This window comes from Kiloniella sp. EL199, from assembly GCF_900313065.1.
GTDB lineage: Bacteria > Pseudomonadota > Alphaproteobacteria > Kiloniellales > Kiloniellaceae > Kiloniella.
Map to the genome: position 1 here is coordinate 1 of NZ_OMPU01000015.1, position 57,671 is coordinate 57,671.

Annotated in this window: 52 protein-coding genes and 1 riboswitch (1 of these 53 running past the window's edge); of the genes, 23 read left to right on the forward strand and 29 right to left on the reverse strand. The window is 44.7% G+C overall.

Annotated features, from left to right (window positions below):
* From D9A03_RS19285 to D9A03_RS19295, 3 genes are all read left to right on the forward strand, one after another.
* On the forward strand, positions 1 to 369 hold a 369-nt coding region (locus D9A03_RS19285), incomplete at its 5' end, for an IS5 family transposase (protein ID WP_120498864.1).
* Between the two features lie 132 nt (positions 370 to 501).
* Positions 502 to 846, forward strand: a complete 345-nt coding sequence (locus tag D9A03_RS19290; RefSeq protein WP_120498865.1) for a hypothetical protein — start codon at positions 502 to 504, stop codon at positions 844 to 846.
* A gap of 166 nt (positions 847 to 1,012) precedes the next feature.
* Entirely contained in the window at positions 1,013 to 2,518 is a 1,506-nt protein-coding gene (locus D9A03_RS19295; RefSeq protein ID WP_120498866.1) for an FMN-binding glutamate synthase family protein, read from the forward strand.
* A 5-nt stretch (positions 2,519 to 2,523) separates the two neighbouring features.
* On the opposite strand, the gene D9A03_RS19300 is transcribed toward D9A03_RS19295, so the two are convergent.
* Both D9A03_RS19300 and D9A03_RS19305 read right to left on the reverse strand, forming a co-directional pair.
* The gene (locus D9A03_RS19300) at positions 2,524 to 3,261 is read right to left on the reverse strand and encodes a FadR/GntR family transcriptional regulator (protein WP_120498867.1); all 738 of its coding nucleotides are present in this window, start codon (positions 3,259 to 3,261) and stop codon (positions 2,524 to 2,526) included.
* Between the two features lie 37 nt (positions 3,262 to 3,298).
* Positions 3,299 to 4,126, reverse strand: coding sequence for a sulfite exporter TauE/SafE family protein (locus tag D9A03_RS19305; RefSeq protein ID WP_120498868.1), 828 nt, complete (start codon positions 4,124 to 4,126; stop codon positions 3,299 to 3,301).
* A gap of 206 nt (positions 4,127 to 4,332) precedes the next feature.
* Between D9A03_RS19305 and D9A03_RS19310 the strand changes: the two genes are divergently transcribed.
* Positions 4,333 to 6,144, forward strand: a complete 1,812-nt coding sequence (locus D9A03_RS19310) for a gamma-glutamyltransferase family protein (protein WP_120498869.1) — start codon at positions 4,333 to 4,335, stop codon at positions 6,142 to 6,144.
* 101 nt (positions 6,145 to 6,245) lie between these two features.
* On the opposite strand, the gene D9A03_RS19315 is transcribed toward D9A03_RS19310, so the two are convergent.
* Positions 6,246 to 8,765, reverse strand: coding sequence for an FAD-dependent oxidoreductase (locus D9A03_RS19315; RefSeq protein WP_120498870.1), 2,520 nt, complete (start codon positions 8,763 to 8,765; stop codon positions 6,246 to 6,248).
* A gap of 516 nt (positions 8,766 to 9,281) precedes the next feature.
* Between D9A03_RS19315 and D9A03_RS19320 the strand changes: the two genes are divergently transcribed.
* Positions 9,282 to 10,850, forward strand: a complete 1,569-nt coding sequence (locus tag D9A03_RS19320; protein WP_162938259.1) for a trimethylamine methyltransferase family protein — start codon at positions 9,282 to 9,284, stop codon at positions 10,848 to 10,850.
* A 275-nt stretch (positions 10,851 to 11,125) separates the two neighbouring features.
* Entirely contained in the window at positions 11,126 to 12,118 is a 993-nt protein-coding gene (locus D9A03_RS19325) for a GlxA family transcriptional regulator (protein WP_120498872.1), read from the forward strand.
* 98 nt (positions 12,119 to 12,216) lie between these two features.
* Here the strand turns inward: D9A03_RS19325 and D9A03_RS19330 are convergent, their stop codons facing one another.
* Positions 12,217 to 12,543: a PilZ domain-containing protein gene (locus D9A03_RS19330; protein ID WP_120498873.1), complete on the reverse strand. Its 327-nt coding sequence runs from the start codon at positions 12,541 to 12,543 to the stop codon at positions 12,217 to 12,219.
* A 191-nt stretch (positions 12,544 to 12,734) separates the two neighbouring features.
* On the opposite strand from D9A03_RS19330, the gene D9A03_RS19335 reads away from it, so the two are divergent.
* On the forward strand, positions 12,735 to 13,187 hold the full coding sequence (locus D9A03_RS19335; RefSeq protein WP_120498874.1) for a hypothetical protein: 453 nt from the start codon (positions 12,735 to 12,737) through the stop codon (positions 13,185 to 13,187).
* On the opposite strand, the gene D9A03_RS19340 is transcribed toward D9A03_RS19335, so the two are convergent.
* A complete protein-coding gene (locus D9A03_RS19340; protein WP_120498875.1) occupies positions 13,184 to 14,650 on the reverse strand; it encodes a PLP-dependent aminotransferase family protein in 1,467 nt (488 codons plus the stop codon). The genes D9A03_RS19335 and D9A03_RS19340 overlap by 4 nt on opposite strands.
* A gap of 374 nt (positions 14,651 to 15,024) precedes the next feature.
* On the opposite strand from D9A03_RS19340, the gene D9A03_RS19345 reads away from it, so the two are divergent.
* Positions 15,025 to 16,524, forward strand: coding sequence for a CoA-acylating methylmalonate-semialdehyde dehydrogenase (locus D9A03_RS19345; RefSeq protein ID WP_120498876.1), 1,500 nt, complete (start codon positions 15,025 to 15,027; stop codon positions 16,522 to 16,524).
* 78 nt (positions 16,525 to 16,602) lie between these two features.
* Here the strand turns inward: D9A03_RS19345 and D9A03_RS19350 are convergent, their stop codons facing one another.
* The 3 genes from D9A03_RS19350 to D9A03_RS19360 all read right to left on the reverse strand — a co-directional run bounded on the left by D9A03_RS19350 (position 16,603) and on the right by D9A03_RS19360 (position 20,787).
* Positions 16,603 to 18,663, reverse strand: a complete 2,061-nt coding sequence (locus D9A03_RS19350; RefSeq protein ID WP_120498877.1) for a methyl-accepting chemotaxis protein — start codon at positions 18,661 to 18,663, stop codon at positions 16,603 to 16,605.
* A gap of 139 nt (positions 18,664 to 18,802) precedes the next feature.
* The gene (locus D9A03_RS19355; RefSeq protein ID WP_120498878.1) at positions 18,803 to 19,270 is read right to left on the reverse strand and encodes a GNAT family N-acetyltransferase; all 468 of its coding nucleotides are present in this window, start codon (positions 19,268 to 19,270) and stop codon (positions 18,803 to 18,805) included.
* 71 nt (positions 19,271 to 19,341) lie between these two features.
* On the reverse strand, positions 19,342 to 20,787 hold the full coding sequence (locus tag D9A03_RS19360; RefSeq protein ID WP_120498879.1) for an FAD-binding oxidoreductase: 1,446 nt from the start codon (positions 20,785 to 20,787) through the stop codon (positions 19,342 to 19,344).
* A gap of 126 nt (positions 20,788 to 20,913) precedes the next feature.
* On the opposite strand from D9A03_RS19360, the gene D9A03_RS19365 reads away from it, so the two are divergent.
* Positions 20,914 to 21,522: an HAD family phosphatase gene (locus D9A03_RS19365; protein WP_120498880.1), complete on the forward strand. Its 609-nt coding sequence runs from the start codon at positions 20,914 to 20,916 to the stop codon at positions 21,520 to 21,522.
* A 15-nt stretch (positions 21,523 to 21,537) separates the two neighbouring features.
* Here D9A03_RS19365 and D9A03_RS19370 read toward each other — a convergent pair whose 3' ends face one another.
* Together D9A03_RS19370 and cysQ are read right to left on the reverse strand one after the other, a co-directional pair.
* On the reverse strand, positions 21,538 to 22,584 hold the full coding sequence (locus tag D9A03_RS19370) for an L-threonylcarbamoyladenylate synthase (protein ID WP_120498881.1): 1,047 nt from the start codon (positions 22,582 to 22,584) through the stop codon (positions 21,538 to 21,540).
* 14 nt (positions 22,585 to 22,598) lie between these two features.
* Positions 22,599 to 23,456 (reverse strand): 3'(2'),5'-bisphosphate nucleotidase CysQ, encoded by an 858-nt coding sequence (gene cysQ / locus D9A03_RS19375; protein WP_120498882.1) that lies wholly within the window; start codon positions 23,454 to 23,456, stop codon positions 22,599 to 22,601.
* Positions 23,457 to 23,719: 263 nt separating this feature from the next.
* On the opposite strand from cysQ, the gene D9A03_RS19380 reads away from it, so the two are divergent.
* The 3 genes from D9A03_RS19380 (at position 23,720) to D9A03_RS19390 (ending at position 25,898) form a co-directional block, all read left to right on the forward strand.
* Positions 23,720 to 24,352: a hypothetical protein gene (locus D9A03_RS19380; RefSeq protein WP_162938260.1), complete on the forward strand. Its 633-nt coding sequence runs from the start codon at positions 23,720 to 23,722 to the stop codon at positions 24,350 to 24,352.
* Between the two features lie 169 nt (positions 24,353 to 24,521).
* A complete protein-coding gene (locus D9A03_RS19385) occupies positions 24,522 to 25,310 on the forward strand; it encodes a hypothetical protein (protein ID WP_120498884.1) in 789 nt (262 codons plus the stop codon).
* A gap of 12 nt (positions 25,311 to 25,322) precedes the next feature.
* A complete protein-coding gene (locus tag D9A03_RS19390; protein ID WP_120498885.1) occupies positions 25,323 to 25,898 on the forward strand; it encodes a FlgO family outer membrane protein in 576 nt (191 codons plus the stop codon).
* 95 nt (positions 25,899 to 25,993) lie between these two features.
* Here the strand turns inward: D9A03_RS19390 and D9A03_RS19395 are convergent, their stop codons facing one another.
* Together D9A03_RS19395 and ribB are read right to left on the reverse strand one after the other, a co-directional pair.
* The gene (locus tag D9A03_RS19395) at positions 25,994 to 26,479 is read right to left on the reverse strand and encodes a DUF1203 domain-containing protein (protein WP_120498886.1); all 486 of its coding nucleotides are present in this window, start codon (positions 26,477 to 26,479) and stop codon (positions 25,994 to 25,996) included.
* A gap of 183 nt (positions 26,480 to 26,662) precedes the next feature.
* On the reverse strand, positions 26,663 to 27,352 hold the full coding sequence (gene ribB / locus D9A03_RS19400; protein WP_120498887.1) for a 3,4-dihydroxy-2-butanone-4-phosphate synthase: 690 nt from the start codon (positions 27,350 to 27,352) through the stop codon (positions 26,663 to 26,665).
* A gap of 130 nt (positions 27,353 to 27,482) precedes the next feature.
* Positions 27,483 to 27,665, reverse strand: a riboswitch (FMN riboswitch).
* 161 nt (positions 27,666 to 27,826) lie between these two features.
* Here ribB and D9A03_RS19405 point away from each other — a divergent pair.
* The gene (locus D9A03_RS19405; protein ID WP_120498888.1) at positions 27,827 to 28,243 is read left to right on the forward strand and encodes a GNAT family acetyltransferase; all 417 of its coding nucleotides are present in this window, start codon (positions 27,827 to 27,829) and stop codon (positions 28,241 to 28,243) included.
* Between the two features lie 45 nt (positions 28,244 to 28,288).
* On the opposite strand, the gene map is transcribed toward D9A03_RS19405, so the two are convergent.
* The 3 genes from map to D9A03_RS19420 all read right to left on the reverse strand — a co-directional run bounded on the left by map (position 28,289) and on the right by D9A03_RS19420 (position 30,651).
* Complete coding sequence (gene map, locus D9A03_RS19410) at positions 28,289 to 29,083, reverse strand: type I methionyl aminopeptidase (RefSeq protein WP_120498889.1); 795 nt, start codon at positions 29,081 to 29,083, stop codon at positions 28,289 to 28,291.
* On the reverse strand, positions 29,083 to 29,340 hold the full coding sequence (locus tag D9A03_RS19415; protein ID WP_120498890.1) for a ParD-like family protein: 258 nt from the start codon (positions 29,338 to 29,340) through the stop codon (positions 29,083 to 29,085). The genes map and D9A03_RS19415 overlap by 1 nt, the downstream gene beginning before the upstream one ends.
* 78 nt (positions 29,341 to 29,418) lie before the next feature.
* Entirely contained in the window at positions 29,419 to 30,651 is a 1,233-nt protein-coding gene (locus tag D9A03_RS19420; protein ID WP_120498891.1) for a bifunctional alpha/beta hydrolase/OsmC family protein, read from the reverse strand.
* Between the two features lie 220 nt (positions 30,652 to 30,871).
* On the opposite strand from D9A03_RS19420, the gene yaaA reads away from it, so the two are divergent.
* Entirely contained in the window at positions 30,872 to 31,651 is a 780-nt protein-coding gene (gene yaaA, locus D9A03_RS19425) for a peroxide stress protein YaaA (RefSeq protein ID WP_120498892.1), read from the forward strand.
* Positions 31,652 to 31,659: 8 nt separating this feature from the next.
* On the opposite strand, the gene D9A03_RS19430 is transcribed toward yaaA, so the two are convergent.
* The 7 genes from D9A03_RS19430 to D9A03_RS19460 all read right to left on the reverse strand — a co-directional run bounded on the left by D9A03_RS19430 (position 31,660) and on the right by D9A03_RS19460 (position 38,028).
* On the reverse strand, positions 31,660 to 31,839 hold the full coding sequence (locus D9A03_RS19430; RefSeq protein WP_120498893.1) for a hypothetical protein: 180 nt from the start codon (positions 31,837 to 31,839) through the stop codon (positions 31,660 to 31,662).
* A 289-nt stretch (positions 31,840 to 32,128) separates the two neighbouring features.
* Positions 32,129 to 34,144: an ASKHA domain-containing protein gene (locus tag D9A03_RS19435; protein ID WP_120498894.1), complete on the reverse strand. Its 2,016-nt coding sequence runs from the start codon at positions 34,142 to 34,144 to the stop codon at positions 32,129 to 32,131.
* Positions 34,145 to 34,355: 211 nt separating this feature from the next.
* On the reverse strand, positions 34,356 to 35,258 hold the full coding sequence (locus D9A03_RS19440; RefSeq protein ID WP_120498895.1) for a dihydropteroate synthase: 903 nt from the start codon (positions 35,256 to 35,258) through the stop codon (positions 34,356 to 34,358).
* A 150-nt stretch (positions 35,259 to 35,408) separates the two neighbouring features.
* Complete coding sequence (locus D9A03_RS19445) at positions 35,409 to 36,335, reverse strand: methylenetetrahydrofolate reductase (protein WP_120498896.1); 927 nt, start codon at positions 36,333 to 36,335, stop codon at positions 35,409 to 35,411.
* Between the two features lie 45 nt (positions 36,336 to 36,380).
* Positions 36,381 to 36,686: a virulence factor gene (locus tag D9A03_RS19450; protein ID WP_120498897.1), complete on the reverse strand. Its 306-nt coding sequence runs from the start codon at positions 36,684 to 36,686 to the stop codon at positions 36,381 to 36,383.
* Between the two features lie 10 nt (positions 36,687 to 36,696).
* Complete coding sequence (locus tag D9A03_RS19455) at positions 36,697 to 37,314, reverse strand: DUF1638 domain-containing protein (RefSeq protein WP_120498898.1); 618 nt, start codon at positions 37,312 to 37,314, stop codon at positions 36,697 to 36,699.
* 21 nt (positions 37,315 to 37,335) lie between these two features.
* Positions 37,336 to 38,028, reverse strand: coding sequence for a B12-binding domain-containing protein (locus tag D9A03_RS19460; protein ID WP_046510135.1), 693 nt, complete (start codon positions 38,026 to 38,028; stop codon positions 37,336 to 37,338).
* Positions 38,029 to 38,411: 383 nt separating this feature from the next.
* Between D9A03_RS19460 and D9A03_RS19465 the strand changes: the two genes are divergently transcribed.
* On the forward strand, positions 38,412 to 41,225 hold the full coding sequence (locus D9A03_RS19465) for a PAS domain-containing protein (protein WP_120498899.1): 2,814 nt from the start codon (positions 38,412 to 38,414) through the stop codon (positions 41,223 to 41,225).
* 12 nt (positions 41,226 to 41,237) lie between these two features.
* Here D9A03_RS19465 and D9A03_RS19470 read toward each other — a convergent pair whose 3' ends face one another.
* Positions 41,238 to 42,206 carry a DMT family transporter gene (locus tag D9A03_RS19470; RefSeq protein WP_162938261.1) on the reverse strand — a complete coding sequence of 323 codons (969 nt, stop codon included), beginning with the start codon at positions 42,204 to 42,206 and terminating at the stop codon, positions 41,238 to 41,240.
* Positions 42,207 to 42,498: 292 nt separating this feature from the next.
* Between D9A03_RS19470 and D9A03_RS19475 the strand changes: the two genes are divergently transcribed.
* On the forward strand, positions 42,499 to 45,174 hold the full coding sequence (locus tag D9A03_RS19475; RefSeq protein WP_120498901.1) for a molybdopterin-dependent oxidoreductase: 2,676 nt from the start codon (positions 42,499 to 42,501) through the stop codon (positions 45,172 to 45,174).
* 272 nt (positions 45,175 to 45,446) lie between these two features.
* Here the strand turns inward: D9A03_RS19475 and D9A03_RS19480 are convergent, their stop codons facing one another.
* Both D9A03_RS19480 and D9A03_RS19485 read right to left on the reverse strand, forming a co-directional pair.
* Entirely contained in the window at positions 45,447 to 46,241 is a 795-nt protein-coding gene (locus D9A03_RS19480; RefSeq protein ID WP_120498929.1) for a ferredoxin--NADP reductase, read from the reverse strand.
* Between the two features lie 496 nt (positions 46,242 to 46,737).
* Positions 46,738 to 47,703 (reverse strand): glutathione S-transferase C-terminal domain-containing protein, encoded by a 966-nt coding sequence (locus tag D9A03_RS19485; RefSeq protein WP_120498902.1) that lies wholly within the window; start codon positions 47,701 to 47,703, stop codon positions 46,738 to 46,740.
* Positions 47,704 to 47,864: 161 nt separating this feature from the next.
* Between D9A03_RS19485 and D9A03_RS19490 the strand changes: the two genes are divergently transcribed.
* On the forward strand, positions 47,865 to 48,770 hold the full coding sequence (locus D9A03_RS19490; protein WP_120498903.1) for a LysR substrate-binding domain-containing protein: 906 nt from the start codon (positions 47,865 to 47,867) through the stop codon (positions 48,768 to 48,770).
* 27 nt (positions 48,771 to 48,797) lie between these two features.
* Here D9A03_RS19490 and D9A03_RS19495 read toward each other — a convergent pair whose 3' ends face one another.
* The gene (locus tag D9A03_RS19495) at positions 48,798 to 49,505 is read right to left on the reverse strand and encodes a thioredoxin family protein (protein WP_120498904.1); all 708 of its coding nucleotides are present in this window, start codon (positions 49,503 to 49,505) and stop codon (positions 48,798 to 48,800) included.
* Between the two features lie 255 nt (positions 49,506 to 49,760).
* On the opposite strand from D9A03_RS19495, the gene D9A03_RS19500 reads away from it, so the two are divergent.
* From D9A03_RS19500 to D9A03_RS19515, 4 genes are all read left to right on the forward strand, one after another.
* Positions 49,761 to 50,285, forward strand: coding sequence for a YcgN family cysteine cluster protein (locus tag D9A03_RS19500; RefSeq protein ID WP_120498905.1), 525 nt, complete (start codon positions 49,761 to 49,763; stop codon positions 50,283 to 50,285).
* An 88-nt stretch (positions 50,286 to 50,373) separates the two neighbouring features.
* The gene (locus D9A03_RS19505) at positions 50,374 to 51,009 is read left to right on the forward strand and encodes a hypothetical protein (protein WP_120498906.1); all 636 of its coding nucleotides are present in this window, start codon (positions 50,374 to 50,376) and stop codon (positions 51,007 to 51,009) included.
* Between the two features lie 268 nt (positions 51,010 to 51,277).
* Entirely contained in the window at positions 51,278 to 52,948 is a 1,671-nt protein-coding gene (locus D9A03_RS19510; RefSeq protein WP_120498907.1) for a formate--tetrahydrofolate ligase, read from the forward strand.
* 180 nt (positions 52,949 to 53,128) lie between these two features.
* Entirely contained in the window at positions 53,129 to 53,662 is a 534-nt protein-coding gene (locus D9A03_RS19515) for a DUF1415 domain-containing protein (RefSeq protein ID WP_254055097.1), read from the forward strand.
* A 13-nt stretch (positions 53,663 to 53,675) separates the two neighbouring features.
* Here D9A03_RS19515 and D9A03_RS19520 read toward each other — a convergent pair whose 3' ends face one another.
* Positions 53,676 to 55,451: an SLC13 family permease gene (locus D9A03_RS19520; RefSeq protein ID WP_120498909.1), complete on the reverse strand. Its 1,776-nt coding sequence runs from the start codon at positions 55,449 to 55,451 to the stop codon at positions 53,676 to 53,678.
* Positions 55,452 to 55,740: 289 nt separating this feature from the next.
* On the opposite strand from D9A03_RS19520, the gene D9A03_RS19525 reads away from it, so the two are divergent.
* Both D9A03_RS19525 and D9A03_RS19530 read left to right on the forward strand, forming a co-directional pair.
* Entirely contained in the window at positions 55,741 to 56,199 is a 459-nt protein-coding gene (locus tag D9A03_RS19525) for a dCMP deaminase family protein (RefSeq protein WP_120498910.1), read from the forward strand.
* Between the two features lie 9 nt (positions 56,200 to 56,208).
* Entirely contained in the window at positions 56,209 to 56,622 is a 414-nt protein-coding gene (locus tag D9A03_RS19530) for a fosfomycin resistance glutathione transferase (RefSeq protein WP_120498911.1), read from the forward strand.
* Here D9A03_RS19530 and D9A03_RS19535 read toward each other — a convergent pair.
* Both D9A03_RS19535 and hutI read right to left on the reverse strand, forming a co-directional pair.
* Positions 56,591 to 57,454: a dienelactone hydrolase family protein gene (locus D9A03_RS19535; protein WP_162938262.1), complete on the reverse strand. Its 864-nt coding sequence runs from the start codon at positions 57,452 to 57,454 to the stop codon at positions 56,591 to 56,593. The two genes, D9A03_RS19530 and D9A03_RS19535, sit on opposite strands and share 32 nt — an antisense overlap.
* A gap of 63 nt (positions 57,455 to 57,517) precedes the next feature.
* On the reverse strand, positions 57,518 to 57,671 hold the 3' portion of the coding sequence (gene hutI, locus D9A03_RS19540) for an imidazolonepropionase (RefSeq protein WP_120498913.1). 1,076 nt of this gene lie beyond the right edge of the window; only the last 154 of its 1,230 coding nucleotides appear in the window; the start codon falls outside the window, past its right edge; its stop codon occupies positions 57,518 to 57,520.

Sequence of the window (57,671 nt, forward strand, 5' to 3'; positions counted from 1 at the left end):
GCTGTAGATCAGAAAGGCCGCCCGGTCCGTCTTGCCATTAGTGGTGGYCATGTTCACGATAGTAAATTAATGCCTGAATTTCTGGACTGGGAGGTACCGCCTCTGGCTATTGTTGCCGACAAAGCCTACAGCAGTGGTAAAATCAGACAGGATATCGCTGATGAAGGTGCTTTGGCGGTTATCCCCTCAAAACGAAATGCCAAAAATCCCGTTCCCCATGATAAAAATCTCTATGCTATGAGAAATATTGTTGAACGGTTCTTCTGTAAAATGAAAGATATGAGGCGGCTGGCAACACGATTTGAGAAAAAGGGAGCAAACTTTTTAAATATGCTATACCTCTTTTCAATGAAATTATGGATCAATTGAGTCCACACCCTAGTTAATTAAGGCGTCAGAGTTTCTGGCGCCTTTTCATTTTCTTGCCCTTACTATTATATAATTTTACCCTCGTCCTATAGTAGTAAAATATTTCAAAATATAGGTTGGAAAATGAACTCAATGAACATTATTTCCTTATTAGGGGGATTAGGTATAGGGACAATTCTACATTCAGTAGTTACCCACTTCTTAAAAGAAAGAGCTAATGCGATCTCGTTGACTCAAGAGAAAAAACGGGATGTGTATTTAGGACTTTTAGACGTTTACTATAAAAGAGTTCTTGCTGAAGAATCGTCCCAAGAATCTAGAGATGCATTTCGACATGCAGAGCTAATTGTCCAATTATATGGAAGCACTTCTGTCTGCGAATTAACTCGCCAATTTTACACTATCCCAGACAATAAACATCATGTGTTGATAGATAAATTAGTCCAAGCAATGAGACGTGATTTAAACAAGGTTTGATAATCTTCAGGAACTGATTTTATTTTGGGGCGGGACAGTTACTGATGGAATAGGAGAGGTACAAAATCTATGTAGTCACAAATTGCTACTTTTCTTGTGACTGGCTTTTAAGAGAGTTTTCCTATTATAGTTTATGAAATGAAAATGATAATGGGGAGAGATTTTAATGGAACAGATACCTGATTTTGTCGTCACCTTTCTGGAACTTCTCTCTTTTCTTTTTATAACGGCTGTTGGCGCTGGTTTCCTGTGGTTGATATATGCCTATATCAGCGATGTAACGCAGACGGAAAGTACGTTACGTCGAAACTATCCGGTTATTGCCCGCTTCAGGTATCTTTTTGAACATCTGGGGGAGTTTTTTCGCCAATATTTTTTTGCTCTGGATCGTGAAGAGATGCCCTTTAATCGCGCAGAGCGGTCATGGGTTTATCGTGCCGCAAAGAATGTTGATTCCACTGTTGCCTTTGGGTCTTCACGAGATTTGCGACCTGCGGGAACGGTGTTTTTTGTGAACTGTCCTTTTCCGACTCAGGCCGAAGATGCGGTTGAGCCCGGTAATGTGGTGATCGGCCCTTATTGTCGGCAACCTTATGAAACCGATAGTATATTTAACATTTCTGGCATGAGCTATGGTGCCATCTCTATCCCCGCGGTTCGGGCCTTGTCGAAAGGGGCTAAAAAGGCAGGTATCTGGTTGAACACAGGTGAGGGAGGTTTGTCGCCTTATCATTTGGAAGGTGGCGCAGATATTGTGTTCCAGATTGGCACAGCCAAGTTTGGTGTTCGCAAACCAGAAGGCGGTTTCGATGAGGAAAAGCTTCGGGAAGTTGCGGAACACGATCAGGTGAAAATGTTTGAGCTTAAGCTTTCTCAAGGGGCCAAGCCGGGGAAGGGGGGGATTTTGCCGGGTGAAAAGGTCACTGAAGAAATTTCCCAAATTCGCGGTATTCCTGTCGGACAATCTGCCATCAGTCCAAATCGCCATCCAGAGGTGAAATGCGAGAGTGATCTTTTGGATATGATGGCCTATATCCGCGATACCACAGGCAAACCGGTTGGTTTTAAGATGGTGGTCGGGGCTTATGGTTTTTTTGATAACCTATGTGAGGAAATCAAAAAACGCGGCATTGAAAGCGCCCCTGATTTTATCACGATTGATAGTGCTGATGGGGGAACAGGCGCAGCCCCGATGAGCTTGATTGATAACATGGGTGTTCCACTACGGGAAAGTTTGCCTCATGTGGTGGATACCTTGATTAAACACGGGTTACGTGATCGTATTAAAGTCTGTGCCAGTGGTAAGATGATTAACCCGTCTGATGTGGCGTGGGCCTATTGTGCAGGGGCCGATTTTGTTAATTCTGCGCGTGGCTTTATGTTTGCCCTTGGATGTATTCAGGCGTTGCAGTGTAACAAGAATACCTGTCCAACCGGCGTGACCACCCACAACAAAAAACTACAGTTCGGCCTTGACCCGACTACTAAATCAGAACGTGTCGCCAGCTATGCGAAGAACATGCGTAAAGAAGTCGGAACTATCGCCCACAGTTGTGGTGCGGCAGATGCGCGTGCGTTAAAGCGCTATCATGCCCGCATTGTTCTTGATACGGGGCGCAGTGTTTCAATGGATGAACTTTATCCTGATCCTTTAAGGCAAGCTGCTGAATAATAGTTCTAGGGAGTATCCGGGGAAACAGCGTGTTTAATGTCGTTGATATGATCCCGCATTGCTTCTGCTGCAGCGACAGGGTCGTGTGCTTGCAAAGCCTTTAGGATGCGGCAATGGCCAGTGATGGAGGCAACCCGTCGCTCATCACTTTGATGACCTTCGGTACGGGATGGGTCCATTGATGCACTGATCTTGTCCATTAAATCAGATAAAAGCGCATTTCCCGTTGCCTTGGCAATAAGCGCATGAAAATTTCGATCAATTTTTTGCAGTTCACTTCGATCTTCAGTGGTCATTTGTGTTCTGACCAGTTGATCCATTTCTTTTAACTGTTCCGGCAGGATCATTTCGGCAGCAAGGGCGGCAATTTGTGGTTCCATCAACTCACGAAGCTGAAAGACTTCGAATAAGCGACGGGCGTCACCTGATACCAGCGAGGACAGGGCGCGGGTTAACTCTTCTCGCGAGGAAGATCTGATGTAGTTGCCGCTTCCGCGTTTTGGGGCCAGAACACCTTGTTCTTGTAAAACACGGATGGCTTCCCGGACTGAATGGCGTGAAACAGCAAACAAATCAGATAGACGTCGTTCGGAAGGAAGAGCATCACCAGGGCCCATATCCTCGTCGCTGATCAGTTTTCTGATCTTGGCGATAACGTCTTCATAGGCACGCGCTGTTGAAACCGAATTTTCGTTACTTTCAATTTCTTGTTCTACCGGCGCGGATTGACTTTGTTCTATCATACTTGCTCTCCCATCACTGCCTTCTAAGGCAGCCTTCTTATGTTAGCAAGTCGTGTATCATGCGCAAGCTTGTGATGAAGAGGAAAAAGGCAAAGGACAGGCGAAGTAACTTTGGCGGAATTGCATGGGCAATTTTTGCGCCGATCGGGGCAAAGAATCCGGATGTTGGAATGATTAGGGCGAAGCCAATCAGGTTGACATAGCCAAGGGAAAAATCTGGTCTGCCGGGTAGTCCCAAACCGTAGTAGATATAGCCAAGAAACCCTGGAACCGCGATGATAAGTCCTATCGCTGATGCTGTCGCAACAGCTTTGCGAATGGGGTAATTGAAAAGGGTGAGAATAGGCACTGACAAGGTTCCGCCACCTATGCCCATCAGGACGGAAATTCCACCGATGAAAACCCCGATAAGCTGTTTAAAGGGAGAGCCGGGCAGTTGATCGGAGATATGTGCGCCATCAGGACGGAAAGCCATATTCACTGCTACGATTAAGGCAATGATCGCAAAGACGGCGATCAAGGCTTCGGACCCGATATTTCCGCCAACGACAACGCCTGTCAGAACTCCAATTGCAACGGCTGGTCCCCAGCTCTTTAGCAAGTCTGTATCAACAGCATCTTTGTTGTAGTGGGATCGGGCAGAGGCAAAACCCGTGATAAGAATAGTTGCTAACGACGTTCCGACAGCGGTGTGCATCCGGACAGACTCATCAACGCCAATAAGGCTGAAAAGGTGATATAGGACGGGGACAATAACAATACCGCCACCAACGCCTAACAGACCTGCAATTAACCCGGCAACAACACCTGTTGCCAGCAAGACAGCTGCAAGTATAAGCAAATCTGTTGAAAAGAGTGCGTCCATCTACATAAAGCCTGATCAAGAGGAAAAATTTTGAATGTCAAAATAAACTTATTGAAACTATCAGTAATATTGGTTGTACCAATTATCATCATCATCTATCTTTGCTGTCAAGTTATGTTGTTTTGACGCTTTATCCTTGGAATTAGCCAATTTTTTCGTGAGAACCCGGTTTCGAGGAAATTTTGTCAACTCGGGAGTAATAAAATATGAATGAATTTACCACACGGCCAGAGATTGTGGGAACCTTTGGTGTTGTTACCTCTACCCATTGGCTGGCAACAGCAGCTGGCATGGGCATACTGGAACGGGGTGGAAATGCTTATGATGCTGCGGTTGCAACAGGCTTTGCATTACAGGTAGTTGAACCGCACTTGAACGGCCCGGGTGGGGAAGTTCCGATTATTGTCGCGCCGGAAAAGGGACCTGTGAAAGTGATAAACGGGCAGGGACCTGCACCACAAAAGGCTACTTTGGAAGCATATCAGGCTTTGGATTTGTCTATTGTGCCTGGCTCGGGGATGCTTTCGGCTGTAGTGCCCGGTGCTTTTGATGCCTGGATGTTAATGTTGCTGGATTACGGAACCATGTCCTTGCGGGATGTTCTGTCCTACGCAATTAACTATGCACGTGATGGCTATTCCATCGTTCCCAATATTGCCCATACCATAAACCGGGTGAAGGTCCTTTTCGAGGATGAATGGACATCATCAGCTGATATCTATCTCAAAGGCGGAAAAGTACCGGAAGCAGGTGAGCTTTTTAAAAATCCTGAAATGGCCGATATGTACGATCGCATTATTTCCGAGGCTGAAGCTGCTTCAGATAGCCGAGAGGGACAAATCGAAGCTGCGCGAAAAATCTGGTCAGAAGGTTTTGTGGCCAAAGCGATCATGGATTTTTGTGAAACAGCAGAAGTTATGGATACAACCGGACGTCGACACAAAGCTTTACTGAGCAAAGATGATCTGGCTGGTTGGTCTGCTTCTTATGAGGAGCCTCTTACATTTGATTATCACGGTTATACGGTCTGCAAGACTGCGGCGTGGGGACAGGGACCTGTTTTCTTGCAGCAACTGGCGTTGTTAAAAGGTTTTGATCTGGATGCTCTGAATGAAAAGTCGCCAGAATTTGTACATTTGGTGACAGAGAGTGCAAAGCTGGCTTTTGCAGATCGGGAAGCTTTTTATGGTGATCCGGATTTTGTTGATGTTCCGATGGATATCCTGCTGTCGGATGCTTACAACGATGAACGCCGTAAACTTATTTTGGACACAGCCTCTTTTGAGATCAGGCCAGGATCTGTTCCGGGTAAGGGGGGAAATGTTGTTGTCCGGATTAAAGGAACCACAGATGAAGGCAAAGACAATAAAGATATTGGCGAGCCTACTGTTGCACGTTTTGATGATGAACCAAGCCCTGATGATAAAGGTGGTGCAAAGGGAGATACGTGTCATCTCGATATTATTGATCGCTGGGGGAATATGGTTTCAGCGACGCCAAGCGGTGGATGGTTACAGTCTTCCCCAATTATTCCGGGGTTGGGATTTTGTCTGACAAACCGGGCACAGATGTTTTGGCTGGATGAAACCTCTCCAGCCTGTATAGCCCCGGGAAAGCTTCCAAGAACGACATTAACGCCGTCACTTGCTTTGAAAGATGGTATCCCTTACATGGTCTTTGGAACACCGGGCGGAGATCAACAGGATCAATGGTCGTTGCATTTTTTCCTTCGCCATGTTCATTTTGGATTGAACCTTCAAGAAGCCATTGATGCACCAGCTTTTCAGACGGCACATTTCCCCAGCTCGTTCTATCCGCGTGAATGTGATCCCGGGAATCTGGCTTTGGAGGGGCGCTTCCCGTCTGAAACAATCGAAGAATTGAAACGTCGCGGGCACAAGATTGTCATTGAGCCAGACTGGTCCCTGGGGCGCATGGCCGCGGCTTCAAAAGAAAAGGGTTTGTTAAAGGCTGCAGCTAACCCTCGGTTTATGCAAGGTTATGCTGCTGGGCGGTAGTCTGCCGATAATCTAATGATCGGATAATTTGATTATATAGAATAGAAAAAGCCGCAGAGTTGGGAACTCTGCGGCTTTTAAGTTTCTTACGTTTGTCGGTATTATTCGACGTTGCGCAAGATCTTGTTTTCAGGATCGTACGGTGATTCTTCAACAATAGTTGCTTTGAAGAGATTTCCGAGAATATAGACGTCCAGCTCTGTGCCAATTTCGGCCAGATCAGGACGAACCATTGCCAAGGCGATAGATTTCTGAGTACGGAAACCGTAACCACCGGATGTTACACGCCCAACCATTTCATCGTTGAGATAGATAGGTTCGGAACCGCGGGCATCACAGTCAGTTACACCATGAACTTCAAGGGTAACAAACTGATTGTCAAAACCGCGTTCTTTCCAATCTGCCAGTGCCTGTTTACCGATGAAATCATCCTCTTTGTCTAGACGAACAAAACGATCAAGACCTGTTTCAAGCGCAGAATATTCGATAGACATTTCTGTCGGGATCAAGCGATAGGACTTTTCCAGTCGCATGGAATCCATTGCACGAATGCCAAATGGTTTCAGGCTGAATTCTGCACCAGCTTCCATAAGAAGATCAAAGAGGTAATTCTGCATTTCGATTGGGTGATGAAGCTCCCAACCATACTCACCAACAAAGTTAACACGTGCAGCAGTGACTGGCGCAATGCCAACAGAGATCTGTTGTGCGGTCAGCCATGGGAAAGCTTTGTTAGAGAAGTCAGTATCAGACAGCTTTTCCATCAAGAGGCGGGATTTTGGCCCGGCAATAATGAATACACCTTGTTGAGTTGTAATTTTCTCTAGCTCAACAGAACCATCAGTTGGCTTCAATTTTGTCAGGTAATCCCAGTCATGGCGTTCCTGAGCACCAGCAGATACAAGGTAATAGCTCTGCTTTCCTGTTTTCAGGATGGTGAATTCAGCACGAACACCGCCGTGCAGGGTCAACATGTGTGTCAAGGCCATACGACCGATCTTTTTTGGGATCTTATTGGCAACAAGACTGCTCAACCATGCTTCAGCGCCTCTACCTTTAACGATGAATTTGGAGAAAGCAGACATGTCGAGAAGGCCAACATTCTCCTGAACATTCTTACATTCGTTACCAACGTGCTCGAAGTAGTTAGAGCGTCGGAAAGACCATTTCTCTACAGGAAGTTTACCTTCTTCAGCAGGGGCGTGGTTTTCACGGGTGATTGTGTCATCTTGGTTCAAGTCTTCTTCGGTCAAGCCGTAGCCTTCTGGTGCGAACCAGTTTGGACGCTCCCAACCAAAGACGGTTCCCATAACGGCACCGTGTTCTTTCATGCGATCATAACAAGGTGAACGCTTTAGACCACGAGCTGCAGGACGAGATTCATCCGGATAGTGAACGGTGAAGACATTCGCGTAGGCTTCTTCGTTTTTCTCTTTCAAGAAACCGCGGCCTGCATAAGGGCCGAAACGACGAGGGTCAACACCAGACATATCAATTGTTGGCTCACCATCAATAATCCATTCTGCCAACTGCCAACCAGCACCACCAGTTGCAGTAATACCAAATGAATGACCTTCGTTAAGCCAGAAGTTCTTTACCCCCCATGCCGGACCAATAATTGGCGATCCATCAGGTGTGTAGGCAATCGCACCGTTGTAAACTTCTTTGATGCCGACTTCTGCAAAGGCAGGTACGCGCTCAAAAGCTGTCTCGATGTAAGGCATCAAGCGTTCAAGCTCACCGTTAAAGAGTTCGTATTTTGCGTCGGGGGCAGGACCGTCAACATAGCAGCAAGGCGCACCAACTTCGTATGGGCCAAGCAACAGACCGCCAGCTTCTTCACGCATATACCATGAAGAATCTGATTCACGTAGAACGCCCATTTCTGGAAGCCCTTCTGCGTGACGTGCTTTAATGTCAGGGTGTGGCTCTGTGACGATGAACTGGTGCTCAACAGGGATTACAGGAATATCAAGACCAACCATCTCACCGGTTTTGCGGGCAAAGTTACCGGTACAGGAGATGACGTGTTCGCAAGAGATATCCCCCTTGTCTGTCTGAACGATCCAGCTGTTATCGTCCTGCTGTTCCAAGCCAATAACAGTTGTATGCTGATGAATTTCAGCACCGTTGTTACGAGCACCTTTTGCAAGAGCCTGTGTCAGTTCTGCAGGCTGAACATATCCATCGTCAACGTGCTGGATCGCCCCAAGAATACCGTCTGTGTTACAAAGAGGCCAGATTTCCTTGAGTTCTTCAACAGAAAGCCATTTAACATTGACGCCAAGTGTTTTGGCTACACCAACATAGTATTTGTATTCGTCCATGCGGTCCTGTGTACGGGCCAGACGAATATTTGAAACCTGTTTAAGTCCTGAATTCAGGCCAGTTTCTTCTTCCAGACGAGAGTAAAGATCTACAGAGTACTGGTGGATTTTACCAACAGAGTAACTCATGTTGAATAGAGGTAGCAAACCGGCAGCGTGCCAAGTGGAACCAGATGTCAGATCATGACGCTCTAGCAGCGCGACATCTGACCAACCTTTTTTTGCCAAGTGGTAAAGTGTACCAACACCAACAGCACCACCACCGATAACGACGGCTTTGTAGTGAGATTTCATCGCCTGACTCCAAATTAATGCGACTAAACGTGCTTATGCACAGGGTCAAAGTTGTTTGTTATGTCTCGGCATTTCTTTGCGATAGGGCAAGAGCTTTGTTAACTTTTGTAGCGTAAAAGCGACCGATTACATCTGAACATGATGATGAGGAACAGTTCGTTGAACGTCCTATCGGTTTGCGTCACCACACTTGCAGTTAACGACATTAATGATCTTTTACGACGTTTTTAACTTTAACAGAACTTGACCCTTTTGGGACAAAGAAAGTCGCTTTATCTCAAGGTCAATCAAATCGACTCGTTCTTTCAGTATCTGAAATACAGTCACTCAGTTTAATTATTTTTGAAAAATATGATTTAATGGGGCGAAAACTTAATTCTGTTCTCAAGGTTTTTTTATTAGGGAAATAAGCTTGTTACCCCTCCTTGCCGCATTTGGTTTTTTGTCTGTCGCAATCTAGACAGAGCCAGATTAGTCAGAAGGGAATATTTCGAGATCTCTATGGGAGGGCAATTAATGAGTGATACAGAAAAAAGATCAGGTCGCGCCGGTCGCGCCGGTCGAGGTCGTAGTGGCGGTGGTGCTGCTTCACGACGTGCCGCCAGATCAGGCGGTTCTTCAGAGCAACTGAAGTATATTACACGTAACATTCCTTATTTTGAGACGCTGAATGAAGAGGCGCTTGAAATTATCGAACACAATGCGGAAACAGTCCTGGAAGAAATCGGGATTGAATTCCGTGATGATCCCGAAGCCCTTCAAATTCTGAAAGATAATGGCTGTGATGTTCAGGGGGAACGTGTTCGTTTTCCTCGTGGTCTGGCGCGTCAATGGTGTGCACATGCGCCACGCGAGTTTACACAGCACGCCCGTAATGCAGAAAGATCTGTCATTATTGGCGGTAAGAATACTGTTTTTGCCCCTGTATATGGTCCTCCCTTTGTCCGCGATCTTGATGGTGGTCGTCGCTACGCAACGATTGAAGATTTCCGGAATTTCGTGAAACTGGTTTATTCAATGCCTGCGCTTCACCATTCTGGTGGTACAGTTTGTGAGCCTGTTGATATTCCAGTGAACAAACGTCACCTGGATATGCTGTATGCACACATGCGTTTTTCAGACAAGCCTTACATGGGCTCTGTGACAGCACCGGAACGTGCGGAAGATTCCATTGCTATGTCCAAACTGGTTTTTGGCGATGATTTCGTTGAAAACAATACAGTTATGATTAGCTTGATCAACGCGAACTCACCGATGACTTTTGATGATACAATGCTGGGTGCATTGAAGGTTTATGCCAGCAACATGCAGGCTTGTATTATTACACCGTTCATTTTGGCCGGGGCGATGGCTCCTGTAACTGCTGTGGGTGTGATGGCGCAGTCCCTTGCCGAAGGTATGGCCGGGATTGCTTTTGCTCAGATGGTTCGCAAAGGTGCACCGGTTGTTATGGGGTCATTTGCAAGTTCGATCTCAATGCAATCCGGAGCCCCGACATTTGGAACCCCGGAACCTGCACTGGTTCTTTATGGCATGGCACAGCTTGCACGCCGTCTTGGCGTTCCGTTCCGTTCCGGTGGATCGCTTTGTGGTTCTAAAGTTCCTGATGCGCAGGCTGCTTATGAGTCAGCGAATACAATTGTCCCAACATCTCTGGCTGGTGTAAACTTTACCCTTCACGCGGCTGGTTGGCTTGAGGGCGGTTTGATTTCATCCTATGAAAAACTCGTAATGGATGCGGATCAACTCGGTATGATGCAACGCCTGCTTGAAGGTTATGATTTAACCGAAAATGGTCAGGCGATGGATGCCCTTCGCGAAGTTGGTCCAGGTAATCACTTCCTCGGCTGTGCTCATACTCAGGCAAACTTTGAAACTGCTTTTTATCGCTCTAATATTGCTGATAACAATTCCTTCGAGCAGTGGGAATCAGAAGGTTCTCTTGATGCTTATCAGCGCGCAAATGCCGTTGTGAAAAAGACGTTGGAACAATATGTTGCGCCGGATCTTGATGCATCAATTGATGAAGCCCTGAATGAGTTTATCATCAAGAAAAAAGACTCTATGCCGGATGCCTTTACCTAAGCAATCTGGTTAGAGTGTATTCGTTATGGAGAGGCGGCTTTGGTCGCCTTTTCTTTTGAGTACAAGCGAAAAGCCGTATTCGGTTCTTGTTTACTCCAAAACTTTCTGATAATTGGCATTTTAAAGAGTAAATAAACTCGGAATAGAATGAGTGTACATTTTAAGGGTCGTGCAAGAGAATAATGTTATTCTGCGGCCCGACCGTACTAATACGCACTTAACTGATAAATTGTTCCGCTACATTGCTAACACGCGCGTCAGGTGAAAGTTTAGAGATGATTAGAAAAGCCCCGCAAGAATTGCCACAGCGCATTGTTTTTTTCCTTGTCCCGAAATTTTCTCTTATTGCTTTTACTTCTGCGATAGAGCCGTTAAGGCTTGCTAATAGAGAAGCGGGGAAAAAGCTCTATAGTTGGAACTTGGTCAGCGTTGATGATCAATCCGTTATATCGTCCTGTGGTATCCCGATTACACCTGACATTAACCTTGATGAACTTGATAGCTTTCATGCTGCTGTTATTTGCAGTGGGGAAGACGCGCACAGGATTGAGGACAGACGCATTCATTCTTGGTTACGACGTATCGAACGCAAAGGTGTTGATATCGGTGCGCTTTGTACGGGGGCACATATTCTGGCGAAAGCGGGTTTGCTGGATGATTACAGTTGCACGATCCACTGGGAAAACCTTGCTGGGTTTCTGGAAGATTTTCCAGAAATAGAAGTCACACCGGAATTGTTCGAGATTGATCGTAACCGATTTACCTGTGCAGGTGGTACAGCATCGCTGGACATGATGCTTAATGTTATTTCTGCCCAGCATGGACACGAGTTGGCCGGGGTTGTCGCAAACCAGTTTATGCATGATCGCATCCGGGATGAACATGATCAGCAACGTATGTCGATGCCTGTTCGACTGGGGGTAAGACATCCAAAGTTGCTGGCTGTTATTAAATTGATGGAAGAAAATCTGGAAGAGCCTTTGACGCGTATTCAGCTTGCCAAAGATGCCGGACTGTCAACCCGGCAGCTCGAACGTTTATTTCGTAAATACCTAAGCCGTTCTCCTGCAAGGTATTATCTGGAGTTGAGGTTAAACAAGGCACGGCTTCTTTTGCTACAGACAAATATGTCTGTTATTGACGTCGCTTTGGCATGCGGGTTTGTTTCCGCGTCCCACTTCTCCAAATGTTACCGTGATTTCTTTGGTCGGACACCAAGAAAAGAGCGTGGATTGCCGGGACTTCCCGGAGAAGAAGAGGACGTATAGCTCTTCAAGGGCATAACTTCTTGAAAAAATCCTGTGAATTATCTCACAGGATTTTTTTTGTGCATAGCTTCGGCTATGAGGCATGAACAAAAGAAGGTTCAATTCTTATTATCAAAAGGTTCAAAACAGCTTTTAGGTAAAAGGGGTTCAAGAACATTGGCAATGTCGTGGGGGGCGTCAGTAAAATTGACCCCTACATTTGTACCGTGATCCCAGGCAACGGAAACATTGAGAGCAACTGATTGAGAAAAGCGGAGCGTTTCAATTATTTCGCCTGTTAAAGGGTCGTCAAATTCAAGTTTTGCACCAGTTAAAGAAATATCCATAACAGCACAGTCTTTTTTGCGTAAATTTCCATCAACCCGCCCAGCCAGAATCACTTCTGCTCTTGGAAATATCCTGCGGTCTTCAACTGATTCACTCATTGGCTGGATCTCCCTTATCGCAAATAGTTTGTAATCATGGGTAACTGATCGCGATTAAAAAAACTTTAACCCCATTGTATCTCAATAATAAAGAAGCTCTTTTGCAATTTATGGTTAATTTTTGTCAAGGAATATTTAACGTAAATTTTAGATTTAATTCTCTAAAATAATCCTGCTTGTAGGAGATTATGATGGTTGCTATCGCACAATTGGGGGAAAATTTCTCTGAAGTTGTCAGAGAAGAAAGTTTGGCAAAGGCCAATGATGGTCTGTTGAGTATACCGGCTGGTTCCGGGCAAGGAGTTCATGCTTTGCAGGAAATGCTCGTTAATTCTGTTTCTTTTGAGAATACAGTGCCGTCAAGTTCTGATGACTTAAACCAGTCTCTAAGATCTATTGAAACTGTTTCATCGAAAATGTCTGATCTTTCTCTGGATGAATCTAGTGATAGCCTTGCAGAAATTGAAATGGCACCTGTTGAAGATGATTCTTATCGTCCGACACCGTTTCTTAATCAGGGAATGTTATCTTTTTATATGCATGCTGATGAAGCAATGCAGGATGAGGAAATAATCCCGATGCCGGAATTGATAGAAGATGAAGAGTTTGATTTGATTCCGACTGTTAAACTTATGCTTCACTAGGTTTTATCAAGCTCGCTCAAAGTAGAGCGAAGCTGTTTCAAGCCGTCTTTAATCGAAGTACGTTTGACTGCTGTAAAACCGAGGCGAAAATAGTGCTTTGGGGGAATGGCATCAAAGTAGTAAATGGTGCCTGGTTCCAGAACAACGCCTTTCTTAAGTGCCTTTTGTAAAAGTTCTTTACTATCCAGATTTTTGAAACCCTCTACCCAAAAACTTGATCCACCGGATGATTTCTGAAAGTTTAGGCCGATTGTTTCCAACCCGGTTTTCATCTCAAACCATCTGTTTTTATAAATTCTCCTGAGTTTTTTCCGTAAAGCATCATGATGCCCAAGGGCAAGGAATAGTGCCATGGTTCGTTGATTGTTGGTTGGTGTATGCCGATGCATGAGGCGACCAAGGGCTCTGGCTTCATGGATGATTTTTTTTGAAGCAACAAGATAACCAAGACGTAATCCCGGAAAGAAAGATTTGGAAAGGCTTCCGACATAAACAACACGTCCAGTGTTATCCAAGGATTTAAGTGCCGGAGTTGGTGAATTTTCGAAATTCAATTCAGGTTCATAATCATCTTCAATGATCAGGGTGTTGTTGGTTTCTGCGCGTTCAAGTAATGCTTTTCTTCTTTGCAAAGGCATCGTGACGGTTGTGGGGAACTGGTGACTTGGTGTGACCGCCAGTACGTTACAGTTATCTATTTGCTGATCAGGAATTAAACCATGATTGTCCAGTTCAAGATATTGAATACGCGAGCCAATTAGCTGAATAATATTACGCAAATCCGGATAGCCAGGATTTTCCATACCAAACAGGGTGTTATTATTCAGGAAAAGGCGTGAAAGAATATAAAGGCTGTTTTGGGCGCCTGCCGTTACCAGAATTTCATCTTCACGAGCATGAATGCCTCGTGTGGGAAGTAATCTTGTTCTGATTTGTTCAATTAGGAAGGGATCGTCAATTCCAAGACGATCTTCGGTCCAATCTGCCATTGCATTCAAGCTCAAAGCCTGTCTGGAACATTCTCTCCAGGCAGCGATAGGGAAGAGTGATTTATCAACCTGAGCCGTTACAAAGGGATAGGGATAATCGCGCCAGTTTTCTGGTTTCTCAATATTCTGTTGGTGACTTGGGCGATGTTTCATTTGTTGAAAAACGGGATCAGATGAACTGTTTTCCTTTGCTTGGGATCGTTGTTCTGATGCCAAGGGTAAGGTCAGGCGATCACTGACATAGATACCGCTACGTTCTTGGGAGGTCAGATAACCATCATCAATTAAGGAATTGTAAGCCTGTGTAACAGTAATACGGGATACGCCAAGCTGTTCAGCCAACTTTCTACTGGAAGGAACAGGGTTTCCGGCTGGTAAACTTCCCCCCAATATAGCAGAGACAAACTGTCTTCTGATTTGAAGTTGAAGAGATTCAGTACTTCCTTTGTCCAGAATAAAAAGGCTTTCTGACATTATATTGGAGTCCTTTTTCATCTCTGAGGTTCAATGATAAAGCTTGACATTGATTGGTTTTGAAATATTTATTCTAAGTAAATAAATTTTGGAATAAATAATGTAATATTCATCTTTGTTACTGTCTCCAAATGTAATAGTTGTTCAGAGAAATATATAGCATTTAAGGAGTGAATATATATCTGGATATAAAGAATAGATAAAACTGGATATATGAACAAGAGAGCTCAAACTTTTAAATGTTCTCGAAGAACAAAAGTCATTTTTGCTGCAGAAATAAAGCGGAAATGCCAAAACTCAAAACAACAAATATGCAATTGAAAACCTTGTTACAGTGTGAAAACCGCTGCAACTAGTAATGTGGGAGCAGGCTAATGAGCCAACAAATAGGACACTTTATTAACGGACAAAAGGTCGCTGGAAAAGGCGGTCGATCAGCCAAAATTCACAATCCTGCTTTGGGGCAGGTTTCTGGTGAAGTGGCATTGGCGTCTGCTGACGAAGTTCGTGAGGCTGTTGCTGTCGCAGAAGCCGCATTGCCAGCTTGGGCAGCTACACCACCCCTCAGACGTGCGCGGGTTATGTTCAAATTCAAAGAATTGATTGAACAAAACATGGATGAGCTGGCTGCTATGGTCAGCGCTGAACATGGTAAAGTAATCAGTGATGCTGTCGGCTCAATTACCCGTGGCTTGGAAGTTGTCGAGTTTGCTTGTGGCATTCCGCATCTTTTGAAAGGCGAGCATAGTGAAAATGTTGGAACAGGTGTTGATAGTCACTCTGCACGTCAACCTGTTGGTGTCTGTGCGGGGATTACACCGTTCAACTTTCCGGCAATGGTTCCCATGTGGATGTTCCCAATCGCAATCGCTTGCGGTAATACCTTCGTGCTGAAACCTTCTGAAAAAGATCCATCTTGCCCGTTACGCCTTGCTGAACTTTTGAAAGAGGCCGGTTTGCCTGACGGTGTTCTTAACGTTGTTAATGGCGATAAGGAAGCGGTTGATACCCTGTTGGAAGACGAACGTGTCAAAGCGGTCAGCTTTGTTGGATCAACCCCGATTGCTGAATATGTATATAAAACAGGTACGGCAAATGGAAAACGTGTTCAGGCTCTGGGCGGGGCAAAAAACCACATGGTTGTCATGCCGGATGCTGACATGGATCAGGCTGTTGATGCACTTATGGGTGCGGCTTATGGCTCTGCGGGTGAACGCTGCATGGCGATTTCAGTGGCTGTTGCCGTTGGTGATGAAGCTGCAGATACACTTGTTGAGAAACTGGCACCGAAAGTTGATGCTCTTAAAATCGCGCACTATGAAGTTGCTGATGCTGAAATGGGTGCTTTGATTTCTGCTGAACATTTGGCAAAAGTCACTGGCTTTGTTGATGCTGGCGTGAGTGAAGGGGCAAAGCTGGTTGTTGATGGCCGCGGTAAAAAACCGGTAGGTCTTGAAAACGGTTATTTCATCGGTGGCTGCCTGTTTGATAACGTCACGTCGGATATGACCATCTACAAAGAAGAAATCTTTGGTCCGGTACTGGCTGTCGTTCGTGTTAATACCTTTGATGAGGCTGTTAAGCTAATCAATGATCATGAATATGGAAATGGTACTGCGATCTTTACTCGTGATGGAGATTCTGCCCGTGAATTCTCGCACAAGATCCAGATCGGCATGGTTGGTGTAAATGTGCCAATCCCTGTGCCAATGGCATTCCATTCTTTTGGAGGCTGGAAAAGATCTCTGTTCGGTGATCATTCCATGCATGGTCCAGAAGGTATTCGTTTCTATACCCGCCTGAAAACAATAACGACCCGTTGGCCAACGGGTATCCGCAGCGGTGCTGAATTTATGATGCCCACGATGAAATAAAACTGGTAGTTACCATTAAAAAAAAGCCTCGGAGTTAACAAAACTCCGAGGCTTTTTATTTATAGAAAGTTTTTGTTATCAGGCGGAACGTACGCCGTCGAGAAATTGGTCGACGTCTTTTTCCAGATTATCGGCTTTGGACTGTAAAATGCTTGCAAGCTCCAAAACTTTCTCGGCAGCACTTCCGGTTTCTTCGGTGGAATTTTTAACACGCTTGATGTTGTCACTGACGACAGACGTGCCATCGGCGGCCAGTTGGGCATTTCGTGTGATTTCTGTGGTGGCGGCTGATTGTTGCTCTACCGCCGCGGCAATGGCTGTGGATACTTCGGATATCTGATCTATTTGTTGGGAAACTGATTCATTGGTTTGGACAGCGGTTTCAGTGGTACTTTGAATCGCATTAATTTGTGCTGAGATATCTTCAGTTGCTTTTGCTGTCTGATTGGCGAGGTTTTTGACTTCGTTTGCCACAACTGCGAAACCTTTGCCTGCTTCGCCAGCTCGTGCGGCTTCAATAGTTGCATTCAGGGCCAGTAGATTGGTCTGTTCTGCAATTTCCTGAATCAACTGAATGACTTCGCCAATATTTTGGGCTGAGTCTGATAATCCTCTTAACGTACTTGTTGATTTTTCGGCGGCACCAACGGCATCAAGTGCAGATTGTTTGGCTTGTGAAACCTGATTCGAGATCTCGTTAATAGAGCTTACAAGTTCCTGAGCCGCTGATGACATGGTTTCTACATTGGTAGCAGCATTTTCTGTGGATACTTCAGCAGAAGTTGATTCATCACGGGCTGTATTGGCCGTTGATGACATGGTTTTAGCTGATCCTTCCAATTCACCAGATAGACTGGAAAGATCCTTTAGCGTTTCATTGATGGTATTATCGAAAACACCAACCAATGTTTCAATTTCTGCTGTTCTTTTCTCTCGTTTTTCGCGGCTGATGCGATCAGCCTGTTCGAGTTCCTGATTCCTGATCGCATTTTCTTTGAATACAAGCACAGCTCTGGACATATCAGAAATTTCACAACGTTGTTTTTCCAATCCTGTGACTTCCACGCTGTTATCACCTTCGGCTAGTTTTTGCATGACTTCGGTAAGGTGGGCAACAGGTCGGACAATGCTACGTACAGTTGCAAATACAATAAAGGCAGTAAGTGATAAAAGGACAACAAGTGAGATGGATACGATTAAAAACCGTGTTTGTTGATCGTTTTTTGTCGAACTCGCCAAGTCTATAAGATTACCTGCAAAATAGTTTTCCATTAATTTGAAGAGTTCCAACCGGGCAGTGGCTTGTTCAATCCATCTGGTTTCTTCTATGCTGTCGGTATTACCTGATGAGAAACTTTTGAATGCGGCCTGTCGCATTTGGTTTACGTCTTTGATGACTGGCCCGCTGATTGTTTTGTTAAAGTATGCGAATTCGTCCGGGCTTGCGAATTTTCCGGCATCATTGAGATAGGCGGACTGTGACGCAATCATTTGGGAAAAGCTTCGGTAGGCATTGGGCGAGAAGCTGCCACCTTGAAAACCTTGCGCTCCAATGTGCCGCTCTCTGCTTGCACGTTCTTTACCTTGTAAAAATGAGGTGTAAGCAGCAATTACACGGGTAATATTGGCATCATCACTGATGACGGCCATGACTTCGATTGTGGACAAGATCCGGGCAATTGTACGTTGATAATAACGTATAGCACCGCCTCTTTTAAGGTTTTGACTCAAGACAGATTGTCGGTTGCTTTTGAGCTGGCTCAATGATTCTTGAACACTATCAACTTTTTTCATGAAAGAAGTTTCGTAAGCTTCCACATTGAATGCTGCCAAGTCTTTTGTGTAAGCAGATAAGACAGTGTCAGTCTTTTTGATTTGATTTTTTAAATCAGAACTGAAAGCTTGACCTTTGTTACTCAAAAAGCTGGCAGCAAGATCGCGTTCTGTTTGTAATTCATGGACGAGGTTGCCTAAACTCGGTGCCAGTACTGCAAGGTTTTCGAGTTTTTGTGATGTGCCCAAGGCTTTCTGTTCTTTTATCAAATTATAACCAGAAAGAGCAAGCAGGGCCAAAATAGGAAGAAGGAGACAAAAAAGTATCCGGGTTCTGATTTTTTGATCACTTATGTAACGTAGCATACTTCATATCCAAGAAATTTTGGTAGTATTGCACTACCTTTATAGCGAGCTGTCTTGTGACATTTCTATAAGTTAGGATGAAGTGATTAACGTTGTACCAACAAATCAGTTTTAATGATCAAATTTTTGTCATTGTAAATTATTTACCCAGAGATTTGGACATTTTGTAGTTCATTAAACTCTGCCCTCTCAGAACAACCTCTTGCTTTTGCGTAACTTTAAATTCTTTTTTTTCAAAGAATGGCCGTGCTGTAATGCTTACCTCTGCATAAATTTCAGTGAGCTTGAGGTCTTTTGCTTTTTGCTCAAGCTCTGACATCAACTTGCCTCCAATCCCTAGTCCTTGTTTTTTATGATGGACATAAAAGCAATCAATGTGCCCATTTTCTTCAAGTTCAGCAAAGCCCGTAATGCCGCTATCATCCTCGGCAACGAAGATAAAATAGCTTTTTGTTCTTTCCTGCCATCGTTTTATGTCAAAGTTCTCTGGCGCCCAGGCATCCACCTGTTCTTGGGAATAATTCTGAATATTTACTTTGTGAACAGTATCATAGAACAGTTGAAACAGAATAACAGCGTCTTCTGGTTTATGGGGTCTGATAATCATAACTGGGTGCGCTTATTCTTGTGTGGGGATAAATAAGTAGAAGCTAGTTTACGTTTCTAATCTACGTTGCTTCATCTTCTGGGGATTAATTTTCCGGGATTCATAATATCCTCGGGGTCCAAGGCTGTTTTAAGGTTTTGCATCAGCTGTATTTCTACAGGTGATTTGTAATACTGGTTTTCATCGCGTTTGACACGGCCTATGCCATGTTCTGCTGAAATTGAGCCGTTAAAGGCATGTACGATGTCGTGGACAATTCTGTTTACCTCTTCCCAGCGATCCAGATAATCCTGTTTATCCATATCAAGGGGTTGGGACAGATTGTAGTGAATGTTGCCATCACCAAGATGTCCAAAGGGATGAGGTCTTATACCCGGGATCGTTTTCCGAACGGCTTCGTTGGCTGTCTTGATAAAGGCCGGGACTGATGAAACTGGCACGGAAATATCATGCTTTATGGAACCGCCTTCAGCTTTTTGGCACAAGGTTATGTTTTCCCGAAGTAGCCAGAAACTGTCTGATTGCGCTTTGCTTTGTGCCAGTACACCATCTTGTACCCAGTTCTTTGCAAAGGCTGATTCCAGATAGTTTTCGAAAAGATCTTTTAAGTTCGATTGGGTAATTGCAACGGACGCCTCCATCAGGATGTACCAATCATATCGCCCCTCAATCGGGTCAACCACACCTTGGCCATGCTTTAGTGAAAAATCTATACCGATCCGAGGTAGAAGTTCAAAGGACGTCAGAGCATCACCAAGCATTTCTTGAGCTTGATTAAGTAAGGGTAGGGAAGCATCAAGATCTGTGAGGGCCAGAATAGCGGTTTGCTGCTCTTTCGGTTTGGGGAAGAGTTGAAGAACAGCTGCAGTGATGATCCCAAGCGTTCCTTCTGAACCAATATACAGCTGTTTCAAATCGTAGCCTGTATTGTCTTTTTGCAAGGCTCTGAGGCCGTTCCATATTTCACCGATAGGTGTGACGACCTCCAGCCCTAGGACCAACTGTCTTGTGTTTCCATAACGGATGACGTTAATGCCACCGGCATTCGTCGCGATATTACCGCCAATCTGGCAACTGCCTTCTGCCCCAAGTGACAAGGGGAACAGGCGATCATGTAGGGCAGCATGCTCTTGTATTGTTTGCAGAACACAGCCTGCTTCAACAATCATGGTATTATTGGTGGGATCAATCGCCCGTATTTTGTTCAAACGGCTTGTGTTAAGTACAATTGCATTATCACCAGCAAAGGGTATACCGCCGCTTACAAGCCCGGTATGGCCGCCTTGGGGAACTATACCGATGTTATATTCTGCACATAGCTTGACAACATCTGATACTTCTTGCGTTGTTTTTGGAATAACAACCAAAGATGTTTGCCCGATAAAGCGTCCTCTTTGTTCAACCATATAAGGCGCAATATCATGAGGGGCAGTAATCATTGCCTTTGTACCGATAGCTGTTTCCAGATCAGACAGGAATTTAGGGGAGAGCTTCGGAGAAATATTTTTGTCGGTCATTATTTTGACAGGATTTCTTGCAAGGTTGATTGGTAAAGAGATGATCTTAGCCTAAATCTCTTTTCTCTGGGGGGCCAGAATTATTCTATTACCCATTTGTTCTAACAGATTTTTCTTGAGAGATTCATGATAAAAAATGTCGTTTTCGATTTTGGTGGCGTGCTGATCGATTGGAATTTGCGTTACCTTTACCAATCAGAATTTTCCAGTACAGAAGAGATGGAGCGTTTCTTACGTGACGTCTTTACTTTTGAGGCAAATCACAGGCTTGATGCCGGGGAAAGCTTTTCCCGTGTTATTGGTGAACTTCAGGGTAAGTTCCCTGAATATAAAGAAGTACTTGCTCTGTTATTGACAAGGTGGCCAGATACACTGGGGGATGAAATTACAGGGACAGTTGAAACCCTTGAAAGGCTTTATGCTCAACAGACGCCACTTTATGGTTTGACAAACTGGTCGGAAGAAACATTTCCTCACGCCGAAGCACGCTTTCCATTTTTACAATACTTCAAGGGCATAACCGTTTCCGGCACCGTGAAGCTGGCAAAGCCGGATCCGAGAATTTATCATCGTTTGTTATCTGACTTTTCTTTGGAGGCAGAAGAGTGCGTTTTCATCGATGACCGTGAAGATAATATTATGGTTGCCAAGAATTTGGGGTTCAAAGCTATTCACTTTACAGACCCGGCATTGATGAACAAAGCGTTGCAAGAGTTTGGAATACTGAAAGATTAGATCTAAAGATTGTATTTATTTGGGGGCAGCAGCGCGTTTTAGTCGATCATTAATTGCAAGACCCAAACCAGTGTCCGGGATCGGCATGGCGGCAATGCCCTGAATACCCTTTTTTTGATCCAGTTCGTGGAGAGCTGCAAAAAGCTTGGCTGCTGCCTCTAACAGATCGCCTTTTTCACTTAGATTAAGGCAATATCCTGCCCCTGAAAGTGGTTTATGACCAAAAGCGAGGAGGGCTTCATCTGCGGTAACTTCTGTGGCGTTTAAGCGTAATGGAAGTGTCGGTGCATAATGACTTTTCAAGAGCCCTGGGGATTTGAGTGGATCAGAGATCTGTAAAGTATCTGCTGTTGTGTTATGCAGGGATGAAGCTTCAGCTTTGCTTTCCATCAAGGATTTTCCCATTTGGATGGAGCTAATAACGGCTTCTATTTCTTCCTTGGTGATGTTTCCCGGGCGAAGAAGCACAGGAAGCTCCCCTGTTAAATCAATGACGGTTGATTCTAGGCCAACTGTACAAGCGGTGTCTTTGCCATCAAGAATACAGGATACTTTTTCGCCTAGTGAATAGGCTACGTGTTCTGATTTGGTCGGGCTTATCTTTCCTGATGCATTGGCGCTGGGGGCTGCAAGTGGAAGGCCTGATTGTTCAAGCAAAAGGTGGGCGATTGGGTGGCCGGGGACGCGCACTGCAAGGCTCGGAAGGCCTGCAGAGCAAAGCTCAGCAATATCACAATCTTTAGTTCGGGGCAGAACCAATGTTAAAGGGCCGGGCCAAAAGGCTTTCGCAAGCTTTTGCGCTTTTGCATTGAAGATCACCCGCTTTTCGGCTTCTGCAAAATTCGGGAAGTGCACGATCAAAGGATTGAAGCTTGGCCTTCCTTTTGCTTCGTAGATCGATGCACAAGCTTTTGCATTTGTTGCATTGGCTCCAAGTCCGTAAACGGTTTCCGTTGGAAAGGCGACCAGTCCACCCGAATGCAATAAATTACAAGCACGATCCAATCCTGCTTGATCTGCATTAAAGATATTTGAATATCTGTTTCGAGAGACGGGCACCATCGGATAATTCCGGTTTATTTTTCTTCCGTGGAAAGATCTTCATCTGACAAATCGAAACCTGCATCCAGATGTTCACCTTCCGCAACAAAATGTGGATTTCGAAAATTGAACTTCCCGTAAGTCAAAGGATCTCCGTCTGCATCGCTAAGGTGTCCCCCGGCAGCAAGAAGAACCGCGTGGGCCGCCGCTGTATCCCATTCCATAGTTGGCCCGAAACGTGGATAGAGATCTGCTCTACCAGCCGCAATTAGGCAGATTTTAAGAGAGGAGCCGGCCCCAATCTGTTCGTTAATTTTTCGGGTTTTCAAGAATGCGTTTAGATCGTCATTATCGCCATGACGTCTGCTTGCGACAACCGTGGCACCTTCGGCGGGAATAGAACGGACCTGCGCGACAATTGGTTCATAACCTTCTTCGAAGAAAACGCAGATATCTGCAGAGACCCAGGTTAATCCTTTGGCAGGAGCATGGACAACCCCAGCGACGGGAATGCCATTTTCGATTAAGCCGATGTTAACTGTGAATTCGCCGTTTTTGTTGATAAATTCTTTTGTACCGTCAACAGGGTCAACCAGCCAAAACAAACCACTATCTACCTCGGGAACTTCTCCTGCCGAAGCGGCTTCTTCTGAAACAACGGGGATGTCAGGGGTAACAGTATTCAACGCGCCCAGTATAAATGCTTCTGCGGCTTTATCTGCTTCTGTTACAGGAGAAGCGTCATCCTTTTTTTCTACTACAATTCCCGAAGGTCTGTTGTAGATCTCCATGATGATGTCGCCTGCCCGTTGGGCGATCATGAGCAGCGCATTCATCAAGTCACGATTGTCGTCGTGAACAGGGATTTCTGTTGGAATTTGCAGCTGGCTCATTAGTATCTCCTTGAGTGAGCTGTCAGTTGTAGCTCTCATATGCCGTAATCAGTTTTCCAAGATGAAGCTGGTAACTTATCTGTCTTGTACTGTCTAGAATTTTACGTGTTTAACTGTTCTTCTTTGGCATAGCTGTTATTCTTTGATCGTATTTACACAAAGATTTTATCTCTTACAGTGTTTCTGGTGAGATATCTTATTGCAATAGATATTGCCTGATGGCATTCCTGCTGTTGCTATTTTCTATTTTTATGGAGTTTGCAGTGTCCAAAAGCTTATTGATTTCTGGCGTGCTCTTGTTACTGGCAGTTTCTGGCTGCAATATTACAAAACCATCAGAGAAAGCTTTGTCTCATCTTTCGACATCTTATGCGGTTGACGACATAGGCTATTGCTATGGTCATGGTTGCCAGCATAAAGGTCAGGTTTCCTTGAGCGAGGGGCAGTGGCTGGAGATACAGAAACTATTTAAGGCCAGAAAACTTTCTCCTGCAGAAGAGCGTCAGGCGATAACAGTTGCTATTGGACGTATAGAGCATATCGCGGGTCAGCAGAATGGTACCGATAAAGATAAGGCAGGTACTTTTCTCGGGGATGTGGGTGATCGGCAACTGGATTGTATTGACGAAGCAGTCAACGCCTCTAATTTTATCTCTCTCATGGAAAGAGACGGCTTGCTGAAATATCACGAACTAAGAGAACCGCAATTGAGAAGCTGGGTGAGTGGCAATATTTTACACGCAACAGCCGTTCTGGAACAGGTTGCAGGCAAAGAGAATAACGCAGTTAAGATGTGGTCTGTTGATAGTTCTTTTTTTAGAAATGGTGAAAATGCCACTGTATCTCCTCTTGATCAATGGCAAACGGGCTGGGTACCGGAAGGCGGCGTGAATTAGCACGCCTTGAGTGATAAAAGCGATCAGGATTTAGGGCGTGCTTCTTTGTTAAAATTAACAGTACAGCCAAAAATTAACGGTACAGAAAGAGTTTGTCGGTAAACAGGTAGCAGGCATAAGTGCTAATGCCAAAGATTGCCGTGTGTTGAATTTGTACTGGAGATGCTTCATGTTGAAGCCAGCCGTGATACTTCTGGCCGTTGCCAGTTTTACTCTATCTGCTTGTGGAAAGCCTTGGGTGAAACGGGATCAACAACCTCAAACTACTCATAGCCAATATAAAGTTCTCACCTGGAGTGACTGGAATCTTCTTGGACAACGATCTTCAACCCGTATTGTTTCCGACTTGGCTGCAATGCCGGACTTTGGAATTTCGCCTGTTATAGATGCTTCTGCCTCTGATAAGAAAAAGAATGAAGTTGTTAGCTATTCGTCACCCAAACCTTTTTACGTGCAGCCAGGCCCCTTCGATATGCCTTTTAGCAGGGCCTTTAAGCGTATTCTAGAAAACGAACTCTTGGCACAGGGGGTTCCTGTTGTTTCCTCACCCAAGGGAGCAATTATCGTAAACTATCAAGTACAGAGTTTTTTCTATGATGATAAGGGGTACCGCTTACCTGCATCACCTGAATCTGTTTTTGGTTTGGCAACTGCTATTGGTATTAAAGAGTACGGGAACTGGGGAACGTTAAGCACGATTGGTGCTGGACTGGTTGTAACTGAACTTGTCCGGGGGCTTATTGATTTTGGTGCTGTAACAGATGCTGAAATGGTTTTGACAACGTCAATTGCTCATGGTGCTGAACTTGTTCATCAAAAATCAGAAGTTCTTTATGTACGCCCGGAAGAGCTTTCCCTTTATATGACCAGTTTGCCTGCTGACCGCCCTATGCGTGCTACTGCGACAGGATCGGAAGAAAAATTGCCCGTTCAAACCATCGCCATTGTTACGCAGTAGGGAGTTACGATAATGAAACGTCTTTTTCTTTCAACTGCACTGTTAATTGGATTAGTAGGTTGTTCGCCTGAATCTCTTAACATTTATAGTGAACCAGTTGAACAAGCAGAAGTATCTGTAGAGCTGTTACCTGAAGTTTATCGTGCCGCTGATACTCTGGTTATGACTTCTAATCAGGTATTGGATCAAAATGCGTCTGTGCTTGTTGCTTCAATTGTTGATATTGATGCGCTGGAGACCAGTTCGACATTCGGACGTACGGTCAGTGAACAGCTTTCAGGGCGTATTGCTCAACTGGGATACAGTGTTTCAGAAGTCAAAATGCGTGATTCACTAGCCGTACGCCCAAGAGAAGGCGAATTGATGCTTTCCAGAGATCTTGCCTTTTTGGCTGGGCGTCAAAATGCTCAGGCTGTTTTAACTGGCACCTATTCTATCAGTGAGCATAGTGTTTTTGTTAATCTGCGTTTACTCCGTGCCGGAGATGGTCGTATATTATCTGCAACAGATTTTCGAATTGAAAAAGATGCTGATATAGCTTCAATGTTGCCTAAAAAAACGAATGGCGGATGGGTTCTTGTTCAGTAGTCAGGAACACTGGCCAGAAAAATAGAAGCCCTGTTTCATAACAGGGCTTCTTTATATGCCGTGATTATTAGCTTCTTCCAAAACTAAGCCAAGGACTAGACACGTTCAATGCGGCAGGTAAAACAGTTATTTGTAGTAGATCTTGCGTGTATATAAGCAATGTTATCCGCTTCGAACATCTTTAAGGCTTCTGCTTCAATCTCAGATGATTTGATGGTTTTTCCTGTACCATAAACAATCCTGTTATCACTATTGTAGCCACGAATCAGGGTTACGCCTTGTGACTTTATATTATCAGGAACCTGTCCATTACTGTGGTGAGCTTCACAAGCTTTGCTGTGAAGGAAAATCGGACCAGATTCAGCGTAAGGTTGTTTCTCGGGAAAAGGGCGATAGGAAATCACTAGTACTTCTTCACCCTTTTCAATTCCTTTCAGGCAATGGCGACAGGGAAAGCCTTCTCCATCAGAAATCACCTTCTCAGGGGCAAAGTTGTTTTCGTCGTTGCCACCGGATTGAATATGCCGTGCATGTTCTGTTGGAATTGCAATAAATTTAATGTTTGGTTTCTGTGCTGACATCGTTATCTCCCTACTTAATGTTGGTTACGAGATAACCAGAGAATGATTTTTGAAAATATCTGATTCTTGCCCTGTAATTCCAAAAAGGGGTAATTCCAAAAAGGAGAGGAGTTGAAAAAGAAAAAGGCCCCTTGGGTTATCAAGAGGCCTCTTTGGGATAGATAGCAAGAAATTGCTGTTTATCTATACAGCGATTGCTGCTGTTTCTGTTTTCTTGCGATACAATATAATATCATCAATGGATACCACAGGCAGGTCATGCTTTTGTCCGAATGCGATGATTTCGGGCAGACGGGCCATTGTACCATCCGGGTTTGTTACTTCACATAGAACGCCAGCAGGTTTCCATCCGGCCATAGCAGATAGATCACAGGTTGCTTCTGTGTGTCCCTGGCGGGTTAGAACGCCGCCAGCCATCGCCCGTAAAGGGAACACATGACCGGGACGAGCCAAATCGTCAGGCTTACAGTCATCAGCAATTGCTGTCTTAACGGTTGTTACACGGTCTGCTGCGGAAACTCCGGTGGTGACACCAACCTTTGCTTCAATGGTAACTGTAAAACCTGTTCCCATTGATGAGTTGTTGTCCTGCACCATTTGCGGCAAATCAAGACTGCGGAGTTTTTCATCCGTCATGCAAAGACAGACAATACCGCTGCATTCACGAATGAGCATTGCCATCTGTTCATTGGTGAGAGTCTCGGCTGCGAAAATAAGATCTCCTTCATTTTCTCGATCTTCGTCATCTACGACGAGGACACCTTTGCCAGCACGCATGGAGGAAAGAGCTTTTTCGACTCTTTCATATGGCGTACCAAACTGCGCCAGTAGAGACTGGTGCGTATTATTGTGATCGTTTGCGATCTGATTCATGGTTGTCACTCCTAATAAGCGGCGTAACCAGAATCAGGGCGTGTTCAGAAAGGGCGAATGATTATATCTACCAAAGACATAGCTCATCCGCACACGCAGAATAAACAGGTGTATTGCCATGTTTATTCTTGCCTATCCTCTCCCATCCGGACTGTTACCGTCGGCTCTGGAGTTTCACCAGATCTGCTGACCCCTTGATTTCTAAATTCCAAAGAAATTCAAAAAACAAGGGCGCTCGCGGGCTTCTTTTTTCTACATACTGTATCTAAAAGTTACCGCCGGTCGGGAATTTCACCCTGCCCTGAGAACAAGCGCCTAATTGCACATACTTAAAAGAAACTTCTTTCAAGTATGCTAACCCTAGACCAATATCTTTACGCTAGGCAAGTCGGAAACCGCCAATTTTGACAAAATATGCGACTTGTTTGAGAAACGTTCGACGTTCAGTGACGATAGTGCGATAAAGAGGAAATTATGGATCTCAGATCTTTTAGACCGGAAGACAGGGCAGGGGTAATCTGTTTATGGGAGGAAGATGACCCTAACCCTGCGCCTTGGAACAAAGCGGCTGATATTCTGGATAACAAGCAGAACTATCAACCGGGATTACTCTTTGTTGCTGAGGATTGCGGGGCTATCGTGGGAACGGTCATGGCGGGCTATGATGGTCGTCGTGGCTGGATATATAGTGTGGTTGTTACGCCGACCCATCGGAGAAAAGGAATTGCGAGCAAATTGCTCGCTCTCGCGGAACAGGAACTCGTTTCTCTTGGCTGCACAAAGTTGAATCTTCAGGTTCGCGATGGCAATGAGGGGGCTGTTAAGCTTTATGAAAGTCTTGGCTACAATGTTGAAGCTCGTGTCAGTATGGGAAAGAGGTTAAGGAGTTAAAGGGGGATTTTATGGCGTTGCCAACATTTACTATGTCGCCACCATTTATGACGTTGTTCTCGGGATATACTCTTTCTCTTCGGCGCGATAGGTCAATATTTCGTACCCTGTATCCGTAACCAGTATTGTGTGTTCACATTGGGCTGATAAGCGCCTGTCTTTTGTTGATACGGTCCAGCCGTCTGGATGTTGTCTTATGTCAGCTTTTCCCTGATTGATCATTGGTTCAATTGTAAAGGTCATACCTTCTTTGAGGACGAGGCCTTCATCAGGTTTTCCGTAATGTCTTACCTCTGGTGGCTCATGCATCTTTGAGCCAATACCGTGACCACAAAATTCTCGAACAACGGAATAGCCGTTTTTTTCGGCGAGAGACTGAATGGTAAAACCAATGTCCCCAAGAGTATTTCCGGGTTTTACGACTTTTATGGCCTGATATAAGCATTCTTGCGTGATATCGGTTAGTTTTTGTGCGTGGGGCTGGATCTTGCCAATCGAAAACATCTTGCTGCTATCACCGTAATAACCATCTTTTAAAACGGTTAAATCGATGTTGACAATATCACCTTTTTTGAGCTTCGTAGATTTTGATGGTACACCGTGGCATATAACATGATTAACGGAAGTATTGACCGCAAAGGGATAGTCGTATTGCCCCTTGCTGCCCGGTATGGCGTTTAATTGATGTTGGATGAAATGGTCGCAAAAATTATTGATCTCCATCGTGGAGATACCCGGCGCGATGATATATTTAACTTCTTCAAGCACTTTAGCCGTAAGTGCGCCAGCAACACGCATCTTATCAATTGCTGTTGTCGTCTTGATAACTGGTTGTTGCATCAGCTGACAGTACCTGTACTGGCTTGGCTTCTTCGGGCTTTAACTTCAGGCGCATTCTGATTTTCAGGTTGGTTGGATTGTTCTGCTTCTTTGAGAAGTAAAGAAAGGATTTCACCGTAATTAAATCCGGGATTTCTTTCTGCAAGCATGCCAACTTTCATCCAATGTTCTGCCTGAGCATTGATTGATCTGGTCATGGCTTTACTGGCGACACGAATGTTTTCGTGTATTTCGCTCGAGACCTTTACAATTCCCATTTAACGAATCCATATATGTTTTGTATATGAATTGTATGTATTTTGTGTGGTAAAATTTCAAGTTATTTTTAAATCGAATTAAGGAGTTGGGTTTCTTATAGTTAACTTGTCCTGTACAACAATCTTGTTCTCCAGTGTTTTATGAACAGGGCATTTCCCGGCAATTTGCAACAAGCGCTGACGCTGGTCGTCTGTAAGCTTTTCCCCTACGAGGGTGATGTTACGGGAAATGACGTCGATTTGCTGTCCTGATTGTTCGCAATCCGCGCTATCCTGACAATGTTCCCTTGTGTGAGATAGTTCAACATCCAGATCTTCAAGCGGCCATTGTTTGTGATTGGCGTACATACGGATTGTCATGGATGTGCAGGCACCAAGTGCAGCTAATAACATTTCGTACGGGTCTGGTCCTTGATTACCACCGCCCATCGTCAAGGGTTCATCCGCAAGCCAATCGTGATGATCTGTTTTTATATGCCTCAAAAAAGCTTTGTTTTCTTCTTTGACGATCACATGTCCTTTTTCTGGTGTCGGTAAATTTTTCTGGGGGGAGGAGGATACATAGCGATCTACCCAGGCGGCAATTGTGTGGCCAACATAGGTGGCATCGGCAGCATCGGTTAATAGGTGGTCGGCTTGATCTAGAGAGATAAAACTTCTGGGGTGTTTGGCAGCTGTAAAAATCTTGCTGGCTTCATCAATGCTTACTGTTGTGTCCCGTGGTGAATGGAAAACCAGTAATGCTTTTCCCAGATTACCGATGTGTTCTTTCATGTTGTGGTTTGATATGTCGGTCAGGAACTGCTTGGTTATGTTAAAAGTTCTAGTCCCCAGTTGGACAGGGGCGATCCCTTCTTTCTCAATTTTTTCGACCTGATCAGAAAAAAGGTGGCTTACATGTTCCGGATCACTTGGTGCGCCGATAGTGATTACGGCTTCGGCTTCGGGAATATCTCTTGCCGCGGCGAGAACTGCGGCACCGCCAAGGCTATGGCCAATCAACAGGCTGGGTGCTTGATACTGCTCTTTCAGTAATTTGGATGCAGCGATTAAATCGGTAACATTGGATGAGAAGTTTGTGTTGCCAAAATCGCCGTTGCTTCCACCAAGTCCTGTAAAGTCAAAGCGTAATACAGCAAATCCCTTTTCTACCAGACTGCGGCTGATCCGTGTTGCTGCAGGGATGTCTTTTCCGCAGGAAAAACAGTGTGCAAAGAGAGCATATCCTAACGGTTTTTGATTGGGTAACTCCAAGGCACCTGATAATTCGCTTCCTTGAGGATTTTCAAATGTAAGCTTGATGCGCTGCATAAATTTATCCGCTGGGTTGTTGGGGGCTGGAATGCAATACTAACACGCCTATAGAAAATTAAGGTGTAAGGTTTTAGTGGACAGCTGTGATGAATGATGTGATCGATATCTTGATTGAAAAAAATAATCGGAAAGCGATTATGGTTCTTGTTTGACGGGGCTTTAGTTCTTACCTTAGGGAAGAAATCTGAATTCTTTAAATGTAAATGCTGAGGTCCTTATGTTAGCTGTCGTTTCTCCTGCAAAAAAATTAGATGAGAGTGCTGCTAAAATTGATTTTCTGACATCTCAGCCTGTATTCGAAAACCAAATCAAAGATCTCCTTTCGGTGACGAAAGACTTAACCCGTGCAGATCTTAGAAACCTGATGGGTATAAGTGAAAATCTGGCAGATCTAAATTATCAACGTTATCGGAGTTTTTCTTTTCCCTTTACCCGGGATAACGCCAAAGTTGCTGTTGATACCTTTAAGGGGGATACTTATGTCGGTCTTGATGCCGAAACTCTGAACGAAGATGAATTAAGGTATGCCCAAGATCATCTTCGTATTCTTTCTGGTCTTTATGGATTGCTACGTCCGCTTGATTTAATGCAGCCGTACCGTTTGGAGATGGGCACAAAGCTGGGTAATCCTCATGGTGAAGATCTCTATGACTTCTGGGGAGATCAAATCAGCAAAGAATTGAATACTCAGCTTGCCGAACACAGCGATAGAATATTGGTAAATGTTGCCTCTAATGAATATTTCAGAGCTGTTCAGACAGATAAATTGGAAGGTACGGTGATTACCCCTGTCTTTAAAGAAATTAAGGATGGTGTTACAAAGATCATCAGTTTTTCAGCAAAGCGTGCTCGAGGCATGATGGCACGATTTATTATGCAAGAACGGATTGATAAAGCTGAGGGGTTAAAAGATTTTACTGCAGGAGGGTATTCTTACCGATCTGATCTTTCGGTTGAGTCAGAGTTTGTGTTTACCCGTGAGCATGGCAAAGCCTAGAGGGCGTATTAGTGCGCCGTGTGTAGTGCTTCAACTTGCTGTTTAATTACCTTCAAAGCACCATTAAAACCGTGTTTTTCAAGCTGGTAGGCAATAACACCACCATAGGCTCTTTTGCTTATACCAAAAGTTTGATGGGTGATATTATCCTCAGCAAGACGGGTTTCCAGTTGTTCAGTTGTAGGCATTTCCTTTTGCCTCCTCTATCTCGTCTCGAACAATGATAGTTCGAAGCGAAAATATTGATGTCTTGCCTGTGACATTTTTCTGTTCATACGTGGATTATACAGTACTAAATAGTTAATGAAAAGTTAATTTCTTAACTTTTGTTAATGTTTATGTTTGAAATGTGTCTGAAAAATCAACCTGAAGGAACAATTTTAAGGTTAAATTGATTTTTGGTTATGATTTTTTGAAACATGATGAGGTGAACGGGCGAATGAAATTCGCTCCTTGGTCTATTTATATATTAGAAGGTTATCGCCTTCGCCTTCTTCTACGTCCACCTTCGGCAGAACCTTCTGCGGCAAGGGCCCCGACTTTGCGCTCAGGAAGGTTGACGACTTTTGCTAGGTTAACAAATTCGTCAATGGTATTGGGTATCCCCATGGCATTGACAAAGTGTTCCTGGAATTTTGGTTCGACTGCCGTTTCAATTTTTTCAACGCGACCAACTACATCTTCAATCTCTTTGCGGGCAGCCTTGTTGAGCAGGGCGATACGCGCCCCTGTTCCAGCAGCATTCCCGGCTGACTTTACACGCTCTAAATCACAGTCAGGTATCAAGCCAATTACCATGGCGTACTTAACATCAATATGGCTGCCAAAAGCACCGGCAAGCTGAATGCGGTCGATGGTTTTCACACCCAGTTTCTCCATGAGCAATTTGACCCCGGCATAGAGGGCAGCCTTAGCTAATTGAATTGCCCTGACATCTGTCTGGGTGACAGTAATCAGTGGTTCGTTCTCACTGACTACATAGTCGTAAGTCTTGCCATTAAACTTTACGCGGGGAGACTTTTCGGACAGTGATCCATCAATAATACCATCTGTTTGAATAATACCCGCCAGAAACATCTCGCCAATAGCTTCGATAATGCCAGAGCCACAGATGCCTGTCACACCGGTTGATTTAGTTTGTTCGGCAAAACCTTCTGCATCAGACCAGAGATCACAGCCTATCACTCTATACCTTGGCTCTAGCGTTTCCGGATCAATCCGAATACGTTCGATGGCACCCGGTGCAGCCCTTTGTCCACTTGTAATTTGTGCTCCTTCAAAAGCCGGTCCCGTCGGAGAGGAACAGGCAAGCAACCTGTCCTCATTGCCAAGAACAATCTCGGCATTGGTACCAACATCACAGATCAGCGTCACTTCGTCCTGAAGATGAGGGCCTTCGGAGAGAATAACACCGGCTGTATCTGCACCGACATGGCCTGCAATACAGGGAAGAACATAAACACGACCATCCGGGCTTATGTTAAGTCCAAGTTCGCTGGCATAGAGATCAATGGATGAATTCAATGTAAGGGCAAAAGGTGCCCCGCCTAGTTCTGTTGGATCGATGCCGAGCAAGAGGTGATGCATCACTGGGTTGCCCACAAAAGTCATGCTGAGAATATCTGAACGCTCAATTTTACCTTCGTCTGCGACAACGCCTATAATAGTGTCCAGAGCTTCACGAACTGCAACTGTCATTTCTTTGTCGCCACCGGGGTTCATCATAACGTAGGAAACACGGCTCATAAGGTCTTCCCCGAAACGAATTTGAGGGTTCATAATACCGGATGAGGCTGTTACTTCACCTGTTTGGAGGTCACACAAGTGTGCAGCAACTGTAGTGGATCCCAAATCTACGGCAATGCCAAAAGCATTTTCCTTATAACCGGACCAAACCGCGATAATGGTTTTCTTGTTTTCAACCGCAACCGTTACCTGCCACTTTCCTTTTCTTAAAATAGGCTGCAACGTCTGTAGGGTTCGTAAGTCACAGTGCAACCCCTTGAGACCCCATTGTGCTTCAAGCGCATCTTGCAAGCGTTCCAGGTCACCAGATGGATGATGCATGTCTGGCTCTGCAACTTCGATATAATGCAGACGAATAGGCGGATCTATTTCGATTTCACGAACATCAGCACGCTTGCGTACGACCTGTTTATGGACTTGGCTTTCAGCAGGAACATCAATCAGAAGATCGCCTTCGATCATGGCCTGACAAGATAAACGACGTCCTTCTTTCATGCCTTTTTTACTGGCATATCGCTCTTCAACGCTGGAAAAGCCTGTCATGTTGGAGCAGGAGCTGACGATTTTGTGTTTCGCGAATTCACCTTCTCCGGCTTCGACTTGACAGCGTCCGCAGATACCTCGACCGCCACAAACTGAATCAATATCTACACCAAGGCTCCGTGCAGCTGTCAAAACAGGTGTCCCGATCGGAAAATCCCCGCGCCGACCAGAAGGGGTAAATACGATATGTGCATTCTTAGCCACGGATCTCTCCTCGTACCTTTGCCCCTTGTTAGTATTATTGTACGTGTTGGCATATGACACGTGGGGCTATACTTCTACTGTAGTGTTTTTGTTGGAAATCGGGAAAATTATATCCGATACCAAAGAAAATTGTCTTATTAAGATAAAAAGGCCCTCTTCGAAAATGGCATGAAGAGAGCCTTTTATAACTACCAATTTTTGTATGGAGTTATCAGGCCCGTCTGCGTCTGCTACGACGTTCGCCACGTGCGCCGGCCTGACCTTCCGGGGCTGGCTCACGGTACTTGCCGATCCACTTCAGGCAGTCCTGATCTTTTGCAAGCAAAACGTCAGAAGCACGGATCCCGGCCAGCTCTTCTTCGTGCAGCGGGTTCATGATCGCAGATGTCATACCTGCGGCGGCTGCCATAGCAAGGAAGTGTGCGTTCATGGCATGACGGTTTGGCAAGCCGAAAGAAATGTTGGATGCGCCACAGGTTGTGTTAACACCAAGTTCTGTTTTCAGACGGTGAAGCAGGGCAAAGACCTGTTTTCCGGCTGTACCCATGGCACCAATGGGCATAACCAGTGGATCAACGACAACACGGTCACGGGAAATGCCGTGATCAGCAGCACGCTCAACAATCTTCTTGGCAACTTCGTAACGAACGTTCGGATCTTCAGAGATACCGGTTTCATCGTTCGAAATAGCAACAACAGCCGCGTCATACTGCTTTACCAGTGGAAGAACACGCTCAAGAGATTCATCTTCACCGGTCACAGAGTTAACAAGTGCACGACCTTTATAAACCTTCAGACCTGCTTCCAGTGCATCGATAATAGAAGAGTCAATGCACAGGGGAAGATCTGTCAGGCCTTGAACCAGCTGAATGGTTTCTGCAAGGATCTTCGGCTCATCCGCCAGAGGAATACCTGCGTTGACGTCGAGCATGTGTGCGCCAGCGGCAACCTGTGCCAGACAGTCGGATTCCACACGGCAGTAATCACCATTGGCCATTTCTTCCGCAAGTTTTTTACGGCCTGTCGGGTTGATCCGCTCACCAATAATACAGAAAGGATCATCAAAACCAATCGCGATCTCTTTGGTCGCGGAACTAACGATCGTACGGGTCATATCGGTGTGTCTCCGGTAATGTAGCGTTTTATAGACTGGGCCATATGTTCTAAATTTGTATAGGACTTATATCAGAATTGCTTCTGCCGAATAGTCCTTTCAGGTAGCTATTCGGCTATAGAAGCGACAAAATTGCGAATTTTGTCGATATTATCCGATATCACGGTTTACTTTGAAGCCTTTGCCTTTGGGATCAACGATGAAATCGCCGTCCGTAACAGCATAGCTCCAGGCGGCGGATTTTTTCATCCCGCCCAATGGGTACATATGAACTTTTTTAATGCCGCAGTTTGGATCTTCAGCGTAATAGCGGGCCAGATCCATAACCAGTTTGTCCGGTGCGTTGACAGTCATCAGTTTTGCGATGTTCTTGGCCTGTCGGGTCAGAACACGCATGGAAGAGCCAATACCGCAGGCTTTTGCATGGTTCATAAGTGTTTTGATTGTTGCAAGTCCGGGCACACCAAGGTGGATTGGAAGCTTGTTGCCTTCGGCCTGAATCTTTTTGTCCCAAGCTATGATCGGTTCGGCCTCAAAGCAAAACTGCGTTGCGATGTACATATAGGCATCGGTTTGCTCTTTGAAAGTATTTTTCCAGGCAATAGCTTCGCGCAGGCCAGCTTCGCTGATATCCGGGCTTCCTTCCGGATGACCTGCCACACCAATTGATTTGATACCGTATTTGTCAAAAAGGCCAGTTTCCATCAATTGCATGGAGCTTTCGAATTCGCCCAGTGGCTTGTCAACGGCACCACCCAGTGCAACAGCATGTTTAATGCCAACTTCGCCCTGCAGGGTTTTGAGGTATTCTTCAAAATCACTATGCGAGCGAATAGAGCGTGCAGCAAAGTGTGGAAGAGGGACAAAACCTTCATCTTTGAGACGTTTTGATGTTGAAACTGTATCCGCAAAATCAGAGCCAGGCAGAAAGGTCACAGCTATTTCTGTGCCAGGGCGAAGATGCACACGATAATCGGGTGTCTTAGCCGCGGATCCCGGTGTTGTTTCAATTGTAAAACCAGTCATGAAGTCGATGATCTGTTGTTTGACGACTTCTGGATTGAACTCTGTACTCATCTCATTAAACCTAAATGGGCGTTAGTCTTTAGCTTAACTGGTGACTTAACTATCGTTGGAAAGGCCACCGTTTTGAACGAGGGCGTCTAATTTTTCGTCGGTGTATTCATTTTCGATCTGTGTTGCCATGGCTTGAGCTTCGGCATCCAGATCATCCCCGCAGTCTGTGGGAACACTTCTGCGCCAGTGTTCCAAATATGAATCACTGTCTTTTAGTTTGGCTTTCATTGCGGCGCGGTCGATTGCCTTTTCAAAGCGTTCGTGTAACTGAACCTTTGCGTTTTTACGACCTGCTTTAACGATAATTTGCGCAGGGATATCCCGCCAATAAACAAGTGTTAACTTGGCCAATGTAAATCTCCTAGTTGATGGCAGACATAAAGCTGCTCAACTCGCCGTATCCCGTAAATTTGTAATGATATTCCAAGCCAATTTTTTCGGCAGCTTGCTGTGCTAGCTCTTGAAGTTCCTGATCTTCAGTCTGGGCCAGATACACGAGCTTTGTGTAATTACCGAAATACATTGGTAAAAGTTCAGGGTGTTTTGCAATGCCCATCCCTTCCATGATCAAGGTATCAAAATGTCTAACGAGATAATCTGTTAGGTAAAAGCATGTGATGTCATTTTCATGCATCTGATCAAAGGCACCAAGGCCTGTGAAAAAGGCATAACAGTGAACACCATCTATGCGTTTGACGCCTTCTTCTTCCAGAACTCTGTCCAGTTCGCCACCTGTGCCGCAATCGCCATAAACGACAACAATGTTCCCGTAAACATCTTTGTTTTCCTGGATTTTGTTGCGCACACCCTGTGGAATTTTATCTGGCGTATTGTGCCAGATTGCCGGAAGACACGTAATATCGAGATGATTCCAGCTGTTTAATTTATTAAGGGCGATGATTTCTCTGGCAACCGCACCACATGCGATAAGAAGAGTTTTACTCTCCTTATCGTCGATGTGGGTGTTTGTATCGGACATTGTCCTGAACTATTCAGCTTTTTAAGCTTGATTGTGGCGGCGTTGCATGGCTTCTTTTGCCATTTCAACGGCGACAGCAGCATCTCGGCAATAGTGATCTGCACCAATAGCCTCACCAAAAGCTTCGTTAAGCGGCGCGCCACCAACCATTACAACATAGTCGTCGCGAATGCCTTTTTCTTTCATGGTGTCGATGACGACTTTCATGTAAGGCATTGTTGTTGTCAAAAGTGCGGACATGCCCAGAATATCTGGCTTGTGCTCTTCGAGTGCTTCAAGATAGTTTTCAACCGGGTTGTTAATACCTAAATCGATAACTTCAAAGCCAGCACCTTCCATCATCATGGAAACAAGGTTTTTCCCGATGTCATGGATGTCGCCTTTAACTGTGCCGATAACCATTTTACCAAGTTTTGGTGCACCTGTTTCAGCCAGAAGAGGACGCAGGATGCCCATGCCGCCTTTCATAGCGCCAGCAGCAAGTAGAACTTCTGGTACGAAAAGGATACCATCACGGAAGTCAACACCAACGATACGCATGCCCTCAACCAAAGCTTTGGTCAGAACATCATATGGAGCCCAGCCGCGCTCAAGAAGGATTTCAACGCCTTCAAGGATTTCGTCTTTCAGACCATCATAGAGGTCATCGTGCATTTGCAAGACAAGTTCGTCATCATCAAGCGTGCGCAGATCTAGATCATCTTCTTCAGACATGTCTGTATACTCTCATACCAAGGTTATATTTGTTTAGGGGAGCGATTATGCGACGCCACATGTTTTATTCGCAGGACCCCATGTATAACATTTATATAACGGTAAAAATTCCGCTTTGCATGTTCGATATGCGACGCTCATTTTTCCTTTGACGAAATAATGACAAACAATTGTTTGAAACGTCATGATATTGTAACGCAAATCATTACATTTTTAACTATTTAATAAGTCTTGATCTGTACATGTGGTCCAGCCGAAAAGAGACCGCGTATTTAAAGGTGCTAAAATGCGCGCGTATATCGCAGTACAATTATCGATGTCGCGTATGCCATTTCTGAAATGGCCGTCATGGGGTGGTTGCAGATTAGAGTGAGGGATATATTGTGATAAAGGGCGACAGGGGGCAATCTGGGGTCAGCGATGATCCGGGTGGAGCGAAGCATCAGGGGCTTTCCAGAACTCTTTCTGTTCGGCGGTTACGTATTCGCGCGATTCAGCTAAACGTTGCCGCATGTATTTTTTCAGCTCTTTTAATTGGTTTATGGGTTAATAGCACTTATCAAGATGTTTCGAACGAAATTGATGAGCAGGTTCACACAGCTCTGAACCGGATCGCCTCCCCTTTAACTCTTTTTCTTAAGAATATTGATGATGAAATCCCTCTGCACAGTCGGCGCTCGGGATTTAATAATGTGCAGCTTCTGTCTGTGCTGGATTCAAATGGGGATGTTATTCTGGGGGATCAGGCTATTCCATTGCCCCCAGAATATAATCTTAAGAAACTGATTGAGAGTGTTGAAACGCGAAATGCATCATCAATCAGCTTACCTTTTCTTGCCCAAAATGAATGGTATGCAACGGTTTTACGTACGATTAAAAGTTCTGGCGGTAATGGGAAGTCGTATGTTGCATCGACGTTTCGTGTGCATGATTTTATGACCCGATGGGCGGTATTAGGGTTACCCAAAAGGTCAATGGTTTCTATTCAGACAGATGGCGGACGGCTGTGGTTGGATGATAATTTTTCTGAAGACTTGATCGGTCGGGAAACGCCTTATTTGCTTTCTAACCTTGCGGAACGAGGAAATGTTTCTGTTTGGGATCTGGATGGCGTGAAGCGAATTGTGATGGGGCAGGGGATTGATCATTTCGGGTTGTCTGTCGTGATTGGCATTCCTGCTGATTATATTGAGGTTGTCTGGCGCGATCGTTATTCCGCGTCCGTAGGTTTTGCCCTCGGGGCCAGTCTGGTATTAATAATCGCGTTGTATTTGGGGGGGCGAATTTTTGTAACTACCGCGCAGCGACGGGATGGTGCCGTCTTGGCGTTGAAAGATAGTGAACGCAGATTCAGAGACATTGCAGGTGCCGCAACTGACTGGTTTTGGGAAATGGGGCCTGATTTACGCTTTACCTTTGTCTCTCAGCTTCAGGAATGGAACTTGTTGGGGAAATCGTTTAGCGATGTGAAGGGGGATGGTCTGACAGATGAAAGCTTCTTGAAGGTTCTCAAATCCCGTTCTTCTTTCCGGGATCTTGAGCTTGTGGTGCCTGATCTGGCTGGTGTATCCCGGATACTGCGCCTAAGTGGTGTACCTGTCTTTGATAAAAAAGGGGAATTCAGGGGGTATAGAGGAGCGGGGAGTGATATCACTGAACGTAGAAAAGAGCAGCAGAAGATGGCAACAGCTCATGCACGGTTGTTTCGTGCGTTTGAAAGTTTTTCCGGTGCTGTAACTCTCTATGATGAAAATGATAAGCTGGTTGCATTTAATCGCCGTTTTCAGGAAATTTTCTTTCCCGGACGTCCCATGGTAATTCGTGTTGGAATGACTTATGAAGACGTATCAATTTCCTATGTGAATACCGGGCAGGATCCTCTGAGTGTTGAAAAACGCGAGAGCTATATCAAAGCCATGATGTCTCGTCGCGGGAAACGAAACAGGGAGTTTCAGTTTGCAGAAGATTCCTGGCTTAAAATTACAGACCATAAAACACCTGAAAATGACCTTTTCACCGTTTATACCGATATTAGCGACTATAAAGCACGCGAAGCAGAGTTAATGGATCTTAGCCGTGAGAATCACCGCTTGGCTGCGGCGGTGAGTTCTACTGATGCCGGGGTTATTATTGCGGATGCGCAAAAAGAAAATCGCCCCATAGTCTATACAAACCCTGCTTTCACAAAATTGACAGGCTATACAAATAAAGAAATTCCTAATCTGCATTCAGGGTTCTTGCAGGGTGATGGGACTGATCCGCATGTCCGCGACATTCTTGAGAAGAGCTTGAATGAAAATCATCATGCTCGTGTAGATATGCTGAATTATCATCGGGATGGGCATACACTTTGGAACCAAATTGACCTTAGTCCTATTTTTGATGATGAGGGAAGCATTCAGTATTTCGTTTGTGTGATGCAAGACATTACCAAGCAAAAGGAAGTCGAAAAAGAGCTGACAATTCTCAAGGAAAGTGCCGAATTAGCCAACAGGGCAAAATCAGAGTTTATGGCCTTGATGAGCCATGAGTTGCGAACGCCGTTAAATGCTATTTTGGGTTTTTCCGAAATTCTGGCAGATGAAATGTTTGGGCCGCTAGGGAGCCCGCGGTATAAAGATTATGCGCGTGATGTTAATGAATCAGGTACGCATTTGCTTGAGCTTATCAATGATATTCTGGATCTGTCGAAGGCAGAAGCGGGTAAGATTGAGCTTCACGAAGAGCATTTTGATATTAATAACGTTGTTCAGCGCTGTAATAAGATGCTCTCTGGACGCGCAGAACAGGCAGGTTTGAGTGTTATGTTACAGCTTGAATCTGGCCTTCCCAGTCTTTGTGGGGACGAGCGCCGTATTAAGCAGGTGTTGATCAACCTGATATCAAATGCGGTCAAATTTACCCTCTCAGGTGGGAGTATTACGATTACAACTCATATATCTGATCGTGGGCTGGAGTTATCGGTTATGGATACAGGCATTGGTATGTCATCAAGTGAAATTCCAAAGGCTTTGGCGCCTTTTGTGCAGGTTGATTCCAGCCTAAGTCGCAAGCATGAGGGAACTGGTTTGGGGTTGCCTTTGTCCAAGCGATTAACAGAGTTGCACGGAGCCCAATTCCTGATTGAAAGTGCGCCTAACGTAGGTACGACTGTGACGCTGGTCTTTCCCATTGAAGCTCAGAGATTAACTGCGTAAGCCTTACATTTGTTATTCTAGTATCAGTGTGATAATGCCCACAGTTATAAGGGCGATACCCATAAGTTCTTTACGTTTGAGGCGTTCTTTGAAAAAGAAATAGCCAATTAAAAGAGTAAAGATAAGCTCCACCTGTCCCAAGGTTCTGACATGGGCTGCATTCTCCAGTGTCATTGCTGCAAACCATCCTGCCGAGCCAAGCATACCTGTTAAGCCGATCCAAATAGCAGCTTTCCAGCTGTGGAGGACTTTGATGAAGACTTTGGGGGATGTGCCTAATATATAGGCCCCCATTATCAGTGTTTGAAAGCCTGTGACCCAAACCAAAGTGTAGGCAGATTGGATGGCAAATCCACTTTCTTCAAGAGACAGAGAGGCGGCGCGATAAGAAACGGCGGATAAAGCGAAAAGCCCACCGGCAATCAACCCGGGTAAGATGCTTCTATCCGTTAAAATTGTTTGAATTAATCTGTTGATCGCGGATGATTCGTTTGATCCTTGAGTTTCTGAACCTTGCTGCTCTTTTCTCTTGTAGAGTGCAAGTACGCCAACCAAACTTATTATGATACCGACAATAGCTTGAACAGATAAGTTGTCTCCTAAGAGGACGAAGCCAAACAAAGCAGTCTGGATAGCTTCTGTTTTGGTCAGGCTTGTGCCGACAGCAAAGTTTCTTTGTCCAAACAGCCAGACAAGAACAAAGGTTGCCAGTATTTGCGCGATGCCCCCTACGGCACCATAGCTCAGAAAGCTGGTGTTGATTGTGGGAAGGATACTCGCATTGGTTATGTCTGTCGCTGTGTCTGCGCTTTGTACAAGAAGTAAAATGGCCAGATATATCCAGCTAAAAGGAACTGCGTAGAGGAAGCGTGCATAGGTTGCCCCTGTTGTATCCAGCCGACCCTTGAGGTGTTTTTGCAAGGCTGTACGGATGTTTTGAAAAAGAGCAGCGGCGACAGTGATTGGGATCCAGAGTTCCATAGTATAATCTGAGTTTATTTTGGTGTCTATTATGCGAATTGCATTGATGAAGTGGATTGAAAACAGTTTTTTACACCGCATCAAAATTTGTGCGGTGAGAATTTCATTAAGCACAATACACAATAATAACCCAGTGACAATGAAGATAAGAAATAACGAGAAATCTCCCAATGAATTGATTTTTATAACAAAGTTTTGATGTAAATCATGGCATCCTCATTTGGGGCTTAATTACAATATTACGAAATTTAAGCGATGTTTGGTAATTTTGTAACAAATCATGAGGTTGGTAATGACTTACTATAATCCTACTCGACGTACTTTTCTCTGCGGTTGCGTAGCGACAATTGGTACTTCTGCATTGATGAATTCAACCGCACTTGCTGCGCTTGACCCGAACTCGTTTTCAGGGCGAGTTTTTCACGCGACTCATTATGGGCCATTTGAGGGTGTGGTTCGCGATGATAAACTTGTGAGTATCAATACAGTTGTTGAACTTGATGCTCGGCCGACCGAGATGCTGACATATGGAGTAATGGACCGTACTTACGATAAAACTCGTATTAACTATCCGATGGTGCGGAAATCATACCTTGAAGGATGGCAAACAGGAGATACGAAGCCTGAGTTGAGGGGGAAAGAAGAGTATGTGAAAGTCGATTGGGATACCGCATACAGTTTAACAGCCAAAGCACTTTTGGATACTGCTACGAAGTATGGTAACGAAGCGATTTTCAGCTCGTCATATGGTGGTTGGTCGAACGCTGGTGTTATGCGTCCTCAGGTGTTGCAGGGGCGTTTAATGAACTTGATGGGGGGCTGCACTATCACACAGGGTGACTGGTCTGCCGGCGCTTCGCAGATTAGTCTGCCGCATGTTATTGGTGATATGGAAGTGTATTCACAGCAGACTGCGTGGGAAGTTATTCGTGATAACACCGAAGTTTTTGTTTTAGTCGGGTGTGATCCTATTAAAAATAACCGCATTGAGTTCCGTGTCGCTGATCATGGTATGTATGCACACTGGGAAGAAATTCGAGATGCTGGCGTTAAGTTTATTTCAATTAATCCGCAAAAAACCGCTACAGATGAATATTTGAATGCTGATTGGGTTGATATTGCCCCAAACACTGATGTCGCACTGTTTTCTGCCATGTCTTATCATGTCCTTGAAAAAGGGTTGGATGATCGGGAGTATTTAAAAAAATATACCGTAGGATCGGATAAGTGGATTGCATATATCAAGGGTGAAACTGATAACACGCCTAAAACCCCCTCTTGGGCAGCGGCAATTACAGGGATTAATGAGCAAAAAATCAAAGAATTGGCAGAGCTTGTCGCTCAATCGAAAACCGAAATCGCAGGGGCATGGTCTTTGCAGCGAGCTCAGCATGGTGAATTGACACACTGGGCAATTATTAACTTTGCTGCTTTGACAGGAAAGATTGGTAAGCCGGGGCAAGGCGTTGGTTTCAGTTGGCATTATGGTAATGGGGGGATGCCTGCATCAGGTAAATCGACTCCATCAGGACTCAGTCAGGGACGTAATTGGGTCAAGAAAGTTTGCCCTGCAAGCCGCATTACTGACATGTTGGAAAATCCAGGTATGGAGTTTTCCTATAATGGGAATGTTGATACCTATCCTGATGTCAGGATGATATATAATGCTGGTAATAACTTTATGTCGCATCAGCAAGACACCAATCGATTGATCAAGGCACTGGAGAAGGTTGATACAGTTGTTTCTCAAGATGTTTGGTGGTGTGCTGTTACTCGATGGGTCGATATCGTTCTTCCGGCCTCATCTACTTTGGAGCGCGATGACATTACTTCTGGTGGTACTTATTCAAATGATCGCGTTTATGCAATGAAAAAGGTTATAGAACCATTGGGCGAGAGTAGGTCTGATTATGAAATATTTGAAGGTCTTGCAGAAAAGTTGGGATTATGGACACAGTTTACCAACGGTGAAGAATATATGACACACATTGAGGCAGCCTATAATCGTTCGTCAGCTTCCAGACATACTTCTTTTGAGGATTTCTGGGCGAAAGGATATGCTTTAATGGATGTTCCTGCTGAAGCACGGAAATGGGTTCGGCATGGTGATTTCTATGAGGATCCTGATGCTAATCCATTGCATACAGTATCTGGTAAAATTGAAATGCATTGTGACACTATTGCGGCCATGGATATTGAGGATTGCCCTGGAATGCCGGTGTGGTTGGAGAAGCATGAGTACCTTGGTAATGCAAAAGAAGACCAACTTCATGTGGTGAGTCCGCACCCTTGGTTCCGTTTACATAGTCAAATGGCCAATTCTGAAAAATTGCGGGCCTTATACACTGTGCAGGGGCGTGAACCTGTACGAATTAACAAATTAGATGCTATTGAGCGTGGGATTAAAGATGGTGATCTTGTAGAGCTCTATAACGAGCGCGGGACTGTGATTGCTGGTGCTGTGGTTTCTGACGAGATTAGGCCTGGTGTGGTTTCGATCTACGAGGGTGCTTGGCCCCAACTGGATAGCAAAGGGCGGTGTAATTCGGGTTTGGTTAACTTCTTGACATCAACTCAACGATCTTCCGGTTTGAGCCAAGCAACAACGGCCAATACCTGTTTGATATCTATGAGAAAGTGTGAAGATCCAGAAAGTCCGAACATGGCTTATGAAAAGCCTCCTATTATTGAAGACATTGAGTTCGCTGAGATTGATGAGGATTTACTCGGTCTTGACAGACTGAGTGATTTGACTGAATCACTATACGCAAATATGGGGCAAGGGGAAAAAATCTTTTACGAAAGATGCACTGTTTGTCATGGTCCTCGTGAACCTTCTCACTTTACAAAATTGCAATGGAAAGGGATCACACCATCAATGTTCCCGCGTGCAGGGCTGGACGATATTGAAAAAGCGTTGGTTATGGAATATTTGATGGAAAATGCCGCTGATGCTCATGTGGAATAGCTTCTGGCCTCATTAAACAGGTCAATTATTACCTTTTAAATATCAACCCTCTATTCGTATAAGAACAGAGGGTTGATATTTCTACCATTTTCATTTTAAGGCGCCGAATGTGAACTGATTGAAGGGCTGTCAGATGAGCCGTAAAATACTTTCAGCACAGCGAACTGGAACCTCGGAAAGTCTCGAGTTTTTGAACAGCGACTCTTCGTGACTGGAGTGCATTGTCTTTCTTAGTCATGCTCTGCTAGGCCAGATACTGGAATCACCAGTGACTATCCTACGAAGGCTTTCTCCACAACGTATTCCCCCGGTTTGCTGTTGGCACCTTCGCTAAGACCTGCTTCTTCACAAAGCTCGGCACAGGATTTCAGCATTTCCATGGAGCCACAAATCATAACGCGATCTGTTTCGGGGTTTAGCGCGGGCGTTTCCAAATCCGTTGTGATCTTGCCAGAGCGGAAGAGTTCCGGGATCCTGCCGCGACGAATGAAATCTTCGCGGGTTACAGAGTTGTAGTATCTCAGTTTTTCAGAAACCATTTCACCAAGAAATTCGTGTTGATACAGGCTGGAGACAAGCTCTTCACCGTACTTCAATTCTTCTTTGTGACGGCAGCTGTGGATCAGGATGACTTCTTCAAATTTTTCATAAGTTTCCGGGTCGCGGATAACGCTGGCAAAAGGAGCAATTCCGGTTCCTGTTGACATCATGTAGAGGCGTTTGCCGGGAACCAATGCATCAAGGACAAGTGTGCCTGTTGGTTTTTTGCCCAAAAGGACCATATCGCCAGGTTTGATATTTTGCAGGCGTGATGTGAGGGGGCCGTTTGGAACTTTAATGGAATAAAGTTCGATCGTTTCATCCCAAGCCGGGCTGGCAATGGAATAGGCGCGTAAAAGCGGCTTGCCATCGACCATAAGGCCAATCATCACAAATTCACCTGTCCGAAAACGAAATGCAGCTGGGCGTGTAATCTTGAAAGAAAACAGCGAGTCTGTGTGATGGGTAACGGACAGTACAGTTTCACCTGTTACCGATTTTGGTAACGGCTTTTCAGTGGTCGCCATGATATCGCCCGGTGTTGTATCCGCGATTGCCAATTGCTCAACAGTCATTAACTGCTCCTGCTTCCTTACTATGACAGCGTGGCTTGTGAAAGCCTTTGCTACAAATTCATTCATCAGTGGTTGGACAGTTTGTGCCCATCCGTGAATAAACACTTCATATTTGCCGTAAGATTGAGGCATTTATTTGGTGCTTATTGGTGTGCCGACAATGTGTTATCGGTCACATCCTATAATCTCGCCTGAGGTGTCATGTAATTTTGGACGAGTATGTACCATACATATAGCGTTTTGCATATTACATTTAAGTTTGATTTAACATAGCTAGCAGTAATATCAAGTATAATATCCTAAAAAATTGTGTTATATTTATTTATATCCATTTAACATATTGATATTGATTATTAATATAATAACACTATATTTGATGTGATTTTGTAGTGATTTGGTGCGTTAAATTGTAGCACTTGTGTTGTCACGTGATTTGATCCGTGATTCGTTAGTAATGATTTGAGGCCAAAGTATCTCTGTTATGAGGAGATTCCCAATCAAGGTCAGGCATCACTGGAATGATGTTATGCGGATTATTTGCTGTATCATTCTGGAAACTTGCAGCAACGATTGTTGAGATATCAATTGTACCCGCGATAGATGGCGTTTGGTATAAATCTCTCGTATAAGCCCATAAGTTGGGATAGTCGGCTAATCTTCTTTTGGTGCATCTGTGTAGTGTATAATAAACCAGATCAAACCTGAGCAGTGTTGTAAATAACTTCCAGTCAGATGCTGTTTGCCTGTTGCCAAAAAGAAACCGTCTTTCCGATAATATCTGCTCTAGCCTGTCCAAAGTATTAAATACAAGTGCGACAGCTTGGTTGTACGCCTTTTGGTTTTGGGCAAACCCTGCTTTGTAAACGCCATTACTCAGTCCGTTATATATCCAGCTATCCATGTCGGGCATTTCTTCATTAAGAGACGGAGGATAGTAAGTTAGCGGTAACTGACCCCTTGTTTGAGCTTTATCCAGCGCGAGCATGATTTGGGATGATTCGTTGGAAATGATTTGTTGAGTGTGACTATCCCATAAAACAGGGACTGTTGATCGACCAGTATAGTTGCTATTACTTAACGTATAGAGTTGATGCAGATGACGTATTGTATGATTTGATCCTGGGATATTCCATGTCTTTCCACCGTTTATCGCATAGCCTTCCAGGCGAGGGCCATGGGCGATGTGAAGAGGTATATGATTGTCCAGTTTTTTCAGATGCCGCATAAGCATAGGCCTTTGTGACCACTGACAACTGTTGGACCCGATAAGCCAGTAACGACCTAGGGAGTTGGCCATATTCTCAATGATGTCTGTTGGAATTTTGTTATTATATTTACTGTCGGGGCGAATATACGCTCCGTCATGAATGATATCGTCTTTGTCAGTCCATTCGCCTTTGTATAGCATACCCATGTGATTCGTCTTTTTTCTAAGGAGTGCGGTTTATCTATCTGATATTTATAAATATATCTTTGATCGTGTCGTTGTGTGTCGATAACAATATTGTTCTTTTATCGGACTTTTGAATTTTTATCTGTTCACAAAATATGTTGTTTTGGTCTATAAAATAATCCATGAAGAATTTACCTTTAAATGCTTTACGGGCCTTTGCTGCTGTGTATGAGACAGGTGGCATAAGGCCAGCCGCGAGATTGCTTGAAATTACACATTCGTCGATCAGTAAACATGTTCAGGAATTAGAGGCCTGGATTGGTGTTCCTTTGATTGATCGCGAACAAGGGGTGAGAACTATTAAATTTAATCCCCAAGGCGAAGATATTGGGCGTGTTGCTTTGGAGAACTTGAATGATATGGCAAGTGCAGTTGAGGCTGTTCGGGAAAGCAGGCAGGGGAATGCGGTCACAATCTCAACGACACCGTCGTTTGCGGCGCGGTGGTTACTCCCCAGACTGCAGGATTTTAATACGACTTTCCCTTGGATCGAACTGTCTATTGTCGTTGATCAGAAGTTAAATTTTGCTGCTGATCATGGGGCCGATCTTGCCATTCGAATGGGGCAAGGGCCTTGGGAAGGGTTGGAATGCACGCCGCTGATGGGGGAGCAGCTTTTCCCGGTGATGAGTACATCCTTGTGGTTAAAGGTTGGTCGCCCTACCGAGTTGTCTGCTCTGGAAGGGTTGCCTCTGTTGCATGATCGTGATCCTCAGGCAAATTGGCAGCGCTGGATTTCCGAGCAAGATAATTTGGATTTTGATACGCGGTCTGGTCCACGTTTTGCCTCTTCCGATCTCGTACTTCGGGCGGCTGTGCAAGGTTTGGGCGTAGCGCTTGCACGAGGGCGTCTGGTTGAGGATGATTTGGCAACGGGCTTGTTGATTAAACCGTTTGAGGGAAATGAAGCGGTGCTTACCCAGGCTTATTGGCTGCTCCATCCCAAGGGCAAGAAGAAATCAATTGCGATAACAAAAGTTGTTGAATGGTTGAACATGATGTCTGAGCAAGAATTACACGGATCCTGAGGTGACTCTGAACCGTGCCTGAGATTTCTATTGTTCATAGCGGTCATGGTGTCTGACCCAGGACATGGTGCCACCTTCTGATGTTTCATGTCGCCCATAAGGTGTCAGATCAATGTAGTGGTATGTTCCATTGAGCATGTCCAGACCACGGCTGTAAGTCGAATAGCTGTGGTATATTTTCCCATTATCTCCTTTGACAAATACACTAATTCCGGGGGCATCGTTTATAGGGAAGATTGTTTGTCTGTAGTTATAGGTAATTTCGTCCTCAGGCTTATGGTTGTCTCCAAAGCTGACACCAAAATCTTCATTGAAAGAATTTTCATAGGAAGATACGAAATTGAAAGACCAGTTAAGACGGGATTTGAATTTAGAGAGCTTCTCTATTGGTGCCCTTGCAATGGATACGAAGGCGATGTCCCTGGCTTTCAGATGGCAATCAATGCCTTCAAAATTATCGGCCCAGAGGGAACAGCTTACACAACCATTTTCCCATTCCGGGTCAAACATAAAATGATAGACGATTAACTGTGTAGAACCACCAAAAAGTTCAGCAAGACTCGCCGATCCGCTTTCTGTGGTAAAAGTGTATTTTTTCGTAACTTCTACCCAAGGGAGTTCTCTGCGTTTTTGGTTTAATTTGTCTCTGGCCTGTATAAGAGCTTTTTCTTCCTTCAGAAGTTTCTTCCGCTCAACCAGCCAATTTTCACGGGTCACGGCTTTGTTGTGTGACATTAATCGGCTCCTAAAACATTATTTAACTCAATGGTTAATTATTTAATATTAATGATACATCGTCAAGATACATTTAACCGTTAGGTTAATTCTATGAAACGAAGCCAGTGTAATGAATGGCAAATCCATAATTTTTTAGTTGATATAAAGTTTGTCACTTTAAATTGAATTATCTAAATATGTACGAAAGAATATGCCTTGGTCAGGGCATGAGAGTGTTACGCTCTATAACTATAAAAAAGCACGTTACGTCGTATGATAAGAGAAAAAGAAGAACATCCTTTTTGGAAAATCAAAAAGTTGACTGAAATGACATCTGCAGAGTGGGAGAGTCTTTGTGATGGCTGTGGCAAGTGCTGTCTTGTAAAGTTGGAAAATGCAGATACAGAAGAGATTGTTGACACGGATGTGGTATGTAAACTGCTGGACCTTGGTACTTGCCAGTGCAGTTTGTACGAGACACGTCATCAGTATGTGCCGGATTGTATAAAGGTTACCGCAGATAACATTGAAACATTGAGCTTTATGCCGCCGACCTGTGCCTACCGTTTATTACACGAAGGGGGGACTCTTCCCTGGTGGCATCCTTTGATTACAGGAAATCCGAACTCGGTTCATGATGCCGGTGTATCTGCCTTGGATAAGGTCGTATCTGAAACAGACGTCGACGATGCAGATCTGGAAGATCATATTGTGGAGTGGCCTCAGGATCCAAGCCCTCCTGAACCTTGGGTTCATTACCCAGAGAGCGAAAACCCAGAGAACCAAGGTAAGGAATAGCACACTGACTCTTGATGATTTTACGGATGATCTTTCGAATAATGGTTTCACGCTCAGGGGAGGTTTTCATCCTGAGCCGGAAGATCAGGTGCCTGATTTGTCATCAGGGCAACCCGTTTTATCTGTCATTATGATTGGCAATGTTGGTTCCGGCGATTTTTGGGACTCTTTTAAGCATTCGGGTGAATATCTGGACGCTGTTTCTGACCCGATGGACAGGTGGGCCAAACGAGTGGTTACACCAATAGCTGCGAAAGCTGGAGGAGAGGCGCTTTTCCCCTCTGATGGTCCGCCATATCACCCTTTTCAGAAGTGGGCTTCCCGATCAGAAACCTTGTTTCCAAGTCCGATCGGCCTTTTTATCAGTCCAGATTGGGGTACATGGCATGCACTCCGTGCTGCTATTTTGCTCCCGTTCAAAATAGAGATATCTACAGCCGAGCAGGAAATGTCCAACTCTAGCCTGACCAGCCCTTGTCTAAGCTGTGAAGGTCAACCTTGTTTGAAAATTTGCCCTGTCGATGCCTTTGGTGTTGATCGGGATTATGATTATCTGGCTTGTGCTTATCATGTGGCATCCGACGCAGGAACATCTTGTGCTTCTAAGGGGTGTCTTGCGCGCAGGGCTTGCCCCGTTGGGCAGCAATATGTGTTGAGTTCAGAGCATGCCGCATTTCATATGTTTGCTTTTATTAATGAGCGAAAGCTTATGGGAGAAATTTAAACATCTTTTCAAAGAATTTGTCCGACATCTAAGTAGAATAATTGTTTGATTTCATTTGGTTATGTGTATTGTGGCTATTGTATGTGTGTCTGTAATAGCAAGTGTGATTTGAAATCCATATGCACTGATAGTATATTACGAATGCTAAAACGGCCTAATTTCGGTGTTTCTTGGTGACGGAGTGACGCTCTTACGATATCTCCAAAAGAAAACCCCAGTTAATGTCTCTTGAAATTTTGTTACCGATACGTAGGGAGGGCTGAGCCCCATGGCCAAGAGTGATATTGAGATTGCCCGCGAGGCAAAAATGCAACCAATTACTCAGGTTGCCGAGAAAATTGGAATTCCTGCTGATCAATTGCTTCAGTATGGTCCAAATAAAGCAAAACTGTCTTTTGATTTCATTAACTCCATTCAAGGAAATAAAGATGGTAAATTGATCCTGGTGACAGCGATCAATCCAACACCAGCCGGTGAAGGTAAAACAACAACGACTGTTGGTCTTGGTGACGGACTGAACCGTATCGGTAAAAAAGCTATTATGGCACTTCGTGAACCATCACTGGGACCATGTTTTGGTGTTAAAGGTGGTGCTGCGGGTGGTGGTTACGCCCAGGTTGTTCCAATGGAAGATATTAATCTGCATTTCACGGGCGATTTCCATGCAATTGGTGTTGCGCACAACCTTTTGTCTGCGCTTTTGGACAATCATATCTATTGGGGTAACGAACTGGGCATTGATGCCCGCCGTGTTCAGTGGAAACGTGTGGTTGATATGAATGACCGCGCATTGCGTGCGATCACTAATTCCATGGGTGGTGTTGCTAATGGCTATCCACGTCAGGATGGTTATGACATCGTGGTTGCGTCCGAGATTATGGCTATCTTCTGTCTTTCCAAAGACCTGAATGATCTTTCTAACCGTCTTGGTGATATCATTGTTGCTTACACACGCGAGAAAAAGCCGATTTTTGCTCGTGACCTGAAAGGTCCTGGCGCTATGGCTGTTCTGCTCAAAGATGCGATTTCACCAAATTTGGTTCAGACGCTGGAAAACAATGCTGCCTTTATTCACGGTGGCCCTTTCGCGAATATTGCGCATGGCTGTAACTCTGTGATTGCAACAAAAACAGCGCTTAAACTTGCTGACTATGTTGTGACCGAAGCTGGCTTTGGTGCTGATCTTGGTGCCGAGAAGTTCTTTGATATCAAATGTCGTAAGGCTGGTTTGAAGCCTGATGCGGTTGTTATCGTTGCTACTGTTCGTGCATTGAAAATGCATGGTGGTGTTGCAAAAACTGACCTGGGTGATGAAAATGTTGATGCTGTAACCAAAGGTTCAGAGAACCTTGCTCGTCACATTGCCAACATCAAAAAGTTCAATGTGCCAGCTGTTGTTGCAATCAACCAGTTCATCACAGACACAGATGCCGAGATTGCTGCTGTTTCTGCAGCCTGTGAAGCTCTGGGTGCAAAAGCAATTGTTGCCAGCCACTGGTCAAATGGTGGTGCTGGTACTGAAGAGCTGGCTCACCACGTTGTTGAACTTGCAGATTCTGGCGTTGCTGACTTCACACCGCTTTACCCCGATGAAATGCCGCTATGGGAGAAAATCGAAACCATCGCGACTGAGATCTATGGTGCTAGCGAAGTCATCGCAGATGCTTCTGTACGCAAGCAAATTGCAGAACTACAGGAAAACTACGGCCACTACCCAGTTTGTATGGCAAAAACGCAGTACAGCTTCTCAACTGATCCTGCCCTTCTTGGGGCACCATCAGGTCATGCTGTTCCTGTCCGTGAAGTTCGCCTTTCAGCAGGTGCTGGCTTCATTGTGGTCGTTACCGGTGCGATTATGACAATGCCAGGCCTGCCGCGTAAGCCTGCTGCGAACAATATCTATCTGAATGACGAAGGCCAGATCGAAGGTCTGTTCTAAATCTTTAACAATTAGTTTTATAAAGAGGCGGCCTTTATAGTCGCCTTTTTTATTGTTGTCTCTTTGTCTTTTTGCAGTGTGCTCATATGTAGCTGGGCAACGGTTATTATTCGTTCTATAACTCTCCGTATGTCTCAAACATATCCTTCTTATAGTGTCGATAATGCACTGGAACTTACAATGTTGTGGGTTGATGCAATGGTGATCGGCCAAAATCTCTGCCCCTTTGCAGCACCTGAACGAAATCGCGGGTCTATTCGCTATGTGACCGTTGAAGAGGAAAGCCTCACGGGGGCAATGGAAGGATTTCTAAATGAGCTTCTGTTCCTACAGCAAAGTTCTGAGAGCGAGGCTTCTACATCGCTTGTCATTTTTCCCAAAGGTTTTGAAGATTTTGAAACCTTTCTAGATTTACTGACCATTGCCGAAGATACTTTGGTTCAAGCGGGTGTTGAGGGTTTATTTCAACTAGCCAGTTTTCACCCTGATTATCAGTTTTCTGATCTTCCCAGAGAAGATGTCACCAATTGGACAAACAGGTCTCCTTTCCCAATTCTTCATATTATTCGCGAAGGGCAAATGGGACGTGTGCTTGATAGCTACAAAACACCCGATGAGATTCCAGAACGCAATATGGTTTTGATGGAAAAGTTAGGTGCTAAAGGATTGATACAACTCTTTCTCCCATTTCAGGATTATATCAAGCTGGATTGAGAGCTTAAGTACTCTAAAGTGGCCAGAAGAACAGAATTGCCGGGACGGAGATAGCAACGACAAGTATTTCCAAAGGTAGTCCCATTCGCCAATAGTCACCAAAGCGATACCCGCCTGGCCCCATAATGATTGTATTGTTTTTGTGTCCGATCGGCGTCAGGAAGGCGCAAGAGGCCGCGACGGCAACACCCATAAGAAAAGGGTCAGGCGAGGCACCAATAGCATTGGCAACATCCAACCCTATGGGGGCTGCAATCAGAGCTGTTGCGACATTATTGAGAAAGTCGGACAAGGTCATGGTGACGACAATTAAAACTGTTAGAATAGCCCAATGAGGCCAGCCTGCGGTTTGGGCCACGATCAATTCGGCAATAAGTTTAGTGCCCCCAGAATTCTCCAGGGCAATACCAAGGGGAATAAGCGAGGCAAGAAGAACAATAACCTTCCACTCAACACTTTCATATACTTCCCGTCCGGATACGATGCCAAGGGCAGCAAAGGCTATTACACAGCCAGCCAAGGCTACGGGTAGATAGACCAAACCTGCGACCGATAAAGCAATGGCACCTAGAAACAGGCCTATCGCCAGCGTCGCTTTTTTCCGTTGAATGACAGAGTGCTGTTTTTCCGCTAGGGGAAGAACGCCAAGCCAGTTGGTGATTTCTGTTAAATGATCTTCTGGACCAAGTAAAAGCAGCATATCGCCGCTTTGGACGGTTAACTTCCTTACACGTTCTCTAAATCGTTTTCCTTGCCTTGAAACTCCTAACAGGGTCACACCGTGGCGGGAAAGAAGCTTTAAACTATTGCTGGATCGTCCTTCAATTCTGGCTCCTTCAGGGACAATGACTTCCATCAGTTTGAGCGAAGGGCTGATTAAACCTGTTTCGTGTTTGTCTTTTCCTGCAAAATCGAGCTGTGCAACACCAAGAAAAGCTTCAATAGATTTTGGATCACCTTCCAGGACGAGATGATCACCTGTACGGATTTCTTCGTAGCGAGAAAATCCAGGTAATCGTCTTCCTCGTCGCACCAAACCAAGTACGGTTATGTCATGCTCTCCTGCAAGAGGATAAAGGTCTCTAACAGAAGACCCGATTGACTTTGATTCTTCCGGTACCTGAGCTTCTGCAACAAATAGATCTGTATCCTCTGCACCATGAATGCTGCCGGGACGATCACGATTGGGGATAAGGCGCCAACCGATCAAAGCAACAAATACTATACCTGCAAAGGCAACACATAGGCCAACAGGAGCAAAATCAAACATACCAAAGCTTTCGCCAAGGACTCTTTCTCGGTATTGTGCAATGACGATGTTTGGTGGTGTTCCGATTAAGGTTATCATTCCCCCCAAAATGGTTGCAAAAGACAAAGGCATCAGGCTAAGCGCTGCTGCTCGTTTTGCTTTTTCAGCAGCTTCCAGATCCAAAGACATTAAAAGAGCCAGAGCGGCAACGTTGTTGATAATAGCGGATAAGGCAGCCCCAATGACGGACATGATCCCAATGTGAAGGGGGAGAGGGCGGTTAGAAGATAAGACGACATCTGAGATTAATTCTACAGCCCCGGAGTTTATTAATCCGCGAGAGACAATCAAAACAAGCGCGATGATAACTACGGCAGGATGACCAAAACCCGAGAACGCTTCATCTGCGGTTACAAAACCTGCCACAACAGCAATAACAAGTGCCCCAAATGCCACAAGGTCATACCTGATTTTCCCCCAAATCAAGAGAATGAATACGGATCCAAATAAGGCGAAGAGAAAGGTTTGTTCTGTGGTCATATTGTTATGGCTTATCCATTGTTTTTATATTGATCATAACAGGAGAAAGTATTGGGGTGACGAGTGTATAATTACGTATACTTCATTTTGATACGAAAGTGGATCGACTAGCGATACAAAAACTTGACAATCTGAATGGTAAAAATATTAGCAGTTATTTAAATGGTATCCAGACATCAACAGTTCATAATATTACCTCGCTTAACTAAATGCTTGGGCGTGTTGGATTTTCAATATATCTATTTAAAATAAAATAATGACTTAATTCATCAGTGGGCAGGCGAGCAGTATGTCGGAAAAGTGGGATACGCGTTATTTAAAGTTAGCTCGGGAAGTGGCAACCTGGTCAAAAGACCGTTCCACACAGGTAGGGGCGGTTATCATTCTCGAAGATAATACGCCTGGACCTTATGGTTTTAACGGGTTTCCTCGCGCTGTTGATGATGATGCAGATGAACGCCATGCTCGCCCGCTGAAATATGATTGGACAGAGCATGCGGAACGCAATGCAATCTTTCATGCCGCGCGTGTTGGCGTCCGATTGAGTGGAGCCTCTATTTATGTGACCCACTTCCCCTGTTCAGACTGTTCAAGAGCAATAATCCAAAGTGGCATTAAAGAGATTATTGTTGATGCGAAAAGCAAGGATGATCCTGACTTTGCTGAACGCTGGGGGGAGATCCAAACTCAGGAAGTCATGTTAAAGGAGGCATCAGTAACGTGGCGTTTCGCAGTTGTGAATGATTGAGTAGGTATGATGAAAAAGGTAACGGGGGTAAACCATATAACTCTGGCTGTGAAAGATTTAGACAGATCTATCCTGTTTTATCGGGATGTTCTCGGGCTTGATTTAAGGAAAGTTTGGCCCGGAGGGGCTTACCTTGAAGCTGGATCTTTCTGGATTTGTCTCTCACCTGACCCTGCTGCAAGGGATATACCGCATCCTGATTATACGCACATAGCCTTTAGTGTTGAGGAAGATGATTTCTTACCCTTTTGTCAGCAACTTAAAGAGTTTGGCGTTGAAATCTGGAAAGAGAACAGAAGCGAAGGTGCTTCATTCTATTTCCTCGATCCGGACCATCACAAAATGGAACTACACGTGGGAGATCTTCAAAGTCGTCTTAGGGGGTGGAAGGTTAATTTAAATGTTGATCAAAGAAGCTTTTGATTTGTCTTAAGCTATCTTGATGGGCTTTGGCATCATAGTGATTTTTCTCAAATTGATAGGGCAGAGGCTGTGTTTTATCTCTATTACCTTCGACCTTGCTATAATTTTTATTGTCATAAAAATGTGTTACGCTAGGATAGAGAACATACTTAATGCTGTTTTTCCATTCTTTGGCTTGTGTGACAATTGTCTTGCAAGAACGATATGGGGCGAGAGGATCCTCGTCTCCAATCAAAATGAATAAAGGTGCATTCAGCTTTATAGAACTGTCACAGTTTGGATAAAGTGCTACTCCGGCTTGAAATGAAACATCATTTGGACGAACAATATTAGTTTCGTTTAGTATTGAGAAAATTCTACTGGCACCAAGAGAAAATCCCATGACGCCTATTTTCTTGGGATTAACATATTGCTGTTTTGTAAGGTATTGATAGGCGTTGTAGGCGTCTGTCTGGATATTTGCGTTTGGAGTATCTTGCCAATTAGTACCGCCACGTGATCCAAAACTGTCTACTAGAAGATTTATATATCCCCAACTGGCTAATTCTTGTCCCCATTCAAAATGAGACTTTTGCAAACCGTCACCGCTAAGTAAAGTGATGATGGCTGGGCTTTTATCACTTGTCTTGGGGCGAAACAGATATCCTTGAAGGTCCGGAGCTGGTATCGGAGTTAATGTAATTCCTTTTGCTTTTGCTTGTTTTTGCTTGAATGGAGAGGGCATTATCGGAGCAGAAGGGAATGTTATCTTTTCTTGAGCCTTTGCTGAATTGGTAGCTGTAACTATGAAAAGCAATACTGTTGCTCTGACTATTATATGTTCGAACTTCATTATGCCCCCTTCGAACATTTGGTTCATAGGACGAGTAGCAAATTTGGCGATATTTCATTATAACTATTTTTGAATAACTTGCTTTCCGTTTTTGATCAGTTCTTGTAGGGGATTGAACCCCATGTGATAGGAAAGTTCTGCGGGATGGGTGATATCCCATATTGCGAGATCAGCGACCTTGCCTACTTCCAGACTACCATGTGTTTTTTCCAGGCCC

Coding starts and splice junctions, on each gene's coding strand:
- D9A03_RS19365 (WP_120498880.1), top strand. CDS start 20,914: ATGATAAAAAATGTCGTTTTCGATTTTGGTGGCGTGCTGATCGATTGG.
- D9A03_RS19370 (WP_120498881.1), bottom strand. CDS start 22,584: ATGGTGCCCGTCTCTCGAAACAGATATTCAAATATCTTTAATGCAGAT.
- cysQ (WP_120498882.1), bottom strand. CDS start 23,456: ATGAGCCAGCTGCAAATTCCAACAGAAATCCCTGTTCACGACGACAAT.
- D9A03_RS19475 (WP_120498901.1), top strand. CDS start 42,499: ATGACTTACTATAATCCTACTCGACGTACTTTTCTCTGCGGTTGCGTA.
- D9A03_RS19440 (WP_120498895.1), bottom strand. CDS start 35,258: ATGACCCGTACGATCGTTAGTTCCGCGACCAAAGAGATCGCGATTGGT.
- D9A03_RS19360 (WP_120498879.1), bottom strand. CDS start 20,787: ATGACCGACAAAAATATTTCTCCGAAGCTCTCCCCTAAATTCCTGTCT.
- D9A03_RS19415 (WP_120498890.1), bottom strand. CDS start 29,340: ATGGGAATTGTAAAGGTCTCGAGCGAAATACACGAAAACATTCGTGTC.
- D9A03_RS19455 (WP_120498898.1), bottom strand. CDS start 37,314: ATGTCCGATACAAACACCCACATCGACGATAAGGAGAGTAAAACTCTT.
- D9A03_RS19300 (WP_120498867.1), bottom strand. CDS start 3,261: ATGATAGAACAAAGTCAATCCGCGCCGGTAGAACAAGAAATTGAAAGT.
- D9A03_RS19485 (WP_120498902.1), bottom strand. CDS start 47,703: ATGGGTATGCTATACAAAGGCGAATGGACTGACAAAGACGATATCATT.
- D9A03_RS19345 (WP_120498876.1), top strand. CDS start 15,025: ATGAGCCAACAAATAGGACACTTTATTAACGGACAAAAGGTCGCTGGA.
- D9A03_RS19495 (WP_120498904.1), bottom strand. CDS start 49,505: ATGTCACACAACAAAGCCGTGACCCGTGAAAATTGGCTGGTTGAGCGG.
- D9A03_RS19530 (WP_120498911.1), top strand. CDS start 56,209: ATGAAAAAGGTAACGGGGGTAAACCATATAACTCTGGCTGTGAAAGAT.
- D9A03_RS19320 (WP_162938259.1), top strand. CDS start 9,282: ATGAGTGATACAGAAAAAAGATCAGGTCGCGCCGGTCGCGCCGGTCGA.
- D9A03_RS19330 (WP_120498873.1), bottom strand. CDS start 12,543: ATGAGTGAATCAGTTGAAGACCGCAGGATATTTCCAAGAGCAGAAGTG.
- D9A03_RS19500 (WP_120498905.1), top strand. CDS start 49,761: ATGATAAGAGAAAAAGAAGAACATCCTTTTTGGAAAATCAAAAAGTTG.
- D9A03_RS19305 (WP_120498868.1), bottom strand. CDS start 4,126: ATGGACGCACTCTTTTCAACAGATTTGCTTATACTTGCAGCTGTCTTG.
- D9A03_RS19405 (WP_120498888.1), top strand. CDS start 27,827: ATGGATCTCAGATCTTTTAGACCGGAAGACAGGGCAGGGGTAATCTGT.
- D9A03_RS19395 (WP_120498886.1), bottom strand. CDS start 26,479: ATGTCAGCACAGAAACCAAACATTAAATTTATTGCAATTCCAACAGAA.
- D9A03_RS19335 (WP_120498874.1), top strand. CDS start 12,735: ATGGTTGCTATCGCACAATTGGGGGAAAATTTCTCTGAAGTTGTCAGA.
- yaaA (WP_120498892.1), top strand. CDS start 30,872: ATGTTAGCTGTCGTTTCTCCTGCAAAAAAATTAGATGAGAGTGCTGCT.
- D9A03_RS19340 (WP_120498875.1), bottom strand. CDS start 14,650: ATGTCAGAAAGCCTTTTTATTCTGGACAAAGGAAGTACTGAATCTCTT.
- D9A03_RS19525 (WP_120498910.1), top strand. CDS start 55,741: ATGTCGGAAAAGTGGGATACGCGTTATTTAAAGTTAGCTCGGGAAGTG.
- D9A03_RS19460 (WP_046510135.1), bottom strand. CDS start 38,028: ATGTCTGAAGAAGATGATCTAGATCTGCGCACGCTTGATGATGACGAA.
- D9A03_RS19510 (WP_120498907.1), top strand. CDS start 51,278: ATGGCCAAGAGTGATATTGAGATTGCCCGCGAGGCAAAAATGCAACCA.
- D9A03_RS19350 (WP_120498877.1), bottom strand. CDS start 18,663: ATGCTACGTTACATAAGTGATCAAAAAATCAGAACCCGGATACTTTTT.
- D9A03_RS19390 (WP_120498885.1), top strand. CDS start 25,323: ATGAAACGTCTTTTTCTTTCAACTGCACTGTTAATTGGATTAGTAGGT.
- D9A03_RS19325 (WP_120498872.1), top strand. CDS start 11,126: ATGATTAGAAAAGCCCCGCAAGAATTGCCACAGCGCATTGTTTTTTTC.
- D9A03_RS19520 (WP_120498909.1), bottom strand. CDS start 55,451: ATGACCACAGAACAAACCTTTCTCTTCGCCTTATTTGGATCCGTATTC.
- D9A03_RS19515 (WP_254055097.1), top strand. CDS start 53,129: ATGTTGTGGGTTGATGCAATGGTGATCGGCCAAAATCTCTGCCCCTTT.
- ribB (WP_120498887.1), bottom strand. CDS start 27,352: ATGAATCAGATCGCAAACGATCACAATAATACGCACCAGTCTCTACTG.
- D9A03_RS19310 (WP_120498869.1), top strand. CDS start 4,333: ATGAATGAATTTACCACACGGCCAGAGATTGTGGGAACCTTTGGTGTT.
- D9A03_RS19290 (WP_120498865.1), top strand. CDS start 502: ATGAACATTATTTCCTTATTAGGGGGATTAGGTATAGGGACAATTCTA.
- D9A03_RS19430 (WP_120498893.1), bottom strand. CDS start 31,839: ATGCCTACAACTGAACAACTGGAAACCCGTCTTGCTGAGGATAATATC.
- D9A03_RS19315 (WP_120498870.1), bottom strand. CDS start 8,765: ATGAAATCTCACTACAAAGCCGTCGTTATCGGTGGTGGTGCTGTTGGT.
- D9A03_RS19420 (WP_120498891.1), bottom strand. CDS start 30,651: ATGCAGCGCATCAAGCTTACATTTGAAAATCCTCAAGGAAGCGAATTA.
- D9A03_RS19385 (WP_120498884.1), top strand. CDS start 24,522: ATGTTGAAGCCAGCCGTGATACTTCTGGCCGTTGCCAGTTTTACTCTA.
- D9A03_RS19295 (WP_120498866.1), top strand. CDS start 1,013: ATGGAACAGATACCTGATTTTGTCGTCACCTTTCTGGAACTTCTCTCT.
- D9A03_RS19355 (WP_120498878.1), bottom strand. CDS start 19,270: ATGATTATCAGACCCCATAAACCAGAAGACGCTGTTATTCTGTTTCAA.
- D9A03_RS19535 (WP_162938262.1), bottom strand. CDS start 57,454: ATGAAGTTCGAACATATAATAGTCAGAGCAACAGTATTGCTTTTCATA.
- D9A03_RS19470 (WP_162938261.1), bottom strand. CDS start 42,206: ATGGAACTCTGGATCCCAATCACTGTCGCCGCTGCTCTTTTTCAAAAC.
- map (WP_120498889.1), bottom strand. CDS start 29,083: ATGCAACAACCAGTTATCAAGACGACAACAGCAATTGATAAGATGCGT.
- D9A03_RS19445 (WP_120498896.1), bottom strand. CDS start 36,335: ATGAGTACAGAGTTCAATCCAGAAGTCGTCAAACAACAGATCATCGAC.
- D9A03_RS19480 (WP_120498929.1), bottom strand. CDS start 46,241: ATGGCGACCACTGAAAAGCCGTTACCAAAATCGGTAACAGGTGAAACT.
- D9A03_RS19490 (WP_120498903.1), top strand. CDS start 47,865: ATGAAGAATTTACCTTTAAATGCTTTACGGGCCTTTGCTGCTGTGTAT.